Source organism: Sphingobium lignivorans (assembly GCF_014203955.1).
Taxonomy (GTDB): domain Bacteria; phylum Pseudomonadota; class Alphaproteobacteria; order Sphingomonadales; family Sphingomonadaceae; genus Sphingobium; species Sphingobium lignivorans.
Genome location: NZ_JACHKA010000001.1, coordinates 2,348,686 through 2,403,927 on the forward strand (window position 1 = coordinate 2,348,686; position 55,242 = coordinate 2,403,927).

Annotated in this window: 56 protein-coding genes, 2 tRNA genes and 1 pseudogene (2 of these 59 cut by a window edge); 24 read left to right on the forward strand and 35 right to left on the reverse strand. The window is 65.6% G+C overall.

Features of this window, described 5'->3' with window-relative positions; genetic code table 11:
* The 7 genes from HNP60_RS10895 to tkt form a co-directional block, all read right to left on the reverse strand.
* Positions 1-100, reverse strand: the 5' portion of a protein-coding gene (locus tag HNP60_RS10895) for a hypothetical protein (protein ID WP_184153544.1). 425 nt of this gene lie to the left of the window's left edge; only the first 100 of its 525 coding nucleotides appear in the window; the start codon lies at positions 98-100; its stop codon lies beyond the left edge, outside the window.
* A 6-nt stretch (positions 101-106) separates the two neighbouring features.
* The gene (locus HNP60_RS10900; RefSeq protein ID WP_184153547.1) at positions 107-649 is read right to left on the reverse strand and encodes a glutathione peroxidase; all 543 of its coding nucleotides are present in this window, start codon (positions 647-649) and stop codon (positions 107-109) included.
* 98 nt (positions 650-747) lie between these two features.
* Positions 748-1,647, reverse strand: a complete 900-nt coding sequence (locus HNP60_RS10905; RefSeq protein ID WP_148276728.1) for a fructose bisphosphate aldolase — start codon at positions 1,645-1,647, stop codon at positions 748-750.
* A gap of 163 nt (positions 1,648-1,810) precedes the next feature.
* Positions 1,811-2,089, reverse strand: a complete 279-nt coding sequence (locus tag HNP60_RS10910) for a hypothetical protein (RefSeq protein WP_184153550.1) — start codon at positions 2,087-2,089, stop codon at positions 1,811-1,813.
* Positions 2,090-2,201: 112 nt separating this feature from the next.
* On the reverse strand, positions 2,202-3,410 hold the full coding sequence (locus HNP60_RS10915) for a phosphoglycerate kinase (RefSeq protein WP_184153553.1): 1,209 nt from the start codon (positions 3,408-3,410) through the stop codon (positions 2,202-2,204).
* A gap of 153 nt (positions 3,411-3,563) precedes the next feature.
* Positions 3,564-4,574 carry a type I glyceraldehyde-3-phosphate dehydrogenase gene (gene gap, locus HNP60_RS10920; RefSeq protein WP_014076655.1) on the reverse strand — a complete coding sequence of 337 codons (1,011 nt, stop codon included), beginning with the start codon at positions 4,572-4,574 and terminating at the stop codon, positions 3,564-3,566.
* A 22-nt stretch (positions 4,575-4,596) separates the two neighbouring features.
* Complete coding sequence (gene tkt, locus HNP60_RS10925; protein WP_184153556.1) at positions 4,597-6,564, reverse strand: transketolase; 1,968 nt, start codon at positions 6,562-6,564, stop codon at positions 4,597-4,599.
* 281 nt (positions 6,565-6,845) lie between these two features.
* Between tkt and HNP60_RS10930 the strand changes: the two genes are divergently transcribed.
* From HNP60_RS10930 to HNP60_RS10945, 4 genes are all read left to right on the forward strand, one after another.
* Positions 6,846-7,121 (forward strand): hypothetical protein, encoded by a 276-nt coding sequence (locus HNP60_RS10930; RefSeq protein WP_014076657.1) that lies wholly within the window; start codon positions 6,846-6,848, stop codon positions 7,119-7,121.
* Between the two features lies 1 nt (position 7,122).
* The gene (locus HNP60_RS10935) at positions 7,123-7,473 is read left to right on the forward strand and encodes a cell division protein ZapA (RefSeq protein WP_014076658.1); all 351 of its coding nucleotides are present in this window, start codon (positions 7,123-7,125) and stop codon (positions 7,471-7,473) included.
* A 203-nt stretch (positions 7,474-7,676) separates the two neighbouring features.
* A complete protein-coding gene (locus HNP60_RS10940) occupies positions 7,677-8,252 on the forward strand; it encodes a 5-formyltetrahydrofolate cyclo-ligase (protein WP_014076659.1) in 576 nt (191 codons plus the stop codon).
* Positions 8,249-8,467, forward strand: a complete 219-nt coding sequence (locus HNP60_RS10945) for a DUF2842 domain-containing protein (RefSeq protein WP_014076660.1) — start codon at positions 8,249-8,251, stop codon at positions 8,465-8,467. The genes HNP60_RS10940 and HNP60_RS10945 overlap by 4 nt, the downstream gene beginning before the upstream one ends.
* A 201-nt stretch (positions 8,468-8,668) precedes the next feature.
* Here HNP60_RS10945 and HNP60_RS10950 read toward each other — a convergent pair.
* From HNP60_RS10950 to thyA, 3 genes are all read right to left on the reverse strand, one after another.
* Positions 8,669-8,745: transfer RNA gene (locus tag HNP60_RS10950), tRNA-Asp, on the reverse strand.
* Positions 8,746-8,802: 57 nt separating this feature from the next.
* Positions 8,803-10,017 (reverse strand): AI-2E family transporter, encoded by a 1,215-nt coding sequence (locus HNP60_RS10955; protein ID WP_260394846.1) that lies wholly within the window; start codon positions 10,015-10,017, stop codon positions 8,803-8,805.
* 8 nt (positions 10,018-10,025) lie between these two features.
* Positions 10,026-11,009: a thymidylate synthase gene (gene thyA, locus HNP60_RS10960; RefSeq protein WP_184153559.1), complete on the reverse strand. Its 984-nt coding sequence runs from the start codon at positions 11,007-11,009 to the stop codon at positions 10,026-10,028.
* 220 nt (positions 11,010-11,229) lie between these two features.
* Between thyA and HNP60_RS10965 the strand changes: the two genes are divergently transcribed.
* The 6 genes from HNP60_RS10965 (at position 11,230) to ispZ (ending at position 15,669) form a co-directional block, all read left to right on the forward strand.
* Positions 11,230-11,306 (forward strand) — tRNA-Pro (locus tag HNP60_RS10965).
* A gap of 152 nt (positions 11,307-11,458) precedes the next feature.
* The gene (locus tag HNP60_RS10970; protein ID WP_041391959.1) at positions 11,459-11,761 is read left to right on the forward strand and encodes a helix-turn-helix domain-containing protein; all 303 of its coding nucleotides are present in this window, start codon (positions 11,459-11,461) and stop codon (positions 11,759-11,761) included.
* A 286-nt stretch (positions 11,762-12,047) separates the two neighbouring features.
* The gene (dapF, locus tag HNP60_RS10975; protein WP_184153562.1) at positions 12,048-12,875 is read left to right on the forward strand and encodes a diaminopimelate epimerase; all 828 of its coding nucleotides are present in this window, start codon (positions 12,048-12,050) and stop codon (positions 12,873-12,875) included.
* Positions 12,872-14,119, forward strand: a complete 1,248-nt coding sequence (gene mtaB / locus HNP60_RS10980) for a tRNA (N(6)-L-threonylcarbamoyladenosine(37)-C(2))-methylthiotransferase MtaB (RefSeq protein WP_184153565.1) — start codon at positions 12,872-12,874, stop codon at positions 14,117-14,119. The genes dapF and mtaB overlap by 4 nt, the downstream gene beginning before the upstream one ends.
* The gene (ftsY, locus tag HNP60_RS10985; RefSeq protein ID WP_184153568.1) at positions 14,112-15,044 is read left to right on the forward strand and encodes a signal recognition particle-docking protein FtsY; all 933 of its coding nucleotides are present in this window, start codon (positions 14,112-14,114) and stop codon (positions 15,042-15,044) included. Before mtaB ends, ftsY begins: the two co-directional genes overlap by 8 nt.
* The gene (ispZ, locus tag HNP60_RS10990; protein WP_420825228.1) at positions 15,034-15,669 is read left to right on the forward strand and encodes a septation protein IspZ; all 636 of its coding nucleotides are present in this window, start codon (positions 15,034-15,036) and stop codon (positions 15,667-15,669) included. The genes ftsY and ispZ overlap by 11 nt, the downstream gene beginning before the upstream one ends.
* 46 nt (positions 15,670-15,715) lie before the next feature.
* Here ispZ and HNP60_RS10995 read toward each other — a convergent pair whose 3' ends face one another.
* Entirely contained in the window at positions 15,716-16,075 is a 360-nt protein-coding gene (locus tag HNP60_RS10995; RefSeq protein WP_184153571.1) for an antibiotic biosynthesis monooxygenase family protein, read from the reverse strand.
* A 77-nt stretch (positions 16,076-16,152) separates the two neighbouring features.
* Here HNP60_RS10995 and HNP60_RS11000 point away from each other — a divergent pair, with 77 nt between their 5' ends.
* Entirely contained in the window at positions 16,153-16,776 is a 624-nt protein-coding gene (locus tag HNP60_RS11000) for a class I SAM-dependent methyltransferase (protein ID WP_184153574.1), read from the forward strand.
* Here the strand turns inward: HNP60_RS11000 and HNP60_RS11005 are convergent.
* Positions 16,742-17,923: a phospholipase D-like domain-containing protein gene (locus tag HNP60_RS11005; RefSeq protein ID WP_184153577.1), complete on the reverse strand. Its 1,182-nt coding sequence runs from the start codon at positions 17,921-17,923 to the stop codon at positions 16,742-16,744. The two genes, HNP60_RS11000 and HNP60_RS11005, sit on opposite strands and share 35 nt — an antisense overlap.
* A 109-nt stretch (positions 17,924-18,032) precedes the next feature.
* Here HNP60_RS11005 and HNP60_RS11010 point away from each other — a divergent pair, with 109 nt between their 5' ends.
* On the forward strand, positions 18,033-19,523 hold the full coding sequence (locus HNP60_RS11010; RefSeq protein WP_184153580.1) for a tetratricopeptide repeat protein: 1,491 nt from the start codon (positions 18,033-18,035) through the stop codon (positions 19,521-19,523).
* A 104-nt stretch (positions 19,524-19,627) separates the two neighbouring features.
* Positions 19,628-19,972: a DNA-directed RNA polymerase subunit omega gene (gene rpoZ / locus HNP60_RS11015; protein ID WP_184048034.1), complete on the forward strand. Its 345-nt coding sequence runs from the start codon at positions 19,628-19,630 to the stop codon at positions 19,970-19,972.
* On the opposite strand, the gene HNP60_RS11020 is transcribed toward rpoZ, so the two are convergent.
* From HNP60_RS11020 to HNP60_RS11060, 9 genes are all read right to left on the reverse strand, one after another.
* Positions 19,960-20,631 (reverse strand): DUF3800 domain-containing protein, encoded by a 672-nt coding sequence (locus tag HNP60_RS11020; RefSeq protein WP_184153583.1) that lies wholly within the window; start codon positions 20,629-20,631, stop codon positions 19,960-19,962. The two genes, rpoZ and HNP60_RS11020, sit on opposite strands and share 13 nt — an antisense overlap.
* Positions 20,632-20,805: 174 nt before the next feature.
* Positions 20,806-22,755 carry an ATP-dependent zinc metalloprotease FtsH gene (gene ftsH, locus HNP60_RS11025; RefSeq protein ID WP_184048028.1) on the reverse strand — a complete coding sequence of 650 codons (1,950 nt, stop codon included), beginning with the start codon at positions 22,753-22,755 and terminating at the stop codon, positions 20,806-20,808.
* Between the two features lie 53 nt (positions 22,756-22,808).
* On the reverse strand, positions 22,809-23,756 hold the full coding sequence (gene tilS, locus HNP60_RS11030) for a tRNA lysidine(34) synthetase TilS (RefSeq protein ID WP_338056710.1): 948 nt from the start codon (positions 23,754-23,756) through the stop codon (positions 22,809-22,811).
* A complete protein-coding gene (locus tag HNP60_RS11035; protein ID WP_184153585.1) occupies positions 23,749-24,684 on the reverse strand; it encodes a tol-pal system YbgF family protein in 936 nt (311 codons plus the stop codon). The genes tilS and HNP60_RS11035 overlap by 8 nt, the downstream gene beginning before the upstream one ends.
* 118 nt (positions 24,685-24,802) lie before the next feature.
* Positions 24,803-25,693, reverse strand: a complete 891-nt coding sequence (locus tag HNP60_RS11040; RefSeq protein WP_184153588.1) for a helix-turn-helix domain-containing protein — start codon at positions 25,691-25,693, stop codon at positions 24,803-24,805.
* A 168-nt stretch (positions 25,694-25,861) separates the two neighbouring features.
* The gene (ptsP, locus tag HNP60_RS11045) at positions 25,862-28,087 is read right to left on the reverse strand and encodes a phosphoenolpyruvate--protein phosphotransferase (protein ID WP_014076678.1); all 2,226 of its coding nucleotides are present in this window, start codon (positions 28,085-28,087) and stop codon (positions 25,862-25,864) included.
* Between the two features lie 172 nt (positions 28,088-28,259).
* A complete protein-coding gene (locus HNP60_RS11050) occupies positions 28,260-29,630 on the reverse strand; it encodes an MFS transporter (protein WP_184153591.1) in 1,371 nt (456 codons plus the stop codon).
* A gap of 473 nt (positions 29,631-30,103) precedes the next feature.
* Positions 30,104-31,501 (reverse strand): adenosylhomocysteinase, encoded by a 1,398-nt coding sequence (gene ahcY / locus HNP60_RS11055; protein ID WP_184153594.1) that lies wholly within the window; start codon positions 31,499-31,501, stop codon positions 30,104-30,106.
* Positions 31,502-31,656: 155 nt separating this feature from the next.
* Complete coding sequence (locus tag HNP60_RS11060; protein ID WP_184153597.1) at positions 31,657-32,226, reverse strand: YqgE/AlgH family protein; 570 nt, start codon at positions 32,224-32,226, stop codon at positions 31,657-31,659.
* A gap of 170 nt (positions 32,227-32,396) precedes the next feature.
* Between HNP60_RS11060 and HNP60_RS11065 the strand changes: the two genes are divergently transcribed.
* Positions 32,397-32,879, forward strand: coding sequence for a peroxiredoxin (locus HNP60_RS11065; protein ID WP_184048010.1), 483 nt, complete (start codon positions 32,397-32,399; stop codon positions 32,877-32,879).
* Positions 32,880-33,066: 187 nt separating this feature from the next.
* Here the strand turns inward: HNP60_RS11065 and HNP60_RS11070 are convergent, their stop codons facing one another.
* On the reverse strand, positions 33,067-34,176 hold the full coding sequence (locus tag HNP60_RS11070) for a polysaccharide deacetylase family protein (RefSeq protein WP_184153600.1): 1,110 nt from the start codon (positions 34,174-34,176) through the stop codon (positions 33,067-33,069).
* A 76-nt stretch (positions 34,177-34,252) separates the two neighbouring features.
* Between HNP60_RS11070 and HNP60_RS11075 the strand changes: the two genes are divergently transcribed.
* Together HNP60_RS11075 and HNP60_RS11080 are read left to right on the forward strand one after the other, a co-directional pair.
* Positions 34,253-35,701: an AMP nucleosidase gene (locus tag HNP60_RS11075; protein ID WP_184153602.1), complete on the forward strand. Its 1,449-nt coding sequence runs from the start codon at positions 34,253-34,255 to the stop codon at positions 35,699-35,701.
* Between the two features lie 38 nt (positions 35,702-35,739).
* Complete coding sequence (locus HNP60_RS11080) at positions 35,740-36,843, forward strand: hypothetical protein (protein WP_184153605.1); 1,104 nt, start codon at positions 35,740-35,742, stop codon at positions 36,841-36,843.
* A 70-nt stretch (positions 36,844-36,913) separates the two neighbouring features.
* Here HNP60_RS11080 and HNP60_RS11085 read toward each other — a convergent pair whose 3' ends face one another.
* Positions 36,914-38,812 (reverse strand): M2 family metallopeptidase, encoded by a 1,899-nt coding sequence (locus HNP60_RS11085; protein WP_184153608.1) that lies wholly within the window; start codon positions 38,810-38,812, stop codon positions 36,914-36,916.
* A gap of 62 nt (positions 38,813-38,874) precedes the next feature.
* Positions 38,875-39,633 (reverse strand): alpha/beta fold hydrolase, encoded by a 759-nt coding sequence (locus tag HNP60_RS11090; protein ID WP_184153611.1) that lies wholly within the window; start codon positions 39,631-39,633, stop codon positions 38,875-38,877.
* 196 nt (positions 39,634-39,829) lie between these two features.
* Here HNP60_RS11090 and HNP60_RS11095 point away from each other — a divergent pair, with 196 nt between their 5' ends.
* The 5 genes and pseudogenes from HNP60_RS11095 (at position 39,830) to HNP60_RS11110 (ending at position 43,645) form a co-directional block, all read left to right on the forward strand.
* Positions 39,830-40,300, forward strand: a complete 471-nt coding sequence (locus HNP60_RS11095) for a MarR family winged helix-turn-helix transcriptional regulator (RefSeq protein ID WP_184047994.1) — start codon at positions 39,830-39,832, stop codon at positions 40,298-40,300.
* A 121-nt stretch (positions 40,301-40,421) separates the two neighbouring features.
* Positions 40,422-40,655: pseudogene (locus tag HNP60_RS20390) on the forward strand (HlyD family secretion protein); the annotation flags it as partial.
* A gap of 190 nt (positions 40,656-40,845) precedes the next feature.
* Positions 40,846-41,409 (forward strand): HlyD family secretion protein, encoded by a 564-nt coding sequence (locus HNP60_RS20190; protein ID WP_338056711.1) that lies wholly within the window; start codon positions 40,846-40,848, stop codon positions 41,407-41,409.
* A gap of 3 nt (positions 41,410-41,412) precedes the next feature.
* Positions 41,413-42,954, forward strand: a complete 1,542-nt coding sequence (locus tag HNP60_RS11105; RefSeq protein WP_014076689.1) for a DHA2 family efflux MFS transporter permease subunit — start codon at positions 41,413-41,415, stop codon at positions 42,952-42,954.
* A gap of 40 nt (positions 42,955-42,994) precedes the next feature.
* Positions 42,995-43,645 carry a YitT family protein gene (locus tag HNP60_RS11110; protein ID WP_184153614.1) on the forward strand — a complete coding sequence of 217 codons (651 nt, stop codon included), beginning with the start codon at positions 42,995-42,997 and terminating at the stop codon, positions 43,643-43,645.
* Between the two features lie 211 nt (positions 43,646-43,856).
* Here the strand turns inward: HNP60_RS11110 and HNP60_RS11115 are convergent, their stop codons facing one another.
* Entirely contained in the window at positions 43,857-44,606 is a 750-nt protein-coding gene (locus HNP60_RS11115; protein WP_260394847.1) for a DUF2238 domain-containing protein, read from the reverse strand.
* A gap of 98 nt (positions 44,607-44,704) precedes the next feature.
* Positions 44,705-45,730 (reverse strand): aspartate-semialdehyde dehydrogenase, encoded by a 1,026-nt coding sequence (locus HNP60_RS11120; protein WP_014076692.1) that lies wholly within the window; start codon positions 45,728-45,730, stop codon positions 44,705-44,707.
* A gap of 378 nt (positions 45,731-46,108) precedes the next feature.
* Here HNP60_RS11120 and HNP60_RS11125 point away from each other — a divergent pair, with 378 nt between their 5' ends.
* Entirely contained in the window at positions 46,109-47,020 is a 912-nt protein-coding gene (locus HNP60_RS11125) for a toll/interleukin-1 receptor domain-containing protein (RefSeq protein WP_184153617.1), read from the forward strand.
* 174 nt (positions 47,021-47,194) lie between these two features.
* Here HNP60_RS11125 and HNP60_RS11130 read toward each other — a convergent pair whose 3' ends face one another.
* A complete protein-coding gene (locus tag HNP60_RS11130; RefSeq protein ID WP_184153621.1) occupies positions 47,195-47,782 on the reverse strand; it encodes a hypothetical protein in 588 nt (195 codons plus the stop codon).
* Between the two features lie 102 nt (positions 47,783-47,884).
* The gene (gene soxR, locus HNP60_RS11135) at positions 47,885-48,343 is read right to left on the reverse strand and encodes a redox-sensitive transcriptional activator SoxR (RefSeq protein ID WP_184047967.1); all 459 of its coding nucleotides are present in this window, start codon (positions 48,341-48,343) and stop codon (positions 47,885-47,887) included.
* Positions 48,344-48,446: 103 nt separating this feature from the next.
* Between soxR and HNP60_RS11140 the strand changes: the two genes are divergently transcribed.
* Positions 48,447-48,857: a VOC family protein gene (locus HNP60_RS11140; protein ID WP_184153624.1), complete on the forward strand. Its 411-nt coding sequence runs from the start codon at positions 48,447-48,449 to the stop codon at positions 48,855-48,857.
* On the opposite strand, the gene HNP60_RS11145 is transcribed toward HNP60_RS11140, so the two are convergent.
* From HNP60_RS11145 to HNP60_RS11170, 6 genes are all read right to left on the reverse strand, one after another.
* Entirely contained in the window at positions 48,848-50,599 is a 1,752-nt protein-coding gene (locus HNP60_RS11145) for a 2OG-Fe(II) oxygenase family protein (RefSeq protein ID WP_184153626.1), read from the reverse strand. The genes HNP60_RS11140 and HNP60_RS11145 overlap by 10 nt on opposite strands.
* Before the next feature lie 151 nt (positions 50,600-50,750).
* Positions 50,751-51,122, reverse strand: coding sequence for a 50S ribosomal protein L19 (gene rplS / locus HNP60_RS11150; protein WP_184153627.1), 372 nt, complete (start codon positions 51,120-51,122; stop codon positions 50,751-50,753).
* A gap of 44 nt (positions 51,123-51,166) precedes the next feature.
* A complete protein-coding gene (gene trmD / locus HNP60_RS11155) occupies positions 51,167-51,868 on the reverse strand; it encodes a tRNA (guanosine(37)-N1)-methyltransferase TrmD (protein ID WP_184153629.1) in 702 nt (233 codons plus the stop codon).
* A 189-nt stretch (positions 51,869-52,057) separates the two neighbouring features.
* Positions 52,058-52,537, reverse strand: coding sequence for a hypothetical protein (locus tag HNP60_RS11160; RefSeq protein ID WP_184153632.1), 480 nt, complete (start codon positions 52,535-52,537; stop codon positions 52,058-52,060).
* A gap of 4 nt (positions 52,538-52,541) precedes the next feature.
* The gene (locus HNP60_RS11165) at positions 52,542-53,093 is read right to left on the reverse strand and encodes a T4SS efffector SepA family protein (protein ID WP_184153634.1); all 552 of its coding nucleotides are present in this window, start codon (positions 53,091-53,093) and stop codon (positions 52,542-52,544) included.
* A 316-nt stretch (positions 53,094-53,409) separates the two neighbouring features.
* Positions 53,410-54,969, reverse strand: a complete 1,560-nt coding sequence (locus HNP60_RS11170; RefSeq protein ID WP_184153636.1) for a serine hydrolase domain-containing protein — start codon at positions 54,967-54,969, stop codon at positions 53,410-53,412.
* On the opposite strand from HNP60_RS11170, the gene HNP60_RS11175 reads away from it, so the two are divergent.
* Positions 54,947-55,153, forward strand: a complete 207-nt coding sequence (locus HNP60_RS11175) for a hypothetical protein (protein ID WP_184153637.1) — start codon at positions 54,947-54,949, stop codon at positions 55,151-55,153. The genes HNP60_RS11170 and HNP60_RS11175 overlap by 23 nt on opposite strands.
* Here HNP60_RS11175 and rimM read toward each other — a convergent pair.
* Positions 55,143-55,242, reverse strand: the end of a protein-coding gene (gene rimM, locus HNP60_RS11180; protein ID WP_184153639.1) for a ribosome maturation factor RimM. 383 nt of this gene lie beyond the right edge of the window; 100 of the gene's 483 nt are visible here — the last part of the coding sequence; the start codon falls outside the window, past its right edge; it ends in the stop codon at positions 55,143-55,145. The genes HNP60_RS11175 and rimM overlap by 11 nt on opposite strands.

The window sequence follows — 55,242 nt, forward strand, 5'->3', positions numbered from 1 at the left end:
GCAGGTGGAGGACGGCGGTCTCCACCGCCATCAGCCCGGCCAGCACCCACATCATCGGCGCGAGGCTGCGATGATAAGGAAAGCGCTCCGCCTCGCTCATGACCGGTCAGGCGGCCAGCGCATCCTCGATGGCGGAGACCAGCGCGGGATCGTCAGGCCGGGTGTCCGGTGCGAAGCGGGCAATCACGGTGCCATCGCGGCCGACGAGGAACTTCTCGAAATTCCAGAGCAGTTCGGGCGGGGCATTGGGCACCATGCCATAGCCGCGCAGCCGCTCGCGGAACGGGCCATCATTGTCAGCCTGCGGGATGGCGGCGGTGAGCTGCGCATAAAGCGGGTGCTTGTCCGGCCCCGTTGCCACCAGCTTCTCGAACATGGGGAAATCCACGCCGAAATTGGTGGTGCAGAAACTCTCGATCTCCGCGTTCGTCCCGGGCTCCTGCCCCGCGAAATCATTGGCGGGGAAACCCAGGACGACGAGTCCCTTGTCCCGATAAGCGGCATGGAGCGCTTCCAGCCCCTCATATTGCGGAGTGAGGCCACATTTGGACGCGACGTTCACGATCAGCAGCACCTTGCCGGCATAATCCGCCAGCGAAGCCTCGGCGCCACGAATGGTCCTGAGCGGGATGTCGGCAAGCGCGGTCATGAGCGGTCTCCGGGCAAGAAAAAGGCAGCGGCCCAAGCATAGGCCGCTGCCCTCATCCTGTCACCGGCGGAATGCCCGGCCAGGCCCCGCCGCGCCGGTCAGGCCGGAACCTTGTCCACGGAAGCCTCGTAGATCTCGTCGATCGCGCTCGCCAGCGAGGCGTTGAATTCCTCATCGCTCATCTGGTGGCGCAGATCCTCCAGCAGCGCGCGGCTGAAGCTCGCGATCACGCCGCGATTCTTCGCCAGCTCGACGCAGGCCTCGGGGCGCTTGAAGCCGCCGGACAGGGCGACCACGCGCAGCACCTTGGGATGATCCACCAGCGGATCGAACAGGCCGGACTTCTCCGGCAGGGAGAGCTTGAGCATCACCTGCTCGCCCTCGGGCAGCGCATCGAGCGCCTTGAGGATTTCCTCGAGCAGGATCTGGTCGGCCTGCGCGCGCTCGGGGCTCTTGATGTTCACTTCCGGCTCGATGATCGGCATCAGGCCGCCCGCGCGCACCTGCTGTGCGACCTCGAACTGCTGCTTGACGATCGCCGCGATGCCCTCGCGATTGGCGAGATTGATGACCGAGCGCTCCTTGGTGCCGAACACGCCCAGCCCCTTGGCGCGGCTCAGGAGCGCGTCCAGATCGGGCATCGGCTTCATCATCTGCACGCCGTTCGCCTCGGCTTCGAGGCCCTTGTCGATCTTGATGAAGGGCACGACGCCGCGCTCGATGAGCGCCGCGGGCGTCGGCTTGCCATCGACGGTGCCGTCCATGGTCTTCTCGAAGAGGATGGCGCCAAGCACCTTCTCGCCCGTGAAGGCCGGCGAGGTGATGATGCGGCTGCGCATCTGGTGGATGAGGCCGAACATCTCGTCATCGCCGGAATAGGCGCTTTCCTCGATGCCATAGCCCAGCAAGGCCTTGGGCGTTGAACCGCCGCTCTGGTCGAGCGCGGCGATGAAGCCTTTTCCGGAAGCGATCTTGGCGGTCATGTCGGCTTGCTGCATCATCCCATCCTGTTTCCATGAATCCCAGAAGGCGCCCGCAGGTGCCCCGTTCGAAGTCTCTTTCACGGGCGCGCGGCAAATTGCAAGCCGGTCAATCATGGTAGCGCCACCGCCTGGCCTGCCCAGCGGGCACGCGATCTCAGGGAGGGGCTCAGCGATGGCCTCAGTGATGATCGTCCGGCCACTCGAAATCCGCGTCCACGACCGGCGTCGGACGCGGGAAGGCGCGGGCATCCCGCACGAGCAGCAGCCCCAGGCCCAGCACCGCGTCCGGTCCCTGATGCGGATCGAGCCCCATCTCCTGCATCCAGGCCACCAGCCTGGCGCTATTCTCGAAGATACCGATCGCCGCCATCTCGATGCCGCCCACCGCATAGCTCTGCGGCGGGCGCGGCGCCTCGCCGCTCTCCAGCATCCCGAGAATATCGTCCCTGACCGTCATGCCGACCCCATCGAAAGCGTTGCGTCAATCGCTTCGCAACCTAACGATGTGCAGCGCCCGCGCAAGGCCGCCGGCGACAGATGCGCCGGCCCGCCCACGATGGCGGCGCGGCTCAGGCCTCCGCCATCAGCGCGGCGACGCCGGGCAGCTCCTTGCCTTCCATCCATTCCAGGAAAGCGCCGCCCGCCGTGGAGACGAACGAGAAGTCGGCGGCCACGCCGGCATGGTTGAGCGCGGCGACGGTGTCGCCACCGCCCGCCACGGAGACCAGCGAGCCTTCCACGGTGAGCGCCGCGGCGGTCTTCGCCAGCGCGACGGTCGCCGTATCGAAAGGCGCCAGCTCGAACGCGCCGAGCGGGCCGTTCCAGACCAGCGTGCGACAGGTCTTGAGCACGTCCGCCAGCGCCTCGACGGCGGCGGGGCCGACATCGAGAATCATTTCGTCGGCCGCCACTTCATTGACGTTGCACAGCCGGTAGCTGGGCGGATTGGCCGCGAATTCCTTCGCCACCGCCACGTCATAGGGCAGATGGATGGTGCAGCCGGCTTCCTCGGCCCGGTCGAAGATCTCGTTGGCGGTCGACACGAGATCATGCTCGCACAGCGACTTGCCGACATCCACGCCGCGCGCGGCAAGGAAGGTGTTGGCCATGCCGCCGCCGATGATGAGATGATCGACCTTCGCGACCAGATTCTCCAGCACGGCGAGCTTGGTGGAGACCTTGGCGCCGCCGACCACAACCGCGACCGGCTTTTGCGGATTGCCGAGCGCCGCTTCCAGCGCATCCAGCTCCTTCTCCATCGATCTGCCCGCAAAGGCCGGCAAGCGATGGGCCAGCCCCTCGGTGGAGCTATGCGCGCGGTGCGCGGCGGAAAAGGCGTCGTTCACATAGAAGTCGCCCAGCGCCGCCATGGCGTCCGACAGCGCGGGATCATTCTTTTCCTCGCCCGCATGGAAGCGGGTGTTCTCGAGAATGGCGATGTCGCCCGGGCGCATCACGGCGATGCCGGCAGCCGCCGCCTCGCCCTGGCAATCGGGAATGAACTGCACGTCGCGGCCCAGCACCTGCCCCAGCCCGCGCGTGACCAGCGAGAGCGACATGTCCGGGGTCTTCTGCCCCTTGGGCCGCCCGAAATGCGCGAGGATGAGCACCTTGGCGCCCTTGTCCGCCAGCTCCAGCAGCGTCGGCACGGCAGCGCGCAGCCGCGTGTCATCGCTCACCGAACCATCCTGCATGGGCACGTTGAGATCCTCGCGAACCAGCACCGTCTTGCCGGTGATGTCGCCCATGTCGTCGATTGTCCTGAAAGATTTGGACATGCCGTGCTCCCCACAGGTCTTGCCGCTCGTGCGGGCGTTTCCAGAGCTTCGCGGCGGCGCGGCGGGGACGTTTTCGCCCCGGACCCGCGCCCGCCGTCATGCGAACCGCCGCCGCCGCCCGCATGGGGCAACAGGGCGGCGCGCCTTTTTGCCTTACATCAGGCCAGCGACCACCTTGCTGGTGTCGATCATGCGGTTCGAGAAACCCCATTCATTGTCGTACCAGGAGAGGACGCGGACCAGCTTGCCGTCGATCACGGCCGTTTCCAGGCTGTCGACGGTGGAGCTGCGCGGATCGCCATTATAGTCGATCGAGACCAGCGGCTCGTCCGAATAGCCGAGGATACCCTTGAGCGGACCGCTCTCCGACGCCGCCTTCAGGAGGCCGTTCACTTCCTCGATGGTCGTGGCGCGGCCGGCGATGAACTTGAGGTCGACGACCGAGACGTTGGGCGTGGGCACGCGCACGGACGAACCGTCCAGCTTGCCCTTGAGTTCCGGCAGCACTTCGCCCACGGCGCGGGCGGCGCCCGTCGTGGTCGGGATCATGGAGAGCGCGGCGGCACGGGCGCGGCGCATGTCCTTGTGCAGCTGGTCCAGCGTGTTCTGGTCGTTGGTGTAGCTGTGGATCGTGGTCATGAACCCGCTCTCGATACCGAGCGCATCGTGCAGCACCTTGGCAAGCGGGGCGAGGCAGTTGGTGGTGCAGCTCGCATTGGAGATCACGACGTCCTCGGCGGTCAGCGCCTCGTGATTGACGCCGTAGACCACGGTGCGATCAACGCCGGTGGCGGGCGCCGAGATGACGACGCGCTTGGCGCCGGCGGTCAGGTGCGCGCTGGCCTTCTCCTTGCTCGCGAAGATGCCGGTGCATTCCAGCGCGATTTCCACGCCCATGTCCGCATGCGGCAGCTTGGCGGGATCGCGCTCGGCCGTCACCTTGATGCGCTTGCCGTCGATGACGAGCGTGTCGCCGTCGACGCCGACTTCGCCCGGGAACGCGCCGTGGACGCTGTCACGCTTGAAGAGCAGGGCGTTGGACTTGGCGTCGCCCAGATCATTGATCGCCACCAGCTCGAAGTCGTGATCGGTCCGCTCAAGCAGGGCGCGCGCGACAAGGCGCCCGATCCGTCCGAAGCCGTTGATTGCTACCTTGGTGGCCATGAATGATCTCCTTTCCTTGTTCTCAGTCGAGCGCCGCGACGACGCGTTGCGCGATCGCCCCGGCGGTCAATCCAAAATGTTCGTAGAGGGCCGGTGCCGGTCCGGACAGGCCGAACTGGTCGATGCCGATATTGAGCCCGTCCGCACCGGTGATCGCGCACCAGCCGAAGGTCGTGCCTGCCTCAACGGTGACGCGCAGCGCGCCCGCCGGGAGGACAGAGGCGCGATAGGCCTCGTCCTGCGCGAGGAAGCGCGACATGCTGGGCATCGACACGACGCTGGCGGCAATGCCCTGCGCGCCGAGCTGCTTGGCCGCCTCGACCGCGATCTCCACTTCCGAGCCGGTGCCGATTAGCACCACGCGCGGGGAATCGCCGCCGGAAACTAGCGTGTAGGCGCCCTTTGCGGACAGATTTTCCGATGCGTTATCACGCAGTTGCGGAAGGTTCTGCCGGCTGAGTGCGAGCACCGACGGCGTGCTCTGCTGCGCCAGCGCCAGTTCCCAGCATTCCGCCGTCTCGATCACGTCGCACGGCCGGAACACTTCCAGATTGGGGATCATGCGCAGCGACATGACATGCTCGATCGGCTGGTGCGTGGGACCATCCTCGCCAAGCCCGATGCTGTCATGCGTGAGCACATAGACCACGCGCAGCCGCTGAAGCGCCGACATGCGGATGGCGTTGCGCATATAATCGGAGAAGACGAGGAACGTGCCGCCATAAGGAATCACGCCGCCGTGCAGCGCCATGCCGTTCATGGCCGCCGCCATGCCGAATTCGCGAATGCCGTAATAGACATAGCGGCCCGCGCGATCATCGCGGCTGAAGGCGGCCTTCTGGTCCTTCGACTGGGTGAGGTTGGAGCCGGTGAGATCGGCCGATCCGCCGAACATCTCGGGGAGCTGCACGTTGATCGCATCCAGCGCCATCTCGCTCGCCTTGCGGGTCGCGACTTTCTTCGGCTCGGCGATCAGGCCGTCGAGATACGACCGCAGCGAGAAGTCGGCGGGGAGATCGCCCGCCATCCGGCGCTCGAATTCCGTTTTCTGGGAATGACTTGAGAGGCGATCCTGCCACTGTGCATGAGCCGGGCGGGAGCGCTGGCCAATGGCGAGCCATGCGGCGCGGACATCCTCGGGCAGCTCGAAGGGCGGCAGATCCCAGTCCAGCGCCTGCCGGGTGGCGGCGATCTCGTCCTTGCCGAGCGGCGCGCCATGCACCTTGTGCGAGCCCGCCATGTTCGGCGCGCCCTGCCCGATGCGCGTGCGGCACGCGACGATCGAGGGACGCGGATCGGCCACGGCCTCGGCCAGCGCGCGACGGATATCCGCGAAATCATGCCCGTCGCAATGCGTCACATGCCAACCGGTCGCCGCATAGCGCGCCAGCACGTCCTCGCTCGACGAGAGGTCGACGGACCCGTCGATGGTGATCCTGTTGTCGTCCCACAGCACGGTGAGACGGCCAAGGCCGAGATGACCGGCAAGGCCGATCGCCTCGTGATTGATGCCTTCCATGAGGCAGCCGTCGCCGGCGATCACCCAGGTGCGGTGATCGACGAGTTCGTCCCCGAAGGTGGCATTGAGGTGCCGCTCGGCCATCGCCATGCCGACCGCCATGGCAAGCCCCTGCCCCAGCGGACCGGTCGTGGCTTCCACGCCCGGCAGCTCGAAATTCTCCGGATGCCCCGCGCAGGGGCTGCCGACCTGGCGGAAGGCCGCGATCTGCGCCATCGTCGGCTCTTCATAGCCGGTGAGGTGCAGCAGCGCGTAGATCAGCATCGAGCCATGGCCCGCGGACAGCACGAACCGATCCCGATCCGCCCATTTCGGCGCGGCGGGATCGAACTTCACATGGTCCTTGAACAGCACGGTGGCGACGTCGGCCATGCCCATCGGCATGCCGGGATGGCCACTATTGGCTGCCTGCACCGCGTCCATCGCCAGCACGCGGATCGTGTCGGCAAGGCGCTTTTCGGTGACTGGCATGGGCGAACGCCCCTTTCTTCTTCTCTCGGCGCACCACGGCGCGCATTCAGGTCGGATCTCGCGCCGGAAGGCCTCGGCCGGCGGACCGAACAAGCGAAAGCGCGCCATCGGCATGACGGCGCGAGTCGTTTGCGCCGCCTCCATGTCGGTTCGAGCCGCGAGCGTCAACCTGCGGGGATCGCCACTTGTCCCGCCGGTGCGACCGATCACCCGCTGCACCAGCCGTCGCAGGCAGCCCAACGAACTTTTGCATTCCCCATTTGCCGTGATAAGGATCGGGCATGGCAAGCGACGCGATGATGCAGGCAATCGGACGGCTGGAGCGCGCGATCACGCGCGCCGAGACCCTCGCAAGGCAGGTTGCCGAGCAGCAGGCGCAGGCCATCGAGGCGCAGCTCGCGCAGGATGACCGCGAGGACATGGCCGGCTATGCCGCCACGCCCGGCGCGGGCCATGGCAGCGAACTCGACCCCTTCTCGCGGGACAAGGCGATCGCCGCGCTCAAGTCGCTCGATGCGCTGATCGGCGACCTTCAGAAAGCCCGGAGCGAAGCCTGAGATGGCCGAAGTCAAGATCATGGTCGGTGGCCGGCAATATGCGGTGCATTGTCGCGACGGCGAGGAAGCCCGCCTGCACCAGCTCGCCGGGATGATGTCCGACCGGGTGAATCAGGTGAAAACCGGCAGCCCGGGCCTGACCGAAGTGCGGCAACTGCTCTTCGCCGGCCTGCTGCTCGCCGACACGCTCTCCGACAAGGCGCTCGAGGCGCCCGCGCCGGCCGCACCCGCGGAACCGGCCGCCCCGCCCCCGCCGGTGGACGACCCCGATACGCTGGCCGCGCTCGCAAAACTCGCCGAACGGATCGAAGCGCTCGGCGACAGCCTTGCAGCGCAGCTCTCCAACGCCTAGATAGTCCGGGACGGGTACTGCCCGGTGCGCGCTTTAGCGAACATCCCTGAGGCGATATCACATCCACGGGGGCTGTCTCTGGCCGGACCCTGGTCCGCGTTACATGGTCCCCACCTGACGTTGAGGCGTCAGAGGATATTCCAGCAAACGGCCATGGCGGTCCCGTCACGCCTTCCCTGCCATCGCCATGGAGCCTTTCCGCGATGACCAATCAGCGCGCCTCCCTGCGGACGGAGTTGCTCGCCCGGCGCCAGGCCTTCGTGGCCGGGCTTCCCAACAGCGTGCGCAATCTTGCCTTTCGCGTTCTCCCCTCCCCCATCCTGGCGCTGATGCCGCCCGGATCGCGGGTCGCCGTCTACCGATCGATGGGATCGGAAGCGCCGACGGAAGCGCTGCTCGAGTTCCTCGACGAACGCGGCTTCAAGCTCTGCCTGCCGCGCCTGGGGCGAACCGTGGCGGAGGACATGGAGTTCGCCGACTGGAAGCCGGGAGACATCCTCGTGCCCGGCCAGCTGCGCATTCCCCAGCCGGCGCCGCAGGCCGCCACGGTGACGCCGGACATCGTCCTGACGCCGATGGTGGGATTCGACCGGCGCCTCAACCGTATCGGCCATGGCGCGGGCTATTATGACCGCGCCTTCGCCAAGCTGCCCGACGCGCTGCGAATCGGCATGGCCTGGAGCTGCCAGCAAGTCGACCTGCTGCCCGTCGAGCCCTGGGACGTGCCGCTGCACATGGTGGTGACCGAGCAGGCCATCATCTCGGGGGAAGCCGCATGAACGAGTATCGCCCCAGCTGGCGCAAGCCGGCCGGCATGTTCGCCATATTGGGCATCATCGCGTTCTGGGCCTGGATCGTCGCGAGCTTCGCCGAGCACATCGCGCGGCTGCCGGGCATCCTGCAGGCGGTGATCTACATCATCGCGGGAATCATCTGGATCTTCCCCGTCCGGCCACTGCTGGTCTGGATGGAGACGGGCCGCTGGCGCACCTGAGTCGCGTCCGGCGGCAATCCGTTACACGATGACGGCGCGTTTCCGGCGCCTCTGCCCGGCGACGATCAGGACAACATTCGGAGATGTTCGGAGGATGACGAGCCCGGCGGGCCACGGTGCCCCGCGGGTAGCGAGGCGCGTGCGATCCGTGCCTCCCCCGGAGGGAAGGCAGGACGCAAGACGATCATTTCATGGAAGAAATGGCGCGAGTGACGGGGCTCGAACCCGCGACCTCCGGCGTGACAGGCCGGCACTCTAACCAACTGAGCTACACCCGCGCTTGGTCGAGGACGGCGCAGGTATAAGCTGGCGCGGGCGCTGTCAACACCCTCGCGTCATCTCTCGTCATAATCTGTCGGCGCATCGTGCATCGTGCTGGTCAGCGTGCCCGCCTCGAACAGGAAACCCGCGATATCCGGCTTGCCCGCGGCGGCCAGAACCGTCTGGATGATGATGAGCAGCGGCACCGCCAGCAGCGCCCCCGCCGTGCCCCACACCCAGGTCCAGAAGCTGAGCGACACGAGAATCAGCAGCGGATTGACCTTCAGCCGCTCGCCCAGCACCAGCGGCGTCACGATATTGGCCTCGATCAGGTGCAGGCAGACCATGATGATGGCGGGCAGCAGCGCCCAGCCGACGGTGGTGAAGCTCATGAGGCCGCCCAGCCCCAGCAGAATCGCCGCGATGATCGGGCCGAAATAGGGAATGAAGTTGAGCAGGGCGACGAATCCGCCCCACATGAACGGCGTCGGCATGCCCATCAGCATCAGCGCCAGCGCGACGGTGAGCCCGAGGCCCATGTTGATGAACGTGATCGTCAGCACATAACGCGAGGTCGCATCGACCACGTTCTGGATGACCCGGGCGATGGTGAGCGCGCCGGTGAAGCTGCCACGGCCGCGAATCGTGCGGTGGCGCAGCCGCGTCCACCCGCTCAGGAAGAAGAAAATCACCAGCAGGCCGAACAGGACATTGATGACCACGCCCGGCGCGGCCGTCGTCATCATCTGCAGGAGCGAGCCGGGCATGGCGATGTTGCCCGGCCCGTTCGCGATGTCCTGCGTCTCCGTCACCATGCGCAGCAGCCCGTCGATGAAGCCCTGCGCCTGCGTGTAGAGGCGAATGACCGGCTCGAGCGTGATCTTGATCTGGCTGATCCTGTCCGGCAGCTGCGTGATCCAGTCGCTCGCCGGCACGACGATCAGCACCAGTGCGGTGTTGGCGACGAACAGGAAAGCCGACAGGGCCAGGAGGGCCGCCAGCGGAGACGGGATGCGCCGCCGCTCCAGCCATTCCAGCAGCGGCACGAGACACACGGCAATGACCAGCGCCGCGGTGAGCGGGAGGAAGAATTCGGCGCCGGCACGCAGCGCGAACGGCAAGGCGAGCAGGAACCCCGCCCCGGCGAACAGCGCGATGGAGGCCGCGAGCCGGTTGCGCTCCCACGCTTCCCGATCGGGCGAGCCATGGCGCAGCCCGGCCTGCCCTCGCCTCTTCTCATGGCCGCTCGCCGCCAGATCGTCGTCCCGGTCGATATCACGCAGCGGCATGGCGCCGCTCAGACCGCGATGGGCGCGGATATGCTCCGCTGCGGCTCATAATCCTCGACGGCGAAATCCTCGATGCGGTGCGCGAAGATGCTCTCCGGCCGCCGCAGGATGCGCAGCCGGGGCGCGCCGGCGGGGCGTCGGGAAAGCTGCTCCTCCACCAGCTCGGCGTGATTGAGGTAGAGATGCACGTCGCCCCCCTGCCAGACGATCTCGCCCGCCTCCAGATCGCATTGCAGCGCGATCATCCGCGTCAGCAGCGCCAGCCCGTAGATGTTGAAGGGAAAACCGAGGCCGAGATCGCAGCTGCGCTGGAAGAGGAGGCCATTGAGGCGCCCGTCCGCGACATAGAACTGATAGGTCATGTGGCAGGGCGGCAGTGCCATCGCGTCGATCTGGTCCACGTTCCAGCCGGTGAAGAGCAGCCGCCGCGAGCCCGGATTGGCGCGGATGGCATCGACCAGCGCGGCGATCTGGTTATGCCCTCGCGACGCCTGACGGTAGAGGCCCTCGCCTGCCTCCGGGGCGGGCTCGTAGCGCGGCCAGTTGACCCACTGGCGGCCATAGACGGGGCCGAGATCGCCCCAGTCCCGGGCGAAATCCTCGTCGGCGAGGATCCGCGCCTCGAAGGCCTCCATGGAAATGGCCTCGCCCGTTTCCCGGCGATAGCGATCGAGCGGCCAGTCGCTCCAGATATGCACGCCCTGCGCCACCAGCGGCCGGATGTTGGTCTCGCCGGAGAGGAACCAGAGCATCTCGCGCGTCGCGACTTTCCAGAAGACGCGCTTGGTGGTCAGCAGCGGCACTGCGTCATCGGCGAGCGAGAAACGCATGGTCGCGCCCAGGACCGACCGGGTGCCGACGCCGGTGCGGTCGATTCGCTCATGGCCGTTGCGCCAGATGTGCGCCATGAGGTCGAGATACTGCTGCTCGTAATGCGGCGCGCCGCCATCGGAGGACGTGAAAGGCCGGGCCGGGGCGGAAGCTGTCGTCATGAACCCGTCTTACTCCGCGCCCGGTGGCGGCGCCAGTGCCAGACGCGCGCGCAGGAGATGTTTGCGCGCCATATTCCCCCGCCCCGTCGCCCGTCACAGCGCGGCGCGAGCGCCATTGCAGCGCCGTGTCACGGATTTGCGAAGCAGCGCTTGCCAGCAGCAAAAGCCGCCCCTATAGGGCTCGCCTGCCTTGCCGGCGCGGACACGCGCACGGCCCGGTCGGGGAGTAGCTCAGCCTGGTAGAGCACTGTCTTCGGGAGGCAGGGGCCGGAGGTTCGAATCCTCTCTCCCCGACCATTTCATTCTTCTGTTTCCTGTGCTCGGGTGCGACGTCGTTCGCGCCCGATCGCGTGCCCCACAAGCGCGTACCCCCATCGCGTGGCTAAGTGTTTCGCTTCGCGCGCGGATGCCGCTATTCTGCGCCGGCAGGTGCATCACAGGAGGCTTCATTGACGATAACCGGACCGCTGGCTCACGCCGCACGCGCGCTGGTGCAATGGCCGCGCGACCATGTCGCCCGCCTCGCCGGACTGGACGAGGCGGCGCTGGCGGACTTCGAGGCCGGGCGGGCTGACCCCGGCGACGCGGCGCGAGCCCGGCTGCGCCATGCGCTGGAAGAAGGCGGCGCCCATTTCCTGCCCGACGAGAACGGCCTTGGCGTCGGCGTCCGCCTGCGGTTCGCGGCGCGGGACATCCCGGCGATCAACAGGCTGGAAGGCGAAGGCGGCGTGGTCGGCAGCGACGACGTCTAAGGCCGGGCGACGGGCTGACGGGCAAGGTCCGGTCGATCGGTCCCACGTCATATCGGCTTTGCCTTCGGGCTGGCGCGCTGCCTCGCCGCCGGTCCTGTGCCGGGAGGGGGACTGGATTCCCGTGTTCACGGGAATGACGGGGGGAGGGACTGTGATGTCCGGCCCGGCGCGATTCATCGCGATGCGTTCGCCCCGTGCGTGGAAGCCTGCGAACGCGTGGGCGGCCGCGCAGAGCACGTGCGCCGGGGCGATGGACTTCGCCGGCGCGCCTTCCTACATGCAGGCCATGTCGCAAAACACTCCTCTGCCCTTCGCCAAGATGCATGGCCTCGGCAATGATTTCGTCGTGATCGACACGCGCGAGACGCCGGTCGCCATGGACGCGCCGCTGGCGCGGGCCATTGCGGACAGGAAGACGGGCGTGGGATGCGATCAGCTCATCCTTATCGGCGCCTCGGACCGCGCGGACGTGAGCATGCGCATCTTCAACCAGGACGGCAGCGAAGTGGAGGCCTGCGGCAATGCCACGCGCTGCGTGCCGCTGTTCACTGGCCGGGACGTGACGATCGAGACCAAGGCCGGGCTGCTGCATGCGGCGCGCATCGGCGGGCTGGTGAGCGTCGACATGGGCGAACCACGCTTCGGCTGGGAGGACATCCCGCTCGCCTATGCCATGGATACGCTTGCCATGCCGGCAAGCTGGGACGACCTGCCTCCGCCCGCCGCCGTCAATGTCGGCAATCCGCATGTCGTCTTCTTCCTCGACGATCCCGCGCGCGTCGACATGGCCCGGCTCGGCCCGCTGATCGAGACCGATCCGCTTTTCCCGCGCCGCGTGAACGTCAATTTCGCGCATCTCGTGGATGACGACCATATCCGCCTCACCGTGTGGGAGCGTGGCGCGGGCTTCACGCGCGCCTGCGGCACCGGCGCCTGCGCCACCGCCATCGCCGCCATTCGCCGCAAGCTTGCGCACGGCCCGGTGCGCGTGACGCTCGAAGGCGGCGACCTGCTCATCGACTGGACGCCGGGCGGTCACATCACGATGACAGGCCCTGCCGTCCATGTGTTCGACGGCGTGCTGGACCCGGGCAGCTTCACTGCCACGCCATGAGCGGCGCCAGCATCATCACGCTCGGCTGCCGGCTCAACATCGCGGAAAGCGAAGCCATCCGCCAGCAGCTCGGCGATGCGGACGACCTGATCGTGGTGAACAGCTGCGCCGTCACCGGCGAGGCGGTGCGCCAGACGCGGCAGGCGATTCGCCGCGCGCACCGGGACCGCCCCGAGGCGCGCATCGTCGTGACCGGCTGCGCGGCGCAGACCGATCCCGCCATGTTCGCCGCGATGCCGGAAGTCTCGCGCGTCGTCGGCAATGCCGAGAAAGCCCTCTTCGCGGAGGCCGTCCGAGACGAGGCGCCGGTGCGCGTGGCCGACATCATGACCGTGGCCCGGCAGGCGCCGCAGATGGTCTCCGCCTTCGCCGAGCGCGTGCGGGCCTTTGTCGTCGTGCAGAATGGCTGCGACCACCGCTGCACATTCTGCATCATCCCTTATGGGCGCGGGCCGAGCCGGTCCGTGCCGGCCGGATCGATCGTGGAGCAGGTTGCCCTGCTGGTCGCGCAGGGCGTGCAGGAAGTGATCCTGACCGGCGTGGACGTGACCAGCTACGGCCCCGACCTGCCCGGCAGCCCGACACTGGGCGCGCTGGTCGAGCGCATCCTGCGCCATGTACCGGCGCTGCCCCGACTGCGCCTCTCCTCGCTCGACGGGGTGGAAATCGACGAGCGGCTCTTCGAGCTGATCGCGAGCGAGCCCCGGCTGATGCCGCATGTGCACCTCTCCCTGCAGGCCGGGGACGACATGATCCTCAAGCGGATGAAGCGGCGCCACAGCCGCGCGCAGGCCATCGACCTCGCCGACCGCCTGCGCGCGCGGCGGCCGGACATCGCCATCGGCGCGGACATCATCGCCGGCTTCCCGACCGAGGACGAGGCGATGTTCGAACGCAGCCTCTCGCTGGTGCGGGACTGCGGCATCGTCCATGGCCATGTCTTCCCTTATTCGCCGCGCGAAGGCACGCCCGCCGCGCGCATGCCGCAGCTGGACAAGCCGGTGATCCGGGACCGCGCGGCGCGGCTGCGGGACGCCTGCGCGCAGGCGCGCACGGACTGGCTGCGTTCGCTGGTCGGCAGCCGCCAGCGCGTGCTGGTCGAGACCAGCGGCCTTGCGGGCCATGGCGAGAGCTTCGCTCCGGTGCGGTTCACCGCGCCACAGCCGGTCGGCGAAATTGTCGAGGCATGCATCACGGGACTTGAGGACGGCGCGCTCATCGCGCATGGACAGGCGCATGGCTGAACTTTCCTGGCGCGAGCGCCTCTTTGGCGGCTTCAAGCGCACATCCGACCGGCTTGGCGAAAGCGTCTCCGGCATCTTCGGCAAGGCCGCGCTCGACGAGCAGACGCTCGATGAGCTGGAGGAAGCGCTCTACACGACCGATCTGGGCCCGGCCATGGCGGCGCGCATTCGCGACCGGCTCGCCGAAGGCCGCTTCAACCGGGAACTCACCGAGGAATATCTGCGCGAGATCCTCGCCGAGGAAATCGAGAAGGTGCTGGTCCCCGTCGCCAAGCCGATCGAGATCGAGGCGTTCCCGCGCCCGCAGGTGATCCTGGTCATCGGCGTCAACGGCTCGGGCAAGACCACGACCATCGCCAAGCTCGCCCATCTGTTCCAGGAACAGGATTATGGCGTCATGCTGGCAGCGGGCGACACGTTCCGCGCGGCGGCCATCGGCCAGCTCAAGGTCTGGGCGGACCGGCTCGGCGTGCCGATCGTCACCGGGCCGGAAGGCGGGGATGCGGCCGGCGTCGTGTTCGACGCGGTGAAGCAGGCCACGGCGCAGGGCATCGACGTGCTCATCGTCGACACGGCCGGGCGTCTCCAGAACAAGACCGAGCTGATGGACGAACTCGCCAAGATCAGGCGCGTGCTCGGCCGCCTGAACCCGGCCGCGCCGCATGACGTGGTGCTGGTGCTGGACGCGACGACCGGGCAGAACGCCCTCTCGCAGATCGAGATCTTCCGGGACGTGGCGCATGTCACCGGCCTCGTCATGACCAAGCTGGACGGCACGGCGCGCGGCGGCGTGCTCGTGGCGGCGGCGGAGAAATTCGGCCTGCCTATCCATGCCATTGGCGTGGGCGAGAAGATCGACGATCTGCGGCCCTTCGAACCGGCCGAACTGGCGCGGGCCATTGCGGGAGCAGCTTATGCACGGTGACGGACGCGAGCCGCACGGCGTGGACGTGACGATCGACTCAGCGCCGGTCGCACCGGGCCCGAAAGGCGAAGGCTGGCTGCCGATGGCGCTCGACTTCGGTCCGCTGCTCGTCTTCTTCCTCGCCACCAAGTTCATCGGCATGTTCGCCGGCACCGCCGCCTTCATGGTGGCGATCCTCATCGCGGTGGTGGTGAGCAAGTGGCGGCTCGGCCGTGTCTCGCCGATGCTCTGGCTCTCGGCGATCCTGGTGACCTTCTTCGGCGCGCTGACGCTCTATTTCCACGACCCCGCCTTCATCCAGGCCAAGCCGACCATCATCTACGCCTTCTTCGCGCTGATGCTGCTGGGTGGATGGATGCGCGGGCGGCCGCTGCTGCGCTATCTGCTCCAGTCCGCCTATAACGGCCTGACCGAGACCGGCTGGCTCAAGCTCTCGCGCAACTGGGGGCTCTTCTTCGCCGTGCTGGCCGTCGCCAACGAAGTGATGCGCGCGACACTGAGCTTCGACAGCTGGCTCGCGGTCAAGGTGTGGGGCGTCACCATCATCTCGATGGTCTTCGCCATGGCCAACCTGCCGATGCTGATGAAGCACGGCCTCGACCTTGGCGATGGCAAGTCCTCCTGAGCCCCGCCGGGCCATACCGGAGCCGGAGCGAAGAGATCGTTCGCGTTCAGTCCGGCGTGTCGGGTGCGGCGGCGCGGTGCCAGTCATAAGCGCGCGTGACGCGGGTCGCGATCATCCGGTACGAGTCATACCAGCGCGCCCGGCCGACATCGCGGGTGGCGGCATGCTCGGCATGCGCTCGCCAGGCGCGCGCGCTCGCCTCGTCCGCCCAGTAGCTGACGGTGATGCCAAGGCCATCGGCGCCGCGCGCGCTGTCCATGCCGAGATAGCCCGGCTGGCGCGCAGCCAGCGCCGCCATGGCCGCCCCGGCGCGCTCATAGCCGGCCTCGTCCGCCTCCGTGCGCTGCGAGACGAAAATCACCGCGACCGCGTCCTTCGGGGGCAAATCGCCCGGTGCCATGCTCATGTTAATCTCCTGCGCGCAACGTCTTTGCCAGTCGTGCGTTCTTTTGTCACCCGTCGCACATGGGAGACCCTGACTAGATGACCGCAGCAGAGCGCATCGCTTCGCCCGGCCTGTTTTTCGCCAAACAGTTCCTGCGCCATCCCCGGATGATCGGCTCGGCCATTCCGACCTCCTCGATCGCGATCCGGGCCCTGCTCGATCCCGTCGACTGGGCATCGGCGCGCGTCGTGGTCGAATATGGCCCCGGCACCGGCGTGTTCACGCGGGCGCTGCTGGCCCGGCTCTCCCCTCATGCGCGCCTGATCGCCATCGATACAAACCCGGTGTTCGTCAATTATCTGCGCGACTCCCTGAAGGACGAGCGGCTGACCTGCGTGGAAGGATCGGCGGCCGACGTGGGCAATATCCTCATGGACCTGGGTCTTGAAGCGGCGGATTATATCGTCTCCGGCCTCCCCTTCTCGACCCTGCCGGACGGTGTGGGTGACGAGATCATGGACGCGACGCAGCGCGCCATCGCGCCGGGCGGCGCGTTCCTCGTCTACCAATATTCCAATTTCGTGCTGCCTTATCTGAAGGCGCGCTTCTCGCGTGTCGACGTCGATCGCGTCTGGCGATGCATCCCGCCCGCGCAGCTCTTCTGGGCTCGGAAGGAGGCGGCAGCCGTCAGCGTTTGCGGCGAGAGTTTAGCCGCCGAGTGACGGTGTAATCCAGCACGCCGACCAGCAGATATTGCAAGGACCAGATGAAACGCTGCAGCGGCCCCGCCATGTAGCGGTGGACCCGCGCGTCGATCTCGTCGCTATCCGCCGCGAGCCGGTCCACCAGCGCGCGCGCTTCGGCGGCGAAGGCGGCATCCTCAATGCGCAGCATCAGCTCGAGATTGATGAACAGGCTGCGCATGTCGAAATTGGCCGAGCCGACATAAACGATATCGTCGATGACGATCAGCTTCATGTGGAGCTTCTGCGGCCGATATTCGAAGATGCGCACGCCGCCGCGCAGCAGCCGCTTGTAGAGATGCCGCGCGGCGCCGATGGTCGCGCTGTTGTCCGAGCGCATCGGTGCGATCAGCCGCGCGCAGCCGCGCCGCGCGACGCCATTGATCCGCTTGATCATGCCCCGGCTGGGCGAGAAATAGGCAGCGACGAGGTCCAGCCGCTCGCCTTTCTCCAGATCCGCCTTCACATGGCGCGTCCAGCTGTTGAGATAGCGGGTGGGACCGCCGATGAGCCAGCGCGCCTCCCCCGTTCCCGGTTTCCAGTCGCGCACCAGCTGCCGCAGCCGGCGAAAGCGCTGCGGGCTGTCGATGGTCCAGTCCGCCAGCGCATCGAACCAGTGCTGCAACGCGCCGGCGAGCGGCCCGCGCACCATCATCCCGAGATCGCACCAGGCGAGTTCCTCAGTCCATGAACCGAAATAGGATTTCTCGCAGTTGAAGCCGCCGATCAGCGCGTGCCGGCCATCGGCGATCGCCATCTTCTGGTGATTACGGATCAGATAGCGGGTGGTGCGATGCGCCCCGAAGCGGGCAAAGCGCGCGCCGGCCTCCCGGAGCGGCGCGAAGACCGAATCCGGCGTCGTCGCGGTGCCGAACGCATCGACAATGAGCGTCACCGCGACATGCCGGTTGCATGCCTCCACCAGCGCATCGATCACCTGCTGGCTGCACTCGTCCCGACCGAAGATATAATAGAAGATGTCGAGCCGCTCGCGCGCCCCCGCGATAAGCCCGAGCAGGGCCTCGAGGCGCTCGACGCCGCCCGGGATGAGGGTGAGGCTGTTTCCTTCAACCACATGACGGATCGGCTCTGCCGCGACCTCGATACTCGGATTGCCTGACTCCATCCGCCCTTCATGGCCCATGCGCTGAGCCTTGCCAATCGCTCTCCCCTCGACGAGAGTGGGACGGGGAAATGGGGATCGAGGGGGCGTGACAAGAATTATGGGCAGGAAAATGCGTGCGGCAGCAGCGGCACTGCTGGCGCTCGGCCTGACGGCGCCGGCCCTCCAGGCGAGCCCGTCCCCCACAGCCAATGACGAGCAGAGCTTCGTGAGCGCACTGGGAGAGGCGGCGGGCCGCGAGGATTGCCCGGCCATCATGACGTTGCTCGACGGCCGGTTCCGGCGCGACGATCTGGCGCGCGTTCCGTTGCCGGTCCTGTCCCAATATGTCCAGCTGGGCTGGTCATGCGCGCAGACCCTGGAGAATGATGGCCATCTGGGCGATTGGGTAGCCCGCGCGGTGGCGCTGGGCGCGCGCGACCGGGACCTGCTCTACCTTCACCTCAAATATAGTTTCGAAGCCGATCATCTGGAAGAAACCCTCCGCACCCTCGCCTTGCTACGGGACAGCGACCCGGAGGGGCTCAACAGGGCGAACCTGTCATGGCTTGCACGGGTCGACGACCGCCTGAAGGAAAAATCGCTGACCAACGAGCGGCTGACCCTGCTCGCTCTTATCTCCGCCGAGAGCTTCGCCCCGCATGAGACGCTTGGCCGCGCGGATTATTTCCTCAGGCGCTTCGCCATGTTGTTGGCCGAGCAGGGCCGCAAGGCGGAAGCCGGCGCCATCGTCGCGCGCGTGCGCGTGCCGGAGGTGCTCATCGAATTCAGTTTCGACCCGGTCATGTCAGCGCTCATGCCGAAGGATTTCGACCCCCGTGCCGCAACGCAGGCCTATCTCGAACAGGCCCGGAAGGCGTTGCGCGATAACCCGGACCGGCTGGAAGCCGTCATCTGGGTCGCGCAGAGTCATCGTGCCCTGGGCCAGCCGCAGGAGGCGTTGGCGACCCTCATGGCCGCCCGCCAGCGCAAGGGTGGACTTGCAGCCTTTGTCGACGCGGTCACGGAGCTGAACTGGTGGTGGAACGAACTGGCTTACGTCCATGAGGCCCTCAACCAGTATGACGAGCAGATATCGGCGATGCAGCGGGGCGCCCGGACCCAGGAAGACGGGGGTGACAATATCAGTCAGTTGCTCAATCTCGCCCATGCGCAACTTGAGGCCGGCCGGCCGGCCGACGCTCGGGAAACCCTGAAGACATTCGAAAACGATGGGTTACGGGTGAGCGACTATGGCGCACTGGTGTTCCGGTTCAATCGCGGCTGCGCTGCCCATCTGATGGGCGAGACGGCCATCGCGGAGGAGGACCTCGCCTTCACGCTCGAAAATGTCACGGACGAGCGTTGGAGGATGGCCTATCGAAACTATCTGTGCCGGGACCGACTGGACGAGGCGGCCGCGACGCTGATCGCGCATCTCGAAGACGCGACCAGCCGCGCGGAGGTGCTGCGGAGGCTCGCCGACTATGATCCCCCGCCTGTTCCGCGCCCGGAAAGCCTCTCCGAGCGGTGGAAGCGCGCGATGAAGGCTCGCCCAGACGTGCTCGCCGCCCTGCGGCGCTACGGAGGACCGCACAGGATCCATCTGCAGGAGCCGGATTAGGCCGCCCTCCCCCGGGGAGTGGGCCCGGCTTTTCTTGACTCCGGCCCAGTGGACTGTTAGCGGATCGCGCTTCCCAATCATGTCCGCTGTTTCAGGAGCCAAGCATGGCGCGCGTTACTGTCGAAGATTGCATCGACAAGGTTCCCAACCGTTTCGACCTCGTTCTTCTCGCTGCGCAGCGCGCGCGGGCGATCTCGGGCGGCGCGGAACTGACTCTCGACCGGGACCGGGACAAGAACCCCGTGGTTGCCCTGCGCGAGATCGCCGAGGAGACCGTCCTGCCCGACGATCTCAAGCATGATCTCATCGGATCGATGCAGAAGATGCAGATCGACGATGACGATACGCCCGACGAGATCGGCTCGATCGCCCGCTCAGCCGAGGCACTGCGCCTCACCGCCGCCACCCCGCCCCGCGCGCACAATCTGGGTGCCGACTACGAAGGCTGAGAAGCCGGGTTTCGCGGTTTCGGACGTCCGGCATTGCCCTGCAATGCCGGATGTTTTTGTTTGGGCGGCGGCACGGTGCGCAGGCGGCCGCTGCGCAGCATGCCGGTCTCCAGAAACGGCGCGACGATCTCGTGGATACGTCCTGCCCGGTTCGATCCGATCGCGAGATTGAAGAAGCTGTTCGCCACGACATCAGCGATCTGCACGCCCGGGGAATGGTGGCTGTGGACGAGGCGGGCCGAGCCGCAGCTTTCGAGCAGCCGGGCGACGTCCCGGCGCATCTCCTCCAGCATCAGGTCGTGATAGCGACCGGTATCGATCACGAAGCTGACGCAATCGCCCCCTTCGGCCAGCCATTCCCCGACAAGCTGGTTGAGCAGGGCGACATAGACATCGAAATCATCCGGCCGGCCGCCGGGCTGCGCGCGATCATCCTCCAGCATGCAGATGCGGGCGCGGCCGCCGAAGCGGTCCAGCAGCTCGAAGAAGAAAGCGCGCTCGATGATGCTGATGCGGCTGCCCTTCAGCTCGCCATGCAGGCCTGTGACGGCCTTGAAGCGCTTGAGGAGCGCATCCGCCGCATCCGCCTCGATATCCACGGCGGCAATGACCATCGCGCCGGCGGGCAGGCTGCCGCTTTCATCCATGTAGATCGGCATTGCTTCTCCCTCCCCTGACCGCGGCGGCCTGTTCCGCGCTTGCGCTGCCTACCCGGCCGCGGGTCCGGCGGCGTCATCGGTCCCGCGTGGATGGCCAGTCGCGCAGACATGAAAAGGCCGGACGATCCGCTTGCGCATGACCGCCCGGCCCTGTTCCTGTTCGTCGTCCGGACCTCAGACGCCCTGTGGCGCCGGATCGGCGACGGGCCCCTTGCGGCGGCCGGTCTTGGGGATCGAGGTGCCGGTGGTCGGCACCGACTGCGGCCGGACCGTCTGGCCTTCGCGCACCAGCTCGCCCTTCTCGATCAGGGTCTTGATTTCCTCACCCGAGAGCGTCTCGAACTCGAGCAGGGCATTGGCGAGCAGATGCAGCTGATCGTTGTGATCCTTGAGGAGCTGGTGCGCGCGGTCATAGCCCGCGTCCACGATCCGGCGGATTTCCTTGTCGATCTTTTGCGCCGTCTCGTCCGACATGTGGACGCGCTGGCTCTGCGAATAGCCCAGGAACGTCTCGCCCTGCGGCTCCTCATATTGCAGCGGACCCATCTCGTCGGACATGCCCCACTGCGTCACCATGTCACGCGCGAGTCGCGTGGCATACTGGATGTCGCTGGACGCGCCGGACGACACCTTGTCGTAGCCGAAGATGATTTCCTCGGCGACGCGCCCGCCCATGGAGACGGCGAGGTTCGCATACATCTTGTCGCGGTGGTAGCTGTAATTGTCCCGCTCCGGCAGGCGCATGACCATGCCCAGCGCGCGGCCGCGCGGAATGATCGTCGCCTTGTGGATCGGGTCCGAAGCCGGCTCGTGCAGCGCGACGATGGCATGGCCTGCCTCATGATAGGCGGTCATCTTCTTCTCGTCCTCGGTCATGACCATGGAGCGCCGCTCGGCCCCCATCATGACCTTGTCCTTGGCCGATTCGAACTCCGCATTGGCCACGAGCCGCTTGCCGCGCCGCGCCGCCATCAGTGCCGCCTCGTTGACGAGATTGGCGAGATCAGCGCCGGAGAAGCCCGGCGTGCCGCGCGCGATGGCCCGCGCGTCCACGTCCGGCGCCAGCGGCACCTTCTTCATGTGGACCTGCAGAATCTTCACGCGGCCCTCGATGTCCGGGCGCGGCACGACCACCTGCCGGTCGAAGCGGCCGGGGCGCAGCAGCGCGGGATCGAGCACGTCCGGCCGGTTGGTCGCGGCGATGATGATGATGCCTTCGTTCGATTCGAAGCCGTCCATCTCGACGAGGAGCTGGTTCAGCGTCTGCTCGCGCTCGTCATTGCCGTTGCCCAGGCCAGCGCCGCGATGGCGGCCGACCGCATCGATCTCGTCGATGAAGACGATGCACGGCGCGTTCTTCTTCGCCTGCTCGAACATGTCGCGCACCCGGCTGGCGCCGACGCCCACGAACATCTCGACGAAATCCGAACCCGAAATGGTGAAGAACGGCACGCCCGCCTCGCCCGCGATGGCGCGGGCCAGCAGCGTCTTGCCGGTGCCGGGCGAGCCGACCAGCAGCGCGCCCTTGGGGATCTTGCCGCCCAGCCGCGCGAACTTGCTCGGGTCCTTCAGGAACTCGACGATCTCCTGCAATTCCTCGCGGGCCTCGTCGATGCCGGCGACGTCGTCGAAGGTGACGCGGCCATGCTTCTCGGTCAGCAGCTTTGCCTTGGACTTGCCGAAGCCCATGGCGCCACCCGCGCCGCCGCCTTTCTGCATCTGGCGCAGCACGAAGAAGGCAATGCCCAGGATGAGGACGAACGGCAGCGACTGGTAAAGCAGGATCATCCAGAAATTGGGCTGTTCCTCGGGCTGGCCGCTGAACTTGACGCCATTCTGGTCGAGCAGCGTGGTGAGCTGCGGATCAGGCACGGTGTAGGTCGTGAAGCGCTGGTCGTTCTTGAGAACACCGGTGATCCGGTCCGGCGCGATGGCGACTTCCTTGACGGCGCCCGCTTCCACGCGCGAGCGGAAATCGGAATAGGCGATGGCGGTGCCCTTGCCTGCGCTCATGCCCTTGCTGTCGAACACGGTGACGAACATCAGCAGTGCCAGGAACACGCCGGCCAGAATGAGCGCGCTCTTGATCCAGGGATTGCCTTGCGGCTCTTTGTTGTCGTTCATCTCATCTCGCTTTCGCGCTTCAAAATAGGACATCCCGCCCGGAACACAATGGCTCAGCGCGAGTTTCGCGCCGCCGCCCGCCGCACGGTCCACTGCGCGCCGCCGGAGACGACGCAGTCCGCCAGAGCGACCGTCCTACCATCCAAAAGCTGAAGAAGCGCTTGATCCAGCGACGGGCCGCGCGGTTTTTCGGCCTTGGGGTGGCAATGGGCGATCATCCGGAGCAGCAAACGGCGCAGAATCTCGGGCGGCAGGTCCGTGCGGCGGAGCGTCGCGCTCCCGGCCTCGAACGCGATCGATTGCGCCGCGAGCGTGTCCGTCATCCATCCCAGCGCCGAATCGGCCTGCGCCAGCGCTTCCACCGAGCGGGCAAGGCCACCGGGATCGATCAGCGTGCTACCCTCCAGCGCGGCGCGCATGCGGACGCGATCGAAGCGCGGGTCCTCGTTGCTGGGATCGTCGATGAAGGGAATGCCGGCTCGCTCGCAGAAGTCGCGCAAGGCCGCCCGCCGCGCGCCCAGCAGCGGCCGCAGCAACGTGCCGCGCCGCGCGCGCACGGACGCGAGGCCGCCCACGCCCGCACCCCGGCCGAGACGCAGCAGGATCGTCTCGATCTGATCGTCGGCCTGATGCGCCGTCATCAACCAGGCGAGCCCCCGCGCCGCGCGCCATTCCTCCAGCAAGGCATAGCGCGCGGCCCGCGCGGCGGCCTGGAGATTGCCTTCCAGCGGCGGCGGCGGGCCGAGAATGACATGGGGAATGCCCTGCTGCGCGCACCAGCGGGCCACCATGGCCGCCTCGTCCCGGGCAGCCGCGCGCAAGCCATGATCCACGGTCGCGCCTTCCACCCGGCCGGGCCAGGCGTGATGCGCGAGGGCAAGCAGCGCCATGCTGTCCGCCCCGCCAGAGACCGCGATGCCGATGCGCTCCTCCGCCGCAAGCGACCGGCCGAGCAGGCGGTGAGTTTCCGCCTTCAGCCGGTCCGCAAGCGCGTCAGGCACCGCACTTTGCGCGCGTCCGGCCCTTGGTCATCATGTCACGCGCCGTGGCCGGCATGTTGTCGGCGAAGACTTCGGCCAGCTCGTCATAAGCGAGGCACGCGTCCTTCAGCCGGTTGAGCTTGATGAGCGCTTCGCCGACCCAGGCAAGGCTTTCCGCTGCCCGGTCACCCTTCGGCCGGACCCGGTAATTCTCGTAGAGGATCTTCGCGGCGGTGGAGGGCTTGCCATCATCCAGATAGGCGCGGCCGAGCAGGTTCTGGGCGCGGCTGGCGACCGGGTCCTTGCCATATTTGTCGACGGTCTCCTGAAGCTGTGCCTGCGCCTCGGGATAGAATTTGGCTTCCCAGAGGCGGAAGCCATAAGTGTAGCTGTCGAGCGCGGCATTGCCCGTGCTCGGCTTCTCGATCGCCGCCACCTTCTCGGTGCGCGCGAGCAAGGGCGTATCCCCGGGGGCTGGCCGCGGCTGGCTCGCGGGCGCCTTGCCACCGGCCTGGGCCGGCGGGGTCGCAAGGCCCTCCCCGGCGGGCGGGGCGACCGCCGGCAAAGGCGGCGGCGCACTGAACTTGGCGAAGGCCTCTTCCAGCTGCCGCAGGCGATAGCCCGATTCCTCGACCTGGCCGGTCAGACGCGCGAGCTGCGCCTCGATCGCGGAAACGCGCGCGGTCAGATCGGCAACCGGGGATGCGGCCGGCGAGCCGGCGGAGACGCCGGGCGTCGGCGTGGGCGGCGCCACGTCCGGGACGACGACCTGCCCGCCGGGGAACACCTTGCGCTGCACGGCGCGCATCTCCTGCTCGAGCCTGTCGACCCGGCGTTCAACGGTCGGCTGCTGCTGCGCGGACGCGCTCGCGCCCCAACCGAGTGAAAGGCAAGCGCCGGCGAGAAGGAAATGCCGGAAACCCCGACGATGAGATGACATCAATTTCATGATCCAGTTCCTGATGGGCTGAAATATCCATAGCCGATCCCATGCCGCGGTAAAGCGCCCAGGTGGCGTGATCGAGGGACCAGACCGGGCCGGCGCCTGCTCACGGCGGGCGCAGCCGTCAGTCGCCTCCGGTGCGGGGCGCCGGGCCTGCGCCGGCATTGAGGGGAGACCCAGGAGCGGGAGGCGCGGGGGCGGCATCCTCATTATCCTGCCCGGCCTGACGAGCAAGCAGGGCAGCGGCGCTGATCGGAACATCCGAGATGGTCCTTTCCGCCGTACCCAGCGGCGGCACGGCCCGGCCGCTCACGGTGACCGCAAGGGCATCCGGCCGGCCGGTCAGAATCATGGGATTGCGGGCATTGTCCGGCACCGTGTAGCGCTCGTCCTTGGCCAGCATGCCCTCAAACAGGCGCTGGCCGTCCGGCTCGTAGACGCGCAGCCACACCTCGTTGACCGCCGTGAGGACCACCGGCCCGCGCGGGGCAACGCCGACAGCGGCGCGCGGCGGCGCGACCGCCGGATCGGCAATCCGGGTTTCGGTGCGTTCCTCCGCGGCGAGTTGCTCGTCCGTGGGCGGCGTATTGAGCTGCATGCGCCAGATGGCGTAGCCGCCGGCGAACAGCAGCACGAGCACCGCAGCCAACCAAGCCAGATAGCGCGGGGGGACGCTGCTGGGATCGACCGGCTCCTCGATCTCGTAGGGATCCTGACCGAGCCCGCCCATCTCGTCGATCTCGGCGCGCACCTTCGCTACCAGCGCCGCTTCGTCCAGTCCGACGGCGCGCGCGAAGGCCCGGGAGAAGCCGGCGCAATAGGTCGTGCCCGGCAAAGCATTATAATCACCGGCCTCAAGCGCGGCGAGATGGCGCATCGGCACGCGGGTGCGCGCGGCGACCTCTTCGAGAGTCAGACCCGCAGCTTCCCGCGCCCGGCGCATCTGCTCCGGCGCACTGGCGTTGTTGTCCGCGACCACGTCTTGTTCTTCAGCCTTGCTGGGCTCAGGAGCCATGTCTCGTCCGTTGTTCGGTCCGCATTCCGGCTCTGCGTTGTTTCATGGCAGGCCATGCGCGTCAACGCGCTTAAGAAAGCCGGTGTGAGAGAAATGCGCACGCAAGGGATTGCGTTGCCGGGATAATCATGCGGACACGCGGTGCCGGTCCGCATCGGATCGCTTGGCTCAGCTCAGCTCCACGCCCTGCTCGTCGGCCCACTGGGCAAGCGGCTCACGCAGATTGGGTACGCCACCGCTCAGCAATTCGGCGCATTGCTCGGTAAGCAGCGCCAGATCGAGCGAGCGGACCATGGCCTTCACCGGACCGACCGAGGCCGGCGTGATGGAAAGCCGCCGGATGCCGAGCCCCAGCAGCGCCATCGCCTCCAGCGTGCGCCCGCCCATTTCTCCGCAGACGCCGACCGGCACATCATATTGGGCGCAGGTACGCACGATGCGCGCGATGAACCGCAGGATCGCCACGCTCATCCAGTCATAGCGCTCGGCGAGCTTCGGATTGGCCCGGTCCGCCGCGAACAGAAATTGGGTGAGGTCATTGGTGCCGATCGAGAGGAAATCGAGCTCCGGCAGGAGGAAGTCGAGCGTCTCGGCCAGCGCCGGCACTTCCAGCATCGCCCCGTAATACACCGCCTTGGGCAGCTTGCGCTCGCGCTTCTCCAGCCAGATCTTCTGCTCGCGGAACAGGGCCTTGGCCTGCGCCAGCTCCCAGGGCTCGGAAATCATGGGGAACATGACATGGAGCGTGCGGCCCGCCGCGGCCTCCAGCAACGCGCGGGCCTGCGCCTTCATCAGCGCGTCGCGTTCCAGCGCCAGCCGCACCGCGCGCCAGCCCATGGCGGGGTTTTCCTCATGCTCATTGTCGCCCGCGCGCAGATAAGGCAGCGCCTTGTCACCCCCGATGTCGACGGTGCGGAAGATGACCGGCCGGTTGCCGGCGGCGTCCAGCACGTCGCGATACAGGCGCTGCTGGCGCTCGCGCTGCGGGAGGGTGGCGGAGACGAGGAACTGGAATTCGGTGCGGAACAGGCCGATGCCGTCCGCCCCGGTCACATCCAGCGCGGCGACATCGTCGCGCAGGCCGGCATTGACCATGAGCTCCACGGTCACGCCATCCTTCGTGACCGCCGGCTTGTCGCGCAGCGCTGCATATTCGGCACGGCGCTTCTGGGTGAGCGAGAGCCCCGCCTCGAACGCTTCGTCCATCGGCACGGTGGGGCGGATGTAGAGCCGGTTCTGGTTGACGTCGAGCAGCAGCAGGTCGCCATCATTGATGAGCGCGCGGGTATTCTTCACGCGCCCGAGCACCGGCACGCCCATGGCGCGCGCGACGATGGTGACATGCGCGGTGAGCGAGCCTTCCTCCAGGATGAGCCCCTTGAGCCGCCGCCGGTCATATTCGAGCAGCTCGGCGGGGCCGAGATTGCGGGCGATGAGGATCGTGTCCTGCCGCAGCCCCATCTGCGCGGCGGTGCCGAGCTGGCCGGAGACGATGCGCAGCAACCGGTTGGAGAGGTCCTCCAGATCGTGCATCCGGTCCTGCAGCAGCGGATCGTCGATCTGGCGCATGCGCATCCGGGTGCGCTGCTGCACGCGCTCGATGGCCGCTTCCGCCGTCAGGCCCGCGTCGATCGCCTCGTTGATCCGGCGCGACCAGCCCTCGTCATAAGCGAACATCTTGTAGGTCTCGAGCACTTCGCGCGTCTCGCCCTCCACGCCGAACTCGGCCTGCCCCGCCATGCGATCGATCTGCTCGCGCATCTTGGTGAAGGCGGAATAGACGCGCTGGCGCTCGACCTCGATGTCCTCCGCGACGGTATGCTCGATGGTGATGCGCGGCTGGTGGAAGACGGCATGGCCGCGCGCCATGCCCATGACGAGCTGGAGCCCGGAGAGGACCGTGGCGCCCGTCTCCAGCGGGCGGTTCTCGCCCGGATTCTCGTCGACCAGCCCGGCATTGGTGATGAGCTCGGCAAGCACCATCGCGACCGTCTGCAGCGCCTCGATCTCCACTTCCTCATAAGGACGCGGATCGACATGCTGGACGCACAACGCACCGATGGCGCGCTCGCGCCGGACGATCGGCACGCCCGCGAAGCTGTGGAAGAGCTCTTCCCCGGTCTCGGGGCGGTAGGCGAAGTCCGGATGAGCGGCCGCTTCCTCGAGGTTCAGCGTCTCGACATTATGGGCAATGGTGCCCACGAGCCCCTCGCCCAGCCCGAGCCGCGTGACGTGCACGGCTTCCTGCTTGAGGCCGCGCGTCGCGAACAGCTCCAGCATGCCCTCGCGCAGCAGATAGACCGAGCAGACTTCGCTCGACAGCTCCTCGCCGATGATCTCCACGATCTTGTTCAGCTTGGCCTGCGCGGTGGTGCGCGCGGCCATCACGTCCATGAGACGCTGAAGAATAGCCCGGGCAGCGATAGCGGCCGAATTGGAGGAAGCATCCGTGCGATGGGGCGATGTCATGGAACCTTTGCTAACAGAAGTTGCATGAGTGACCAACCTTCCGTCCGGCCACTCATGCCAAGGCTTTGTTGCGCAGCATCAAGCCATGCTGTGACGCTCAGCCCGCCGCCGGTGCCGCCAGCCCTGGCGCGCTTGCCGGCGCCCCCTCCTTGCGCGATTCCGCCTCGTCCGGAAGCGGTACTGCGCCGATGTTCGAGGCGTAGCGATAGGGGCCGAGGATCCAGTAGAGGATCGTGCCGAGCGCGAGGCAGACCAGCATGATGACATAGCCGCTCATGTAGGACCCGCTCGAATCATGCAGCCATGCCACGAGCGGCGGCGCGCAGCCCATCGAGAAGGCGAGGAACATGTTCTCGAAGCCGTGATAGAAGCCGAACGCCTTGAGGCCGAAGAAGCGGACATGCAGATACGTGCCGATCGGCCGCGCCGTGCCGAAGGCGAAGCCGCCCAGCCCCACCGCCATCGCGAGAAGATACCAGCCGCCGAAGCTCGCGGTGACCATCGCGAAGAAGAACAGCCCCACGAAGGAAATGAACTTGAAGGGAATGGCGACCCGGCTGGTGTTGAACCGGTCCACTGCCCAGCCGCCGACCAGCGTGCCGAGCGGCGCGATGAGCGTGGTGATGCTCATATAAGTGACGGCATCGCCCTGGCTGAACCCCTTCTCGTTGAGCATGGGTACCAGGAAAGGCATCATGCCGGTGCGCGGCGCCGTGCCGATGATGGTGGCGATGACGATCAGCCAGAATACCCGGTCGCGCAGGATCTGCTTGTCGGTGAGGCCCTCCAGCTTCGCCGACCGATCCTCCTTCACCTCGGCCTTGGGCCTGATCAGCTTGCGATCGCTGCCGATCTCGCCCGGTTCGTCGACGGTGAAGTAGATCACCGGCAGCAGCAGCAGCACGATGCAGCCGCAGATGATGAACATCTCCCGCCAGCCGAAATCCGTGATGAGCCAGTTGAGCAGCGGGGGGATGCCCGCGCCGGCGAGCGTCGATTCGACGCCCAGCAGCGCCATCGCCTTGCCGCGATGCTGAGTGAAGAGCGCGCTGACGATCTTGGTATAGCCGATCGCCGTGCTGCCGAAGATGCCGAGCAAGGCGAAGCAGAGATAGAATTGCCAGAGCGCGCCATCGATGAAGCCCAGCGCGATCGTCGCCAGACCGACGCCGATGGTGCCGAAGAAGATCGGCAGGCGCACGCCGACCTTGTCCATGAACTTGCCGTAGAAGGGCAAAGTCACCGCACCGCACCACATCAGCGCCGTCATCGCCCAGCTATATTCCGTCTGGGACCAGCCGAACTCCTGCGTCATCGGCACGTTGACCAGCGTGATCGCCCCGAAGGGAAGCAGGCTGGTCGCGAACATGTTGGCAAGGGTGATGATGGTGGCGAGCTTGATTTTCCGGAACGAAAAATCCGACTCGTAGCGCGGCTCGGGGCCTGCCGCGGTCGCCGCCCCTGTCATGCCGGCCGGCCTTCGCAGGCTATGGGGGCTCCGCCCCGCTTGAGTGAACGCGTCATATCCTCTCCTTGACAGCGCACGCGCGATCTCGGCCGCGCTTTCGGACAATGTCAACGATCAGAGGGGCAACGTCAAGCGGAGATACGCATGCCCGGTCGCGGCCATCAGAGCGCCGCGCGCGCCACAATAAAGGGGGCGATTGCTGTTGCTTCGGAACGGAATGCATGGACGGCAGCAGTCCATCCGGCTCCCTTCAGGACAGGCGGATCTGGAACGGAATCATCGACCCGGCGACGAGCCAGATGCCAGACAGCGAAATGCCGAGTGGCCCCGCTCGCCAGCAAATGGCCCAGACAGCGAACGGCCCCGGACCGTCCCCTCATCCATCCTCATGGACATTGCCATGGGACGACGAAGCAGGAACGGGCCGGGGCCGCGATGCGCCGGAGGCGGCGCGTGCTACGAACCGGAAAGGCTCAGTAGCGGTAATGATCCGGCTTGAACGGGCCCTGCTGGGGCACGCCGATATAAGCCGCCTGCTTGGGCGTGAGGGTCGTGAGCTTCACGCCGAGCTTCTCAAGATGCAGCGCCGCCACCTTCTCGTCGAGATGCTTGGGCAGCACATAGACCTCGTTCTTGTACTCGCCGCCCTTGGTCCACAGCTCGATCTGCGCCAGCACCTGATTGGTGAAGCTGGACGACATGACGAAGCTCGGATGGCCGGTGGCGCAGCCCAGGTTCACGAGGCGGCCCTGCGCGAGCAGGATGATCTTCTTGCCGTCGGGGAACTCGATCTCGTCGACCTGCGGCTTGATCTCCGTCCACTTCATGTTCGAGAGGGCGGCGACCTGGATCTCGCTGTCGAAATGGCCGATATTGCACACGATCGCCATGTTCTTCATCGCGCGCATATGGTCGATGGTGATGATGTCCTCGTTGCCGGTCGCGGTCACGAAGATGTCCGCGCGGCTCGCGGCTTCCTCCATGGTGACGACTTCATAGCCTTCCATAGCCGCCTGCAGCGCGCAGATCGGATCGATCTCGGTCACCAGCACGCGCGCGCCGCCATTGCGCAGCGACGCCGCCGAGCCCTTGCCGACGTCGCCGAAGCCCGCGACCACGGCCACCTTGCCGGCCAGCATCACGTCGGTCGCGCGACGGATGGCGTCGACCAGCGACTCCTTGCAGCCATAGAGATTGTCGAACTTGCTCTTGGTGACGCTGTCATTGACGTTGATCGCCGGGAAGGGAAGCTTGCCCTTCTTGGCCAGCTCGTAAAGGCGGTGGACGCCGGTCGTGGTCTCTTCCGAGACGCCCTTGATCGCCTGCACCGTCTTCGTGAGATAGCCCGGGCGCTCGGCAAGGAACTTCTTCAGCGTCGCGACGAAGATGGTCTCTTCCTCGTTCGACGGCGTGAACAGCTCTTCACCGGCCTCGACCCGCGCGCCCCACAGGGCGAACATGGTGGCGTCGCCGCCATCGTCGAGGATCATGTTGCAGGTCTCGTCACCCCAGTCGAAGATGCGCACGACATAGTCCCAATATTCCTCCAGCGTCTCGCCCTTGACGGCGAACACCGGGATGCCGGCGGCCGCGATGGCAGCGGCGGCATGGTCCTGCGTCGAGAAGATGTTGCACGAGGCCCAGCGGATGGTCGCGCCCAGCTCGGCCAGCGTCTCGATGAGCACGGCGGTCTGGATGGTCATGTGCAGCGAGCCGGTGATGCGGGCGCCCTTGAGCGGCTTGCTCGCGCCGAATTCCTCGCGCAGTGCCATCAGGCCGGGCATTTCCGTCTCGGCGATCTCGATTTCCTTGCGGCCGAAACCGGCCAGCGAAAGGTCCTTGACGATATAGTCCTGGGCGATGGTGGCCACCTGAAAATCTCCTCGCGAATGAAAACGGATCGACGGTTCGCCGACGCAGCGACGAACGAAACACCCGCGCGCCCTTAACAAGCCAACGCGCGCCCGGCAAATATAAAGATATCTTTATGTGATAAAAGACCCGCGTACCCGTGGCGATCGAACGCTCAGGCGTGGCCGCTGCTGCTCGCCAGCATCGCGGGATCGATCCCTTCCAGCGCGAAGGCGCCGGCCCAGCGCTGCTCGGGCGGCATCGCGAAGAGCCGGCGCGGATCGGCCTGGCTCACATACCAGCCGGGTGAAGCCAGCTCGCGCTCGAGCTGCCCGCTCTCCCAGCCGGCATAGCCGAGCGCGACCAGATAGGCCTCCGGCCCGCGCCCTTGCGCGATGGCCTGGAGAATCTCCAGCGATCCGGTGAGCGCGACATCCCCGGCGACGGCGTGACTGTCCCGGGCCATCCAGTCGCGGCTGTGCAGGACGAAGCCGCGCCTCGGCTCGACCGGCCCGCCGGCAAGTACCGTCTCGTCGGCCACGCCATCCACCGCGATATCGAAGGAGGACAGCAGCGTATGCAGGCCGACGCCGGCCATCGGCTCGTCCAGCGCGATGCCGAGCGCGCCGCCCTCGTCATGCACGCAGACCAGCACCACCGAGCGCGCGAAACGCGGATCGGGCATGTCGGGCATGGCCAGCAGCAATTGCCCGGCGAGGGATAAGGGAGCAGTGGGCTGCATCATCCTGCCTTCGAGACTCAGCGGACAAGATGCCCCCGCGCTTCCCCATCGTCCAGCACCAACGACGTAAAATGCGTTTCCGTGCGATGGGTTGACAGCGAGGGGCGCAACACCGACTTCCCTGCGCGAGAGCTGGAACACCAGCCATCTCCCCTTCTGACCAGGAGACTGCCATGACTATCAGCGTCGGCGACAAGCTGCCCGCCACCACGTTCGTCACCATGACCGACAACGGCCCGCAACCCATCGAGAGCGGCGAATATTTCGCCGGGCGCCGCGTCGCGCTGTTCTCCGTGCCCGGCGCCTTCACGCCCACCTGCTCGGCCAAGCACCTGCCCGGCTTCGTCGCGAAGGCCGCGGACCTCAAGGCCAAGGGCATCGACGAGATCGCCTGCACCGCCGTCAACGATCCCTTCGTGATGGGCGCCTGGGGCAAGGCCAGCGGCGTCGATGGCGCCGTCACCATGCTGGCGGACGGTAACGGCGCGTTCGTCAAGGCGCTGGGGCTGGAGATGGACGGCAGCAAGTTCGGCCTCGGCACGCGCGGCCAGCGCTTCTCGATGGTGGTGAACGACGGCACGGTCGAGCAGCTTCATGTCGAGGCGCCGGGCGAATTCCGCATTTCCAGCGCGGACTATATGCTCGAACAGCTTTGAGACTGCGGAGGCGGCGCCGGACAAGGGTTGATCGACATTCAGCGCTGACGGCCTGCAAATGGCGTTTTCCCGGGCTTCCGGTGCTCACGTACCTTGAGTACGCTGCGCTCCGGGTCCCGAAAAACCACCATTTTCGTCACGCCATCATCTGAATTTCGATCAGCCCTAGATGCGCCGCCTCTCCGGCTTATACCGCCATCAGGATGTCGAGCGCGATCTGCTGGAGCGGCGTGAGCGTCTGCAGCGGCGCGATCAGCCGGTCGCGCACGGTGAAAGCCGGCGCTGCCGCGCTGACCGGCATGCCGGCGACCTGCTCGCCATAAAGCCCGTTGGAGACGGCCTGCTCGCCGGTCCGCACCAGCGTGCGCGCCAGCGAATGGGGCAGCCAGTCCACACCCTCCCCCGCCGGCTCCGGCCGGGGTGGATCATCGGCATAAGTCGCTGATCGCAGGCGTGGCGAGGATGCGATCACCTCGCACAGCCGGTCGAACCGGCGCACCACGATCCTGTTCGGGCGCGTGCGCTGGCGGCACAGCAGCTCGAAACTGTGCGAGACGATGGTGAAGGCCGCCTGATGGTTCAGCGCGGCATAAGCGAGCGCGGCGATCATCTCCTGCGCGGAGAGCGCCGTGATCTGGGCGTGGCGCGAGCCGCCCGAAGGCCCGGCGATGGCGGAGACCGGCACCTCGATCACGCCCGCGTGCAGGACCGGCGCCGTCGTCTCCCGTGGCAGCGTGATGCCGCAGACACTGCCCGCATAATCGGGCGAATAGCTGGTGTCGCAAGCGATCCCCACCCGCGCCAGCGCGCGCAGCGTATCGTCGTTCGCGCCATAATTGCCCGCGCGGAAAGCGACCGGCATCGGCGCACCGGCGGCCAGCAGACGCTCGATGCCATAGTCCAGAATGCGGACCTGATCCTCCAGCGGAAAATCGGCCATGTTCCGCCCGCCGCGCCCGTCCGTCGGCCCGGATTTCGAGCGCCCCAGCCACTCGGCATGGGCATGGAGCTGGACGTCATGCCCGGCCTCCAGGATCGGGCGCACGATCCGGTCCACCATCTCCTGCCCGGCGACGAGCGCGACCAGCGTATCCACGAAGAAAATGCCCTTCAGTCCGAAGGCATCGAGCCGCTCCATCTGGTACAGGATACCGAAGTCCCCGGCCTCCGTCCGCCCGAGGATGGAGGACGCGAAATTGGCCTCCAGCCCCGCCACCCCATGGCGCCGGAAATGGAGGGACGACAGCTCCGTGTCGACCGTCAGATAGACATTCGTCGTGGCCCCCTGGCCAATCACCGCGGACAGTCCCCTTCTGCCTGGCTGATCGAGCAACGTCTCTTTCTTAGGTAACATGTCGTGGTTATGGAAGGCCATGACACAATCATCTAGCACAGCGATCGTAAACCGACTCATAGCGGAATATGAGGCGGCGGCGGGCAATCTGCGCGACGCCCTCTTCGCCTTCTCCCGGGACGGGACATTGCCCTCGCCCGATCATGTCGCCGAGCGCGCCTTCTGCTATCCCTCGCTGACGATCGATTATCGCCGGGCCAGCGACAGCCTGCCGAGCCGCCGCTCCTTCGCGCGCCTCTCCAAACCGGGCCGCTATGTGACGACGGTGACACGGCCCGCGCTCTTCGCCGCCTATCTCATCGAGCAGCTCGACCTGCTGATGGCCGATTATGACGTGGAAGTGAGCGTCGGGCGCAGCGACCAGCCCATTCCCTTCCCTTATGTGCTGGAGACGCTGCCGGCCGGCGCGCTCGCGGCCATTCCGCCAAGCGAACTGGCGCGGCATTTCCCGGCGACGGAGCTCTCCGAGATCGGCGACGAGATCGCGGACGGGTTGTTCCTCCCCGCCCCCACCGGCGAGCGACCGCTGGCTCTCTTCGACGGGCTGCGCACGGATTTCTCCCTCGCGCGGCTGCGGCACTATACCGGCACACCGGCCGAGGACGTGCAGCGCTACATCCTCTTCACCAATTATCACCGCTATGTGGACGAGTTCGTCCGCTGGGGCTGCGCGGAGTTGCGCCGGCCGGGCACGCGCTTCACGGCTCTCTCGGGCGCGGGCGGCGTGCGCGTCACATCCGAGACGGCCGACCCGGAAAGCACCATCGCGGACAGCGCATGGCGCCGTCACCAGATGCCCGCCTATCACATGATCGCGCCGGACGGCACGGGCATCACCCTCGTCAACATCGGCGTGGGGCCCTCCAACGCGAAGACGATCTGCGACCATCTCGCCGTGATGCGGCCCGAAGCCTGGCTGATGATCGGCCATTGCGGCGGCCTGCGCCCCAGCCAGCGCATCGGCGACTATGTGCTCGCCCATGCCTATCTGCGCGACGACCATGTGCTCGACGAAGTGCTGCCACCGGAAATCCCCCTGCCCGCCATCGCGGAAGTGCAGGTCGCCATGGCCGAGGCCTGCGACCATATCCTGGGCGACAGCGGAGACATGAAGCGGCGCCTGCGCACCGGCACCATCGTGACCACGGACGACCGCAACTGGGAACTGCGCTATTCCCACTCCGCGCTGCGCTTCTCGCTCTCGCGCGCCGTGGGCGTGGACATGGAAAGCGCCACAATCGCCGCGCAGGGCTATCGCTTCCGCGTGCCCTACGGGACATTGCTCTGCGTCTCGGACAAGCCGATCCACGGCGAGCTGAAGCTCCCCGGCCAGGCCAACCGCTTCTACGAGGAAGCCATTGCCGGCCACCTCGCCATCGGCCTCGAAACCTGCGAACGCCTCCGCGCCCAGGGCGAGCGCCTCCACAGCCGCAAGCTGCGCGCCTTCAACGAACCGCCGTTCCGGTGAGGCGGTGTGAAGTAAAAAGTAAATGAAGGGCAGCGATCATGAGTGAAAACATCATAGGCCTGATAAACACCTCGATCAGGCACATTCAGAGATCAAATACTGCATATGATCTAGGCGATTTCGATGAGTCATTCAGAATTTCAAGTGAAGTAATATCATTATTATGCGATGATGGAAAAGATTATATTTCTTTATTTAGTCAAATAAATCAGAAGAATCAATTTCCATTTATCAGCACATCCGGAATAATACATGATGTAAATATCATGACACAGCACCCACAAGTGTATTTTTCCAACTCAAATACACCCTCATTTAAGCCATTCCTAAATGAAATATCGAGCGAACAAGTATCTCCGCCAATGTCATTCAAAAAATGGTGGAATGAAAGAATTTTTTTAGGGCGCCATAACGAGGATGGCATAAGATCGCAGATGAAACGAGGAGATTTTACTAGAAACTACCGAAATGCCCGAGGGGCACATAAATCAGAAAAGATCAGAAATAAACATTTAGAAGAAATTATTTTTGATGGAATAGGATTATTCAGGGGCGATGAAAATTACCCTATTCTTTCAATAGAAAAAGCAATTATGAGACAAATAGGATTTGAGGTGGAATCCTCATTACTCCTTCCAGCATCGCTGAAATATCCATTTAGAAAACGAGCCACGCTCTCTGAAGAAGATTTAATGTTATCTGAAAGACCTTTTGCTCTTCCTGATATGGCTTTTATTCAGTACAATGAAATGGAAAGCTGTATAACTTTTAGAATTAAAAATTATGGCGGAGCCTCAGTCGAAAACTGTCAGCTTTATCTCTCCATAGGATTTAGTAAAGAAAATACTTCATGGATAGAAAGTAATGTTGTAGCCAACATACATATTAATCTATCAAAATTACAGGAAGAATTTATCAAAATTGACATTATGGACCCCAAGCGGTCAATAGCAAAGATGAATAATAAATCACGTGAAGAAATATATTTTTCATTTTCATTGCATTACAATAACATTGTTAACCACGTAGAGTCTTCTGTTTTTACGCCAACTGGGAAAATTTCTTCACTAGGATCAAGCGAAATAATTGTTATGAAGAGATTGTTTTTCAATCCGGAAGTTGGAAATCTTCCGACTAAATAGAAAATTTTAAAGTTCACCGGCGCGACAGCTCGTGCCGCGCCGGGGGTCCGGTTCGGTCAGTTCGCCGGGCTTACCAGCCGCACTGCTTGCCCTTGTTCTGCTGGTCGAGCCATTTGCCGAGCGGCGCGAAATAAGCGAGCATGGCCTTGCCGCTCATCTTGCGGCTGCCGGTGAAGGCTTCCAGCGCGTCCGGCCAGGGCTTGGATGCGCCCATCTCCAGCATGGCGTTGAGCCGCTTGCCGACCTCCTTGTTCCCGTAGAAGGAGCAGCGGTGGAGCGGCCCTTTCCAGCCGGCCTGCCGGCAGGCCGCCTCGTAGAACTGGAACTGGAGGATGCGGGCGAGGAAGTAGCGCGTGTAGGGCGTGTTGCCCGGCACATGGAACTTCGCGCCGGGATCGAAGCTGTCGGCCGGGCGATCGGTCGGCGGCACGATGCCCTGATAGCGCAGGCGCATGTCCGTCCAGGCCTTGTTGTAATCCGCCGGGCGGATCGACCCGTCGAACACGCCCCAGCGCCAGCGATCGATCAGCAGGCCGAAGGGCAGGAAAGCGACCTTGTCCATCGCCTGCCGCAGCAGCAGGCCGATGTCCTTGTCCGCGCTCGGCACCTTGGCGGGATCGAGCAGGCCGATCTGCACCAGATATTGCGGCGTGATGGACAGCGCGATGAAATCGCCGATCGCCTCGTGGAAGCCGTCATTGGCACCGTTGAGGTAGAGATAGCCGTGCTTCTGGTAAGCGCGCTGGTAGTAATTGTGGCCGAGCTCGTGGTGGATGGTGACGAAATCGTCGCTGTTCACCTTGGTGCACATCTTCACGCGGATATCGTCGCGATTGTCGACGTCCCATGCGGAGGCATGGCAGACCACCTCGCGATCGCGCGGCGCGATGAACTGGGTGCGCTGCCAGAAGGTCTCGGGCAGCGGATCGAAGCCGAGCGAGGAATAGAAGCCCTCGCCGATGCGGAACATCTGCTTTTCCCAATAGCCGCGCCGCTGGGTCTCGGGCGTGTCCGGCGTGTCGATCGTCTGCGGCGTCGTCTGGACGAAGCCCTTGGCGCGCAGCAGGTCGCCAATGTCATAGCCCAGGTCGCCAGTGCCGGCCGGCGCCACGATGGGGTAGATATTGCCCCATTCCTGCGCCCACATATTGCCGAGCAGATCGGCGCGGATGGGGCCGGTGGGCGACTGCACCGCATCGCCATATTTCTCGTTGAGCTTGGTGCGCGTGTAGCAGTGCAGCGCATCGTAGAGCGGCTTCACTTCCTGCCAGAGCGCTTCGGTCAGCGCGGCGAACTCATCGGGCGGCATGTCATAGCCGGATCGCCACATCGCGCCGGCATCGGCAAAGCCCAGCTCCTTCGCGCCTTCATTGGCGATGTCGACGAGACGGACATAATCCGCCTTCATCGGCGCGCCGACCCGATCGTGCCAGCTCGTCCACATCTCGGAGAATTGCGCGGGCGTGTGCGAGAGATTGGCCATCTCCGCCTCGATGTCGCTGCCGGTCAGTTCCTTGCCGTCCAGCGTGCCCCGGCCCTTGCCATAAGTGGACTGCAGCCGGGTCGCGATCTCGTTGAGCTCGGCCGCCGCGCCGGGCTTCGTCGGGGCGGGGAGAACGATGCCCGAGCGCATGATGTCGAGCTTGCGTTTCGTGTCGAAGGAAAGGCCGGGCACCTGCTCGTATTTCGCGGCTTCAAGCGCGAAGCGGACGGCCATCTCCGTGCCCTTCGCGCCGGCCTGCGCAGCCAGCGCGTCGGTATCGTCCGTGATGTGAGTCGCGTTGACCCACATGATCCGGCTGGCATCGACGCTGTAGTCGAAGGCCTCCTTCTCGGCGGCCGCCACGAACGCGTCCGCCTGCGCGCTGTCCGGCGCTTTCTCGCTCTGCCCGGCCTGCGCTAGCACCGCGGCGGGCGCGGCAAGCAGCATCGCCGCCGAAAGGGCGATGCGCGATACCAATATATGCATGATGGTCTGTTCCCTGGACAATCTTGGATTGCGCGCAGGCTGCCCCGGCCGGGCGTCGCGCGTCAAGCGGCGAGATAGCGAACGATCGCCTCGCCGAAGTCCGGGAGCGTGATGCAGCTCATGTGATTGCCCGGGACGGTCCAATATTCGGCATTCGGCAGCGCCTGCGCGAGCGCTTCGGCCGAGCCGTTGTCCCGGTCCTCCGTGCCGCTCAGCACCAGCGTGGGCATGGTGACCGCGGCCAGATCCGCCTCGCTGATATTCGGCATGGACAGGAGGAGATGCCGCAACGCCTCGCGATCCACCTTGATCGTCTTCATGAACTGGATGGCCATGAAGTCCCGGTCGCCCGCCCGGGCGATATCGAACCGGTCCAGCGCATCGAGGAAGAACTGGCGGCGCGGCGCCCAGTCGAGCAGGCCCTCGAGCCCCATGCCGCCCAGCACCAGGCGGCGCGGCGCCAGCCCGCGCGTCACCAGCGCGGTGCAGATGCGCGAGCCCATGGAATAGCCCGCCAGATCGAAGCTATCGAGCCCGAGGGCGGGAATGACCGCCTCCATGTCAAGCAGCATCACATCCTGCGGATAGGCCGCCGCGTCGGCCGGCGTGTCGCTACGGCCATGCACGCGCTGGTCGATCATGATCGCCTCGAAACCCGCCTCGGCAAGTCGCGCGGCGGTGCCGTAGCGAATCCAGTTGATCTGCGCGCTGGAACTCAGGCCATGGAGCAGCAGCACCGGCCTGCCCGCGCCGAGACGGTGGACGGCGATGCGCACGCCATCATGGCCGGGGAAGAAATCGAGAGTGGCTTGCGCGCTCATGATCGCCTGTTGGGGATATTCGGCTGCCCAGGCAAGCCCCAATCAGGCGCCAAGGCATGCGCGCAGGCTGCGACGGGCAAGCGCGGCGAAGTCCTGAAGTGCCAGAAAGCCCCGGAATTCTGCCGCTGAGCAGGAATTTTCGGGACGGCTACGCTCTCCAATTGCATTTAGTAAGCCTACTCACTATTTGGTGGACATGGACAACCAGCATATCGCTTTCGTCATCAGCGACGTGGCGCGGCTTTTCCGCCGGCGCTTCGACGAGCGGACGCGCAGCCTCGGCATCACCGGGCCGCAGATGCGCGCGCTGGTCGCCATCATGCGCTTCCCCGGCATCAATCAGGGTGCGCTGGCCGACCGGCTGGACGTGGAACCGATCACCACCTGCCGAATGGTCGACCGGCTGGAACAGGCAGGACTGGTGGAGCGCAGGCGCGATCCGCTGGACCGGCGGGCCTGGCAGCTTTACCTCACCGAGGCAGCCGAGCCCGTCACCGAGAAGCTGCAGGCGATCGGCCAGACGGTTCTCACCGAATCACTCGACGGCATAGCGCCGGAGGAGCGAGACGCCACCCTGGCCCTTCTCGACCGTATCCGTACAAATCTGACTGCCCCTGCTCCCCAGGACCGGGCAGGCGAGCCAAGAAAAGGCATGACACATGGCTGAGGCTGATCCCGCTCTCGCGAAGAAGGCAGCAACATCGCCGGCTGCCGGCGCGCAGGCTGACGCACCGACGGAAGACGCGCCCCCTGCGCGCCAGTCGGGCAAGCTGCGGCGCATCATTCTCATGATCTCGGTGCCGCTGGCCCTGCTGCTGGTCGGCGGCTGGGTCTGGGTAACGAGCGGCCGCTTCGTCTCGACCGACAATGCCTATGTGAAGCAGGACATCGTATCGGTCAGCAGCGATGTCGCGGGGCGGATCATCGACGTGCGCGTGCGCGAGAACCAGATGGTCAAGGCAGGCGATGTCCTGTTCGTCGTCGATCCCGAGCCCTATCGCGTGGTACTGGAGCAGGCCAATGCCCAGATCGCCAATGCGCAGGTGACGGTGGGCAAGCTGCGCACCGACTATCAAGCCACCAATGTCGACATCACGGGCGCGCGCGAGAATGTCTATTATGCGCAGGAAGACCTCAAGCGCCAGCAGGCCCTGATGGCGGATGGCTTCACCACGCGCGCGCGCCTCCAGCAGTCCGAGCAGGCGCTCGACAATGCGCGCACGCAGCTGCGCACCGCCGAGGGCCGACGCCGCCAAGGCGCGCGCCGCGCTCGCGACCGGGGCGCAGGTGCCCGGCGTCAATCCGGACCTTGCCGCCGCGCAGGCCCAGCGCGATCAGGCAGCGCTCAACCTGCGCCGGACCGTGGTGCGCGCGCCGGTTTCCGGTCGGGTCAGCCAGGCGGACCGGCTGCAGGTCGGGCAGATGGCCGTGCAGGGCCTGCCGCTCGTCAGCCTCGTGGCGAGCGACCGGGTGTGGGTGACGGCCAATTTCAAGGAAACCGACCTCGACCATATGCGCGCCGGCCAGCCCGCGACGATCAAGCTCGATGCCTATCCCGGCACGGAGATTCGGGGCCATGTCGAAAGCATCGGCGCTGGGACGGGATCGGAATTCTCGGTGTTGCCGGCCCAGAACGCCAATGGCAACTGGGTGAAGGTCACCCAGCGCGTGCCGGTGCGCGTCGCGATCGACAGCAAGCCCGCGCGGGACATGATCGCGGGCCTGAGCGCGCATGTGTCCGTCGACATCAGGGATCGGGCGCAGGCGGAGAAATAACAGATGGCGCACGGGGAGGACCGCGCCCAGCTCCATGTGCCGAACAAGGCACTGGCGACGATCGCGATCATGGCCGCGATGGTCATGCAGGTGCTGGACACCACAATCACCAATGTCGCGCTGCCGCACATGCAGGCATCGCTGGGCGCCACGCAGGAAACGATCAGCTGGGTGCTGACCAGCTACATCCTGGCAAGCGCCGTCGCCATCCCCATCACCGGCTGGCTTGCCGACCGGATCGGCGCCAAGCGGCTGTTCGTCTTCTCCGTCGCCATCTTCGTCATCGCCTCCGTGCTTTGCGGCATTGCCCAGAACCTCACGGAAATGGTGCTGTTCCGCACCCTGCAGGGCATTGGCGGCGCCTTTGTCGGCCCGCTCGCGCAAACGCTGATGCTGGACCTCAACCGGCCCTCGCAGCAGGCCCGGGCCATGTCGGTCTACGGCATGGGCGTGATGATCGGCCCGATCATGGGTCCCATCGTGGGCGGCTATCTCACCGAATGGTTCGACTGGCGCTGGTGCTTCTTCGTCAACGTGCCGGTCGGCATCGCCTGCCTCGCGGGACTGATCCTCCTCCTGCCGGAAAAGCCGCTCAAGCGCCGCAGCTTCGATCTCTTCGGCTTCTCGATGCTGGCGCTCGGCCTTGCTTCCCTCCAGCTGATGCTGGACCGGGGCCAGCATGCGGACTGGTTCTCCTCAACCGAGATCTGGATCGAGGCGGCGCTGGCGGTGAGCTGCCTGTGGATCTTCGCCGTGCACACCGTGACGGCGCGCAAGCCGCTCTTTTCCCGCGAGATGTTCGCGGACCGCAATTTCGTGAGCGCCTCGATCTTCATGTTCATCATCGGCATGGTGATGTTCGCGGCCATGGCCCTCCTCCCTTCGCTGCTGCAGGGCCTGTTCGGCTATCCGGTGGTGGAGACGGGCGAGATCCTCGCCTCGCGGGGCATCGGCGTGCTCGTCGCCATGGCGATATCCGGACGGCTCACCGGCATGATGGATCCGCGCCTGCTGGTCGCCGGCGGCTTTGCCCTCTCCACCGCCTCGCTCTGGATGATGACCGGCTGGTCGCTCGATCAGGGCTGGACGCCGTTCGTGACGACGGGGCTCATCCAGGGACTCGGAATCGGCCTCGTCTTCGTGCCGCTGCAGGTGCTGGCTTTCGGCACGCTGCCCCCCTCCGCGCGGACGGAAGGCGCCGCCGTACTCAACCTCGCGCGCAACATCGGCTCGTCGATCGGCATCGCGGTGGTGATGGCGCTGCTCGCGCGCAACATCCAGGTCAGCCATGCGGACCTTGCCCAGCATCTGACGCCGGACCGGCTACCCATTGACCCCGCGATGCTGCCCCGCTTCGGCCAGCTCGGCGAGGCAGCGCTGCTCGCGGCGGACGGCATCGTGAACCAGCAGGCCGCGATGATCGCCTATCTGGACGATTTCTACCTGATGGCGCTGGCCTGCGCGATCGCCATTCCCGCCTCCTTCTTCCTCAAGCGACCAAAGCCGCGCGCGCCCGGGGAACCGCCGCCGGTGATTTCCGAATAGGCTCTTGTTGCAACGCAGCATATCGGCTTATTCGTCGCGGATGGGCAAGAAAGCCGGACAATTCAGGACATATGAGGACGCCGGTGCATCGCCGGCGGTGATCCCGCACAGCGCGGTGGAGGATATCTACGCGCTCATCGTCGGCTGCGTGCTGCTCACGCTCGGGCTTGCCCTGCTGAAGGCAGCGGGGCTGGTGACCGGCGGCATCGCGGGCATCGCCCTCTTGATCTCCTATCTGGTGCCGCTGCCGGCCGGCCTGCTCTTCACGCTCATCAACATCCCGTTCTTCGCCTTCGCCTGGCGGGCGATGGGCCGGGGCTTCATGATGAAGACGATCGCCGTGAATGCCGGCATTGCGCTGCTCTCCATCGCCATGCGGGCCAGCCTCTCGATCACGGTGGCCTCGCCTGCCTTCGCAGCGCTGGTGGGCGGCACGGTGATCGGCATGGGGATCCTCGCGCTGGCCCGCCATGGCGCGGGCGTGGGCGGCACCGGCGTCATCACCTTGTGGCTGCACAAGCGCCACGGCATCAATGCGGGCCTCAGCCAGATCGCCTTCGACATCGTGATCCTGGGCATATCGCTCAGCGTGATCGACGCGCGGGCGCTGGCATGGTCCGCGCTGTCCGCGGCAGCAGTGAGCGGCATCCTGATCGCCTGGCACCGACCGGGTCGCTACACCGGATTCTGACCGGAAGCGGCAGGAAAAGCGCGCCAAAAGATAAACTTGACCCACATGGCTGCTGCCTTACGCTAAGGACAGTGATGGGCGGGGCGAAAAGGGCGTGGGAGGTGCCCGGCCCCATCCGGACAGCCGGGGCCGGCGGACAGAACCGGACAACCAGAACGATATTCGGCAAAAACGATCTTCGAAGGCGGGCGGCCATGATCCGGGAGGGTCATCATGCCCGCGGAAGGGGACGAGCATCCACATGCCTTCGCTCGTCCCCTTCCACCCGCGGTTCGCGCCGTTTCAGCGCTTTCCGGTGGAGAAGCGCCGCGAGAAGCCAGGCGATGAGGCTGCCGAGCTGGGCCAGCGCCATGTCCTTCTGCGGGTCCCATAGATCGCCCTGCTGACCATTATAATGATCCGCCGTCTCCCCGGCGAGGATGAGCGTGAGCTGCCATTCGAACACCTCGTAAAGCGCGCCGGCCAGCCCGATGAGCGCGAAGCCGAGAAGCCAGGCGGGGCGGCGGCGCAACTCGCCATGGCGTTGGCCGATCTGCGCGAGGACCGGCGTGCACAGGAGGCCGAACATGAAATGGACGAAGCGATCATAGGCGTTGCGCGCATCGCCCGGGGAACCGGCTTCGGGCAGCCCCGGCGCCTCGCCACCGGAAAGGGCAGCCAGCCACGCCTCATAAGGCACATAGGAATAGATGTAGCGCCCGCCCAGCGTGTGCAGCAGCAGGAAGAGCCAGAGCAGCGCGACGGCGCCGGTGGTGAGCGGCCAGCGCCGCAGCAGCCATGGCGCGGCGAGCGCGATGGCGACGGTCGGCACATGCTGGAGCGGCGCCAGCGCCGGATAAGGCTGTGCGATATTGGCCGCGCCGACCGCGAGCAGCAGGCTGGCGAGGAGCAGCCACTGGACCGGCGGCAACGCGGTCCCGCCCGCGCCCGCGTCCCTGCCGGGTGGCTCAGGCGCGGACATGGGCATGCACATGATGCAGGCCCCCGGGGCGGCAGGCGGCCGGCGGGGACGGCGTCCTGCGCCCCCTGCCCCCGCCGCCGCGCCGGGCGCGCATGGGCTCAGCCCTTCTGCAGGTGCCGGCGGCCGAGCAGCTCGGCGATCTGCACTGCGTTGAGCGCGGCGCCCTTGCGCAGATTGTCCGAGACGCACCAGAGTGCGAGGCCGTTCTCCACCGTCGGGTCCTCGCGCACGCGGGATACGAAGGTGGCATATTCGCCCACGCACTCGACGGGCGTGACGTATCCGCCATCCTCCCGCTTGTCGACGAGCATCACCCCGGGCGCCTCGCGCAGGATGGACTGCGCCTTCTTCGCGCTGATCTCGTCCTCGAACTCGATGGTGATCGCTTCGGAATGGCCGACGAAGACCGGCACGCGCACGCAGGTGGCGACCACCTTGATCTTCGGATCGAGGATCTTCTTGGTCTCGACGACCATCTTCCATTCCTCCTTGGTCGAGCCATCGTCCAGGAAGACATCGATATGCGGAATGACGTTGAAGGCGATCTGCTTGGTGAAGGTGCGCGGCTCGGCCGGATCGCCCACGAAGATGTTGCGGCTCTGCTCGAAGAGCTCGTCCATCCCCGCCTTGCCCGCGCCGGAGACGGACTGGTAGGTCGCCACCACCACGCGCCTGATCCGCGCGGCATCATGCAGCGGCTTGAGCGCGACCACGAGCTGCGCGGTGGAGCAATTGGGATTGGCGATGATGTTCTTGCGCCGATAACCGTCGATCGCCTCCGGGTTCACTTCGGGCACGATGAGCGGCACGTCCGGGTCCATCCGGTAGAGCGAGCTGTTGTCGATCACCACGCAGCCCGCCGCCGCGGCCCTGGGCGCATGCTCCTTCGTCGGCCCGGAGCCGGCAGCGAACAGCGCGATATCCCAGCCCGCGAAATCGAAATGCTCGATATTCCGCACCTTGAGCATCTTGCCGCTCTCGCCGAACTCGATCTCATCTCCCGTGGAGCGCGCCGAGGCGACGGCCGCGATCTCGTCGATCGGGAACTCCCGCTCGGCCAGGATATTGAGCATCTCCCGCCCGACATTGCCGGTGGCGCCCACGACGACGACACGATAACCCATGGACGCTTCCTTCCAAATAACGCGAACTGACAGGCGCCGGCGCATAGCCGATTGGCGCGGCGGGGCAAAGGTGGTTGAGGGGGTGTGTGGTCAGCTGCGCCATGGCAGCTTCGCGCCAATTTCGGTCGTTCGAGGAACGATTTGGCATCTGCGAAAGCGGCCCGACCGCTTGCCGCTGACCAAATTAGTCAGCATCTGACATGAGCGGAGATGGCCGCGCGCAGCTAAATTTCGTTCTTAAAGGCGCCAACCGGATCGCCGGCCGGTATAACCAGCTTAAAATCTAGGAAGCGTTCAAATGCCTCGCACGCTTGTTCTTCTTGAAGCGAAACGTTTCCATGAGATACGAAAGAGCCACCAGATGCCAATGGATTAACCATGAGTAATAAAATTGCGCCGTCGATTTTCATATCGTATTCTTGGGACGACGATGCCCATAAACATTGGGTGCGATCGCTTGCCGAACGTCTCGTAACAAACGGAGTATCGGTAGCGCTCGACCAATGGGACGTGCAGCCCGGTGAAAGCCTAACTTCATTCATGGAGGTGCAAGCCTCGAAGTGTGACCACGTTCTTATTATCTGTACGCCGACATATGCCTTAAAATCTACTGAGCGTAAGGGTGGCGTCGGGTATGAACAGCAGATTATTTCCGGTCAAATAGCGGCAGGAATCGATAGACGGAAGTTTATTCCGATAGTCCGACGGGGAGAATTCACACCTGGAGAAGGCTGTGCAATTCCGCCTCACTTCTTGGGGATATTCGCACTAGATATGCGCGACGGCACCCATTTCGATGACGTGTTTGAAGTGCTCATTCGGACAATTTTTCGTGAGCCGAAGTTTCCTAAGCCCGAGCTTGGCAAAAAGCCAGATTTCATGGGGGGGGGCGCGCGACTACCTAATCGGGCGTTGCGCCTGCCAAGTTTAGAGTTCGATGGCTGGGAGCTTCGAAGTGGAGTTGCTAGCGCAGAAGCATCTCCGAACACATTTCAGATCCCATCAGCTGAAGAACGCTCCAATATCGGCGTCGGAGACATCGTAAAATTGCATTTTTCTGTGGCTGCCGAAGACGAGGAAGATCCAGAAGGGCAGATTATCCTAAACGAGCGCATGTGGGTCATCGTCAAGGGAGCGTCTGGCCCATATTTATGGGGAGTTTTGGATAACGTACCATCGTGGAGTGACGACGAATGCGATTCAGATTTCGACTTGAAGCTAGGGTCTGAGATCGTCTTTCTGCCTGAGCACATACTCGACTTTCATCATGACGCAGGGATGCCCAAATAGTCGCGTCGTCCATGATCGCTAAATCCAAAGCGTCGAGCAAACTTAAGCTGGAAACGCTTGCAAGGAGCGACGGATTGGATAAACGACGCTCTGCCCGAAATGTCCGTTTCCGCGGTTTCCTATCCGAAGCCCGTCAGTCCGCTATCGGCCAACACCAGACATCGCCGCCGCCCCCTACTTCGCCTCCACCCCCTGCCGCCCAGCCTGCTCGCTGACATGCCGGATGCCGGGTTTGGCGGCGCCGGGGGCGAAGGCGAGGTGGCAGCTTTCGCAGGCGGTATCGAGCCGGCCACCGGCGTCGAAGAAGGCGTCCTCGTTGCGGTCCTCGGCGGCGCGGGCGGCGCGCAGGGCGGCGGCGCGGACGTCCGCGACCGCCTTTGCCCAGCGCGGATCATCGACCCGGCGCCCGGGCAGCAGGAGGATGTTGGTTAGCTCGGCCAGCGCGAGGCCGGCGCTTTCCGCCTGATCCCACTCCGCGTCCGTCTTCGGGAAGAGCGAGCGCTCGCCGTCCTTGTCCGTGACATAGCCCTGCCACTTCCAGATCGCGTCCGCCGAGAACTGGAAGACATGGGCCATCACTTCCTGCATGGAGAGATCGAGCGTGTCCGGCGGCAGGGCATCGGCGGGCACATCCTCCATAAAGGCGAGATTGCTCTCCTCCGTGGCATAATCGGCGCCGCGCATGCCCTCCTCGCTATCCTGCAGGCCATCGCAGGCGCAGAGCAGCAGCGTCGCAGCGGGGATAAGCGCGGTCCAGCGCATGAGGGCTCCTCTCTCGCGGGTCTTTCCGAGCCGCTCTCCTAGAGCATTTTCCGCCCGGGTGGAAACAGCCACGCAAGCAAGGGGGCGCCGTGCTTCCGTCGCTCAGCCAGGCTCGTGGCCGGCCATCGCGAAACGCGGGCCGGCGCCGCCACGGGCCGCGCGATCATCGGGATTGTAGAGCCTGCACTTGCGCAGCGACAGGCAGCCGCAGCCGATGCAGCCATCCAGTGCGTCCCGCGTTCGCTCCAGCGCCGCGATGCGCGCATCGATGGTGCGGCGCAGGCGCGTGCTGATGACGCGCCAGTCCGCCGCCGTGGGGGTGCGCCCGTGCGGGAGCCGCGCGAGTTCCCCGGCGATCTCCGGCAGCGTGAGGCCAAGCTGCTGGGCAATGAGGAGGAAGGACAGTCGCCGGATGTCCGATCGCAGGAAGCGCCGCTGTCCCCCGGCGGTGCGCAGCGAGCGGATCAGCCCCTTCCCTTCATAGAAGCGAATGGCGGACACCGAGAGCCCCGTGCGCCGTGCGAGATCGCCAATGGCGAGCAGATCATGTCCATGCAGCATATCCTCGCCTCCCGGCCGCTGTCCGTTTCAAGCTTGACCTCAACTTAGGTTGAGCTTGTAGTGACCGCAAGCATGGCAACCGACTCGAAAAGGAACCATGCCCATGCCGACATCCCTGCCTCTGCCCAGCGCCCGCTTCGCGCCCTTCCTGGAGCATGTGAATCTCACGGTGCGCGATCCGCATCGCTCCGCGCAGCTCTTCATCACCCTGTTCGACTGGTATGTCCGCTGGGAAGGCCCGGCGCTGAATGGCGGCCGCACCGTACATGTCGGCGACGATCGCTTCTATCTGGCGCTCTACACCCAGTTCGGCATGGAGACGCCGCCGGAGACATTCCGGAAAGGCCGGCCGTTCAACCATATCGGAATCGTGGTGAGCGACATCGACGCGGTGGAACGGCGCGTGGAAAGCGCGGGCCTCGTCCCCTTTTCCCACGGCGACTATGATCCGGGCCGTCGCTTCTACTTTTTCGATCCGGACGGAATCGAGTTCGAGATCGTCAGCTATGACTGAGCCGGCACCGGCAGGGCATCGAACGCCACAGTCATGCGCGGATGGGCGCTGGCGAAGGGGACGGTGCCGTGCCAGGCATAGCTAGGGAACAGGACCAGCTTGCCCACTTCCGCCCGCTCGACGCGGCGGGGGGGAAGCGAGAGGCCCAGGCTCGCATCGGGCACGCCGAAGACCAGCGCGCCGGGCACATCGCCATCCGCCGGCGCCGATTCCACTTCCGGCGGCAGGCTGACGTAGAAGGCCGAGCTGAGCCAGCCCTCCTGATGGATATGGCTGACATGGAAGCCGCTGTCCCGCAGGCGGATCGACCAGCTGTGCCGGAAGCCGATCCACCCGGTGTTGCGGCGCAGGAAGGGATGCGTCTCGTCGCGCGGCAGCGTGGCCAGCCACTCCTCGATCTGCCGGTGCAGGGTGCGGGACAGCGCCTCGATCACCGGATCGCGCCGGGTGAAGAGATGGCCGCGCGTCTGCGTGCCCTGCCGCGCGGACTGGTCGTCGGGATGATGGGCGTTGGCGCCATGCATCCCCTCCAGCACCGCGCGCAGCTCAGCCAGGAAGCTCTCCCGGTCCGCATAGCCGGGCGGCGGCTCAAGCATGAGCGTGCCGACATGGCGCTCCGGGTCGATCAGCCAGCGTTCGCGCGGATCGTTGAGCAGGCGCCAGGCGGTGGCGAGATAGGCCCAGCCGGTCTGCTCGTCCGGGGCAAGCGCGGTGGCGGCGCGGGCATGGCGCTCCGCCGCCTCCGGATCCCCCGTAGCCAGCCGCCAGTGCGCGGCCTGCACGGCAGCGAAGGCATCGGGCGCGGGCCCGCCGGCCAGTGGCTCCAGCAGCGCCAGCGCCGCTTGCGGATCGCCCGAGAAGCCCAGTGCATCGGCATGAGCGACGGCGAGAAAAGGATCGCCCGGGAAGCGGCGCACGGCCTGCTCGCTCCAGGCAAGGCAGGCGGGCCAGCGACGCAGCCCCCGCGCCGTCCTGACGGCACTGCGCCAGAGGGCACGATCGCCGGGCCGGGCGCGCAACGCAGCCTCGTAACCGGCCAGCGCCTCATCGCCCCGGCCGATCTGCGGCAGGAGGCGGGCAAGCGTCTCCTGCGCGTCCAGTTCCTCCGGCCGGGTGGCGATGACGGCGCGATATTGCGCGGCCGCGTCCTCCAGCCGATCGAGATCGCCAAGCAGATGGCCGTGCAGCGTGCGGGTGAGCGCCGGGACGCCGGGACGCGTGACGAGGGTGCCCGTGACGGCAAGCGCCTCCTGCGGGCGATCCTGAAGCCGCAGCGCGAGTGCGAGGCCATGGCCGGCCCGGAAGCCGCCCGGCACGAGCGCCAGCGCGCGCCGATAGGCAGGCTCCGCCTCCCGCGCATCGCCAAGCCGCAGCAGCAGATCTCCCAGCGCGAGCCAGGCATTCACGCCATCGGGATCGACCTCCACCAGCCGCCGCCGGGCGACGAGCGCGGTCCCCAGATCCTCCATCTCCTCCAGCAGGCTGCCAAGCGCCGCCCAGGGGCCGGGCTGGGCCGGATCGAGATTGATCGCGGCATTGAGGGATGTGCGTGCCTCCGCCTTCAGCCCCGCGAGGCGGCAGGCCTCCGCGAACAGCCAGTAGACATCCGCATGAATGACCTTCGCTTCCAGCAGCGGCCGGATGCGCTCGATCGCGCCCTGCCCCTTCCCCTCGCGGACAAGCTGCTGCGCGCGGCGCAGTTCGGAAAGCTGATGATCGGAAAGCGGAGGCCGTGGAGTCATGCCATGTTATCGCGGCGCAGCGGCGGGGACGCAACGCCCTTGTGCGAAGGATGGAGGTGAAAAGCTGCGGATGGCGGACATGAAAACGGGCGGGAAGCACCCGCCCGGTTCCGGAAATATCGCTGTGCCGGGATAACCGGCGGTGCGGCGCTTACTGAGCGTCGTTGCGGACGTCGCGGCGCTCGGCGATGCGCGCGCGCTTGCCGGTGCGGCCGCGCAGATAATAGAGCTTGGCGCGACGCACGATGCCCTTGCGGACGACCGTGATGCTCTCGACGTTCGGCGAATAGAGCGGGAACACGCGCTCGACGCCCTCACCGAAGCTGATCTTGCGCACGGTGAAGTTGGAGCCCATGCCCTTGTTCGAGCGCGCGATGCACACGCCTTCGAAATTCTGGACGCGGGTGCGCTCGCCCTCGACGACCTTCACGCCGACGCGCACGGTGTCGCCCGGACGGAAATCCGGAATATCCTTGGAGATGGCGGCAATCGATTCCGCCTCGATGGTCTGCAGCAGGTTCATTGGTCCTGTCTTCCTTCGTCTGTTCGTCGCGCGCCAGAGGCAGGTCAGTCCCGAACGCTCCTGTAGCGTTCCCAGAGGTCCGGCCTGCGTAACCGTGTATCATCCTCCGCCCTTTGTTTCCGCCAGGCGGCGATCTTCGCATGATCCCCCGATCGCAACACTTCGGGGATCGTGCGCCCTTCCCATTCAGCAGGTCGGGTATAGTGGGGATATTCGAGGAGGCCGCTTTCAAACGATTCCTCATCTCCACTCGAAGCGGCGCCCATTACGCCGGGAAGCAGCCGAATGCAAGCGTCCAGCAGCATGAAGGCGCCGATCTCCCCTCCGGAAAGCACGATGTCGCTCATCGAGACCTGCTCGATGGCTCGCGCCTCGAACAGCCGCTCGTCAAACCCCTCGAACCGGCCGCACAGGATGGTGACGCCCGGCCCCGCGGCAAGATCGCGCACCCGCGCCTGCGTGATCGGCGCGCCGCGCGGCGTCATCGCCAGCACCGGCAGCCCCGGCCGCGCCGCCCGGGCATGATCCACCGCCCGCGCCAGCACGTCCGCGCGCAGCACCATCCCCGCCCCGCCCCCGGCCGGTGTATCGTCCACGCTCTTGTGCCTGTCCGTGGCGAAATCCCGGATCTGGATGGGATCGCAGGCCCATTTCCCCTCGGACAGCGCCCGCCCCGCGAGCGAAATGCCGAGCGGCCCGGGAAACATCTCGGGATAGAGGGTGAGGATCTGGGCGGTGAAGGTCATGGGGCGTCGACCTATCGATTGTTCACCGCGAAACCAACTGCAAAGCCGGGGCATCGCAAGCCAGGGTTTAGACATTATTTTCGCCTCCAACGAAGGCAGCCGCCGGAAGCACCGAGGGGCGTCCCGTTCTCACCCGCTGCCGAAGGCGAGCATGGACGGTGCCATCTTCGATGCTGAAGGACCGTTGCCTCAGCCTCGAAGATGGAAGCCAGCCGCCTGCAGCCTCGCATCCGCGGCCGAAAGCACCTCTTCATCAAACTCCTCAGGATAATGGAGAGCAACCGCCTCAAACGTCAATTGAGGCATACCGCGCTCGACCAGCATGAGAAATCCATCTGCAACTTTGCCTAACACCAAATCAGCGACGGTCCTGTGCTCACCATCCCGCTTAATCTTTTGCCGAGTTCGTGACAGCAAAACCGTCTTGCCGCGTTCATCTTTAAGGGCGCCTTCAAGCGCAAAGACACTCTGCCAGACATCATGCTTTAATGTACGAGGTTCAGCCGCAGGGGAAACCGCGTAGAGTTTGAGCAATGCCGCATGACGGACAGAATCCTGGCCATGTCGGAATGCGTTCTCTGCAATTCGTTCCAACTGCTTCGGATCGGTACATCGATCGATTATGCGTAAAGCATTGACCACCTGCGCCTCTGTTTTTGCATTCTTCATGATCTCAAGATCCTTCTAAATAGAAGGAGCCCGATACGTTGGGCATGGCGGCCTTTTCATTGTTCTGCCAAGTGAATGACACGTCCACTTCGATCCCAAGGCTGGACGCTAGGACATAGGCTTGGCGCCACGCGGAATTGGCGGCTTGCCCTTGGATCGAGAGACCCGCAGCCTTAAGGAACCTGAAGCCGCCCTCTTCGCGCTGACCAGCCTGGCTGTTGACTGTGATAAGATCAAGTATGTCTTGGGTGGAGTTTCCGCGAGCAGCTGCCTCCAGGATCACGGCGATCATCACCGAATTCCAATAGGTATCCGACTTTGGCAGCACCTTTCCGGCGATCCTGGCCGACTTCAGTGTAGTGAAACTCAAATCGGGTGGAGCTGCCGGGTTGAATGTCCTGCTTCCCTTGCCCCCTCCACCTTCAGGTTCCTCATCACCCTCTTCCAATGCGCGGAGGGCGCGCTCAATCACTGTTATCGGCGTATCGACCAAGGGCACTGCATGCCTTTGCAGGCGCACGAAAAGCTCATCGGGTAATTCAACTGTGTAGACCATCCAGACCTCCTCTAGGTGAATGATTCATTGTAGCGCCATAGGTTTCATATCAATCTCATAGACCATATGAGCCATATCGTCAATATGGTTCATGCGCGCAGGAGGAATTTCCCATCTCGCCCGCCCAGAGTACAATGTATTGATATTCAATCAGATTCCATCGCATGCACCCGCGAGCGAACGATCCCGGAAGCAGCCGGCAGAACGTAAGTATCTGGGCGATGAAGGCTTAGGAGAGGGTTCAATCATCTACCTTCAGGCCGGAAGTATCGGCGCAAACCGCCTCGCTACTGGCGAACGCCCGTCGCGCCCAGGCTCAGCGCGCGCTCTCGAACTCCAGTTCCTGAATTGTCGCATTGGCCGTCGGGGCGAGGAGCACATTGCCTTTCACCGTGCCGGTCGCGCAGGTCCAGCTGAAGGTGCCGGAAAGCGCACCGGTGGCCCGGATGGGGGCATCCGTCCCGCAATCGCCCGCCTGCCGCTTCACATCCGCCAGTGCCTGCGCCCAGTGGGCGGCATCGCGATCCAGCAGAAAATTCATGGCCAGCGCGTCCTTCGCGGCCAGCACGTCTCCCGCCGCATAGATGCGTCCCGCCGCCGCATAGCCCTGCGCCAGGAGCGGCGAGACAGGCGTGGGCCGCGGCTTGATCGCACCCGCGCGATGGAGCGCCATGGCGGCATCCCAGACGGCGGGCGTGCTGCTGTTGTAGGTGCGGTTCGAGAAAGCGAAGAGGCCGATGCCCGCATCCGGCATCAGCAGCACGAAGCTGCCATAGCCCGGATAGCCGCCGCTGTGGCCCAGCGTCAGCCCGAGCGCGCAATCCCGCGCGACACGCATACCGAAGCCATAAGTGACGCTCTGGCGGCAGGCATTCGCGCCGCCGCTCGCCCCGGGGCGCTGCGCCAGCGAAGCGAAGCCGGCCCCCTGCACCAGCATCCGCACCGACGCGCGCGGCAGGGGACCGCTCTGCTCGCCCGCGCGCGCCGGCCAGGCGGAGAGCAGGAAAGCGACATAGCGCGCATAATCATTCGCGCTGACCTGCAGGCCGCCCATGGCATTGAAGGCGCCGTCCGCCAGCTCGGGCTCGGGCCGCCATGCCTCATCCTCCCACCGATAGCCGAGGGCACGCCGGGCGAGCGGCGCGGCCGCCACGTCATAACCGCTCGACGCCATGCCGAGCGGGCGCAGGATATGGCGCTGCATGTAATCGGCATAAGCCATGCCGCTCACATTCGCGACGATCCGCCCGAGCACCGCATAGCCGAAGTTCGAATATTCGAATACCGTGCCGGCCGGGCGGCTGAGCGGCACGCCAGCCTCCAGCATCGCGGTGAAGGCGGCCTGCGGCAGATATTGCTGGCGATCGCCCCAGGGATTGTCCGTGACGAGACCGGCGCTGTGCGTGAGCAGATCGCGCACGCGGATGCGCGGCCAGTCGGCCGGATAGGTCCAGCCGCGCATCTGCGGCACATGCTTCTCGGCAAGATCGTCCAGCGAGAGCTTGCCGGCATCGCGAAGCTGGAGAATGGCAAGCGCGGTGAAGGACTTGGTCATCGAGGCGATGCGGAACAGGCTGTCCGCGCTCACCGGGCGGCGCTGCTCCAGATCCTGGACGCCCAGCCCCTTCACATGGACGAGCCGGCCATTGGCGACGATGCCATAGACCATGCCGGGCGAATGGCTCTCCCGCTGATAATCGGCGAAGATGCGGTCGACGTCCGGCAGGGCGGCAGCAATTTCGGGCGGCAGCGACGCATCAGCATCGGCCGGAGTGGACGCGGCGACGGGCTGCGCGATCCCGGGCGCGGCTGCGGCCACGAGCGAAAGGGCGAGCGGCGCGGCGAGGCACGGCATGATCCTTGCGGCGATCGACATGGCGTTCGGTTTCCCCCGGGGCAGAATGGCAATGCAAAGCCGCACCATAAGGAAGAACGAGGAGGAAAAGCCAGATATTCAAGCCGGGTTCGGCCGCGCGAATGTCCAGGCGAAGGGCGATTGCAGTGCCGAGACCGGCGCGACGGGCGGAAGGCTCCGCCAGCCGCGCGCGCTCAGTCGATGAAGGCCGCCTCGATGACGGCGCGCGCCTCCTCGATGCGGACAGCGTGGATCGGCACCATGAAGCGCTTGCCGTCCGGCTTCTCGATCTCG

Excerpts from the sequence above, each read along its gene's own strand:
- HNP60_RS10900 (WP_184153547.1), bottom strand. The coding sequence starts at position 649 with ATGACCGCGCTTGCCGACATCCCGCTCAGGACCATTCGTGGCGCCGAG.
- HNP60_RS10905 (WP_148276728.1), bottom strand. The coding sequence starts at position 1,647 with ATGCAGCAAGCCGACATGACCGCCAAGATCGCTTCCGGAAAAGGCTTC.
- HNP60_RS10910 (WP_184153550.1), bottom strand. The coding sequence starts at position 2,089 with ATGACGGTCAGGGACGATATTCTCGGGATGCTGGAGAGCGGCGAGGCG.
- HNP60_RS10915 (WP_184153553.1), bottom strand. The coding sequence starts at position 3,410 with ATGTCCAAATCTTTCAGGACAATCGACGACATGGGCGACATCACCGGC.
- gap (WP_014076655.1), bottom strand. The coding sequence starts at position 4,574 with ATGGCCACCAAGGTAGCAATCAACGGCTTCGGACGGATCGGGCGCCTT.
- tkt (WP_184153556.1), bottom strand. The coding sequence starts at position 6,564 with ATGCCAGTCACCGAAAAGCGCCTTGCCGACACGATCCGCGTGCTGGCG.
- HNP60_RS10930 (WP_014076657.1), top strand. The coding sequence starts at position 6,846 with ATGGCAAGCGACGCGATGATGCAGGCAATCGGACGGCTGGAGCGCGCG.
- HNP60_RS10935 (WP_014076658.1), top strand. The coding sequence starts at position 7,123 with ATGGCCGAAGTCAAGATCATGGTCGGTGGCCGGCAATATGCGGTGCAT.
- HNP60_RS10940 (WP_014076659.1), top strand. The coding sequence starts at position 7,677 with ATGACCAATCAGCGCGCCTCCCTGCGGACGGAGTTGCTCGCCCGGCGC.
- HNP60_RS10945 (WP_014076660.1), top strand. The coding sequence starts at position 8,249 with ATGAACGAGTATCGCCCCAGCTGGCGCAAGCCGGCCGGCATGTTCGCC.
- HNP60_RS10955 (WP_260394846.1), bottom strand. The coding sequence starts at position 10,017 with ATGCCGCTGCGTGATATCGACCGGGACGACGATCTGGCGGCGAGCGGC.
- thyA (WP_184153559.1), bottom strand. The coding sequence starts at position 11,009 with ATGACGACAGCTTCCGCCCCGGCCCGGCCTTTCACGTCCTCCGATGGC.
- dapF (WP_184153562.1), top strand. The coding sequence starts at position 12,048 with ATGTCGCAAAACACTCCTCTGCCCTTCGCCAAGATGCATGGCCTCGGC.
- mtaB (WP_184153565.1), top strand. The coding sequence starts at position 12,872 with ATGAGCGGCGCCAGCATCATCACGCTCGGCTGCCGGCTCAACATCGCG.
- ftsY (WP_184153568.1), top strand. The coding sequence starts at position 14,112 with ATGGCTGAACTTTCCTGGCGCGAGCGCCTCTTTGGCGGCTTCAAGCGC.
- ispZ (WP_420825228.1), top strand. The coding sequence starts at position 15,034 with ATGCACGGTGACGGACGCGAGCCGCACGGCGTGGACGTGACGATCGAC.
- HNP60_RS10995 (WP_184153571.1), bottom strand. The coding sequence starts at position 16,075 with ATGAGCATGGCACCGGGCGATTTGCCCCCGAAGGACGCGGTCGCGGTG.
- HNP60_RS11000 (WP_184153574.1), top strand. The coding sequence starts at position 16,153 with ATGACCGCAGCAGAGCGCATCGCTTCGCCCGGCCTGTTTTTCGCCAAA.
- HNP60_RS11005 (WP_184153577.1), bottom strand. The coding sequence starts at position 17,923 with ATGGAGTCAGGCAATCCGAGTATCGAGGTCGCGGCAGAGCCGATCCGT.
- HNP60_RS11010 (WP_184153580.1), top strand. The coding sequence starts at position 18,033 with ATGCGTGCGGCAGCAGCGGCACTGCTGGCGCTCGGCCTGACGGCGCCG.
- rpoZ (WP_184048034.1), top strand. The coding sequence starts at position 19,628 with ATGGCGCGCGTTACTGTCGAAGATTGCATCGACAAGGTTCCCAACCGT.
- HNP60_RS11020 (WP_184153583.1), bottom strand. The coding sequence starts at position 20,631 with ATGCCGATCTACATGGATGAAAGCGGCAGCCTGCCCGCCGGCGCGATG.
- ftsH (WP_184048028.1), bottom strand. The coding sequence starts at position 22,755 with ATGAACGACAACAAAGAGCCGCAAGGCAATCCCTGGATCAAGAGCGCG.
- HNP60_RS11035 (WP_184153585.1), bottom strand. The coding sequence starts at position 24,684 with ATGAAATTGATGTCATCTCATCGTCGGGGTTTCCGGCATTTCCTTCTC.
- HNP60_RS11040 (WP_184153588.1), bottom strand. The coding sequence starts at position 25,693 with ATGGCTCCTGAGCCCAGCAAGGCTGAAGAACAAGACGTGGTCGCGGAC.
- ptsP (WP_014076678.1), bottom strand. The coding sequence starts at position 28,087 with ATGGACGTGATGGCCGCGCGCACCACCGCGCAGGCCAAGCTGAACAAG.
- HNP60_RS11050 (WP_184153591.1), bottom strand. The coding sequence starts at position 29,630 with ATGACAGGGGCGGCGACCGCGGCAGGCCCCGAGCCGCGCTACGAGTCG.
- HNP60_RS11060 (WP_184153597.1), bottom strand. The coding sequence starts at position 32,226 with ATGATGCAGCCCACTGCTCCCTTATCCCTCGCCGGGCAATTGCTGCTG.
- HNP60_RS11065 (WP_184048010.1), top strand. The coding sequence starts at position 32,397 with ATGACTATCAGCGTCGGCGACAAGCTGCCCGCCACCACGTTCGTCACC.
- HNP60_RS11075 (WP_184153602.1), top strand. The coding sequence starts at position 34,253 with ATGACACAATCATCTAGCACAGCGATCGTAAACCGACTCATAGCGGAA.
- HNP60_RS11080 (WP_184153605.1), top strand. The coding sequence starts at position 35,740 with ATGAGTGAAAACATCATAGGCCTGATAAACACCTCGATCAGGCACATT.
- HNP60_RS11085 (WP_184153608.1), bottom strand. The coding sequence starts at position 38,812 with ATGCATATATTGGTATCGCGCATCGCCCTTTCGGCGGCGATGCTGCTT.
- HNP60_RS11090 (WP_184153611.1), bottom strand. The coding sequence starts at position 39,633 with ATGAGCGCGCAAGCCACTCTCGATTTCTTCCCCGGCCATGATGGCGTG.
- HNP60_RS11095 (WP_184047994.1), top strand. The coding sequence starts at position 39,830 with ATGGACAACCAGCATATCGCTTTCGTCATCAGCGACGTGGCGCGGCTT.
- HNP60_RS20190 (WP_338056711.1), top strand. The coding sequence starts at position 40,846 with ATGCGCGCACGCAGCTGCGCACCGCCGAGGGCCGACGCCGCCAAGGCG.
- HNP60_RS11105 (WP_014076689.1), top strand. The coding sequence starts at position 41,413 with ATGGCGCACGGGGAGGACCGCGCCCAGCTCCATGTGCCGAACAAGGCA.
- HNP60_RS11110 (WP_184153614.1), top strand. The coding sequence starts at position 42,995 with ATGGGCAAGAAAGCCGGACAATTCAGGACATATGAGGACGCCGGTGCA.
- HNP60_RS11115 (WP_260394847.1), bottom strand. The coding sequence starts at position 44,606 with ATGTCCGCGCCTGAGCCACCCGGCAGGGACGCGGGCGCGGGCGGGACC.
- HNP60_RS11120 (WP_014076692.1), bottom strand. The coding sequence starts at position 45,730 with ATGGGTTATCGTGTCGTCGTCGTGGGCGCCACCGGCAATGTCGGGCGG.
- HNP60_RS11125 (WP_184153617.1), top strand. The coding sequence starts at position 46,109 with ATGAGTAATAAAATTGCGCCGTCGATTTTCATATCGTATTCTTGGGAC.
- HNP60_RS11130 (WP_184153621.1), bottom strand. The coding sequence starts at position 47,782 with ATGCGCTGGACCGCGCTTATCCCCGCTGCGACGCTGCTGCTCTGCGCC.
- soxR (WP_184047967.1), bottom strand. The coding sequence starts at position 48,343 with ATGCTGCATGGACATGATCTGCTCGCCATTGGCGATCTCGCACGGCGC.
- HNP60_RS11140 (WP_184153624.1), top strand. The coding sequence starts at position 48,447 with ATGCCGACATCCCTGCCTCTGCCCAGCGCCCGCTTCGCGCCCTTCCTG.
- HNP60_RS11145 (WP_184153626.1), bottom strand. The coding sequence starts at position 50,599 with ATGACTCCACGGCCTCCGCTTTCCGATCATCAGCTTTCCGAACTGCGC.
- rplS (WP_184153627.1), bottom strand. The coding sequence starts at position 51,122 with ATGAACCTGCTGCAGACCATCGAGGCGGAATCGATTGCCGCCATCTCC.
- trmD (WP_184153629.1), bottom strand. The coding sequence starts at position 51,868 with ATGACCTTCACCGCCCAGATCCTCACCCTCTATCCCGAGATGTTTCCC.
- HNP60_RS11160 (WP_184153632.1), bottom strand. The coding sequence starts at position 52,537 with ATGAAGAATGCAAAAACAGAGGCGCAGGTGGTCAATGCTTTACGCATA.
- HNP60_RS11165 (WP_184153634.1), bottom strand. The coding sequence starts at position 53,093 with ATGGTCTACACAGTTGAATTACCCGATGAGCTTTTCGTGCGCCTGCAA.
- HNP60_RS11175 (WP_184153637.1), top strand. The coding sequence starts at position 54,947 with ATGATCCTTGCGGCGATCGACATGGCGTTCGGTTTCCCCCGGGGCAGA.
- HNP60_RS11170 (WP_184153636.1), bottom strand. The coding sequence starts at position 54,969 with ATGTCGATCGCCGCAAGGATCATGCCGTGCCTCGCCGCGCCGCTCGCC.